The organism is Leuconostoc sp. LN180020, from assembly GCF_014844115.1.
GTDB lineage: Bacteria > Bacillota > Bacilli > Lactobacillales > Lactobacillaceae > Leuconostoc > Leuconostoc citreum.
On the sequence record NZ_CP039736.1, the window covers coordinates 612,501 to 670,171 of the forward strand.

General features: G+C 39.6%; 57 protein-coding genes and 6 tRNA genes (2 of these 63 cut by a window edge). 44 read left to right on the forward strand and 19 right to left on the reverse strand.

What is annotated here, in order from left to right; all coding sequences use genetic code 11:
• The 6 genes from FAZ25_RS03170 to FAZ25_RS03195 form a co-directional block, all read left to right on the forward strand.
• Window positions 1-19 (forward strand) — tRNA-Met (locus FAZ25_RS03170); it begins 55 nt to the left of the window's first position.
• A gap of 2 nt (window positions 20-21) precedes the next feature.
• Window positions 22-95: transfer RNA gene (locus tag FAZ25_RS03175), tRNA-Asp, on the forward strand.
• A gap of 24 nt (window positions 96-119) precedes the next feature.
• A tRNA-Phe gene (locus FAZ25_RS03180) sits at window positions 120-192 on the forward strand.
• Between the two features lie 29 nt (window positions 193-221).
• Window positions 222-292: transfer RNA gene (locus tag FAZ25_RS03185), tRNA-Gly, on the forward strand.
• Between the two features lie 22 nt (window positions 293-314).
• A tRNA-Ile gene (locus FAZ25_RS03190) sits at window positions 315-388 on the forward strand.
• Window positions 389-750: 362 nt separating this feature from the next.
• Window positions 751-1,953, forward strand: a complete 1,203-nt coding sequence (locus tag FAZ25_RS03195) for an MFS transporter (RefSeq protein ID WP_040190698.1) — start codon at window positions 751-753, stop codon at window positions 1,951-1,953.
• A 38-nt stretch (window positions 1,954-1,991) separates the two neighbouring features.
• Here FAZ25_RS03195 and FAZ25_RS03200 read toward each other — a convergent pair whose 3' ends face one another.
• Entirely contained in the window at window positions 1,992-2,765 is a 774-nt protein-coding gene (locus FAZ25_RS03200; RefSeq protein WP_004909326.1) for a TIGR01457 family HAD-type hydrolase, read from the reverse strand.
• A 276-nt stretch (window positions 2,766-3,041) separates the two neighbouring features.
• Here FAZ25_RS03200 and FAZ25_RS03205 point away from each other — a divergent pair, with 276 nt between their 5' ends.
• Window positions 3,042-3,470, forward strand: coding sequence for a hypothetical protein (locus FAZ25_RS03205; RefSeq protein ID WP_004902196.1), 429 nt, complete (start codon window positions 3,042-3,044; stop codon window positions 3,468-3,470).
• Window positions 3,471-4,274, forward strand: coding sequence for a DUF6681 family protein (locus tag FAZ25_RS03210; RefSeq protein ID WP_192269779.1), 804 nt, complete (start codon window positions 3,471-3,473; stop codon window positions 4,272-4,274).
• On the opposite strand, the gene FAZ25_RS03215 is transcribed toward FAZ25_RS03210, so the two are convergent.
• Window positions 4,271-4,714, reverse strand: a complete 444-nt coding sequence (locus FAZ25_RS03215) for a GNAT family N-acetyltransferase (RefSeq protein ID WP_040177530.1) — start codon at window positions 4,712-4,714, stop codon at window positions 4,271-4,273. The genes FAZ25_RS03210 and FAZ25_RS03215 overlap by 4 nt on opposite strands.
• A gap of 58 nt (window positions 4,715-4,772) precedes the next feature.
• Between FAZ25_RS03215 and FAZ25_RS03220 the strand changes: the two genes are divergently transcribed.
• The 4 genes from FAZ25_RS03220 (at window position 4,773) to FAZ25_RS03235 (ending at window position 9,576) form a co-directional block, all read left to right on the forward strand.
• The gene (locus tag FAZ25_RS03220) at window positions 4,773-6,974 is read left to right on the forward strand and encodes an LTA synthase family protein (RefSeq protein WP_004902191.1); all 2,202 of its coding nucleotides are present in this window, start codon (window positions 4,773-4,775) and stop codon (window positions 6,972-6,974) included.
• An 89-nt stretch (window positions 6,975-7,063) separates the two neighbouring features.
• Complete coding sequence (locus FAZ25_RS03225; protein ID WP_012305452.1) at window positions 7,064-8,131, forward strand: glycosyltransferase; 1,068 nt, start codon at window positions 7,064-7,066, stop codon at window positions 8,129-8,131.
• 17 nt (window positions 8,132-8,148) lie between these two features.
• A complete protein-coding gene (locus FAZ25_RS03230) occupies window positions 8,149-8,649 on the forward strand; it encodes a MerR family transcriptional regulator (protein ID WP_004902186.1) in 501 nt (166 codons plus the stop codon).
• Between the two features lie 6 nt (window positions 8,650-8,655).
• On the forward strand, window positions 8,656-9,576 hold the full coding sequence (locus FAZ25_RS03235) for an RluA family pseudouridine synthase (protein ID WP_004902182.1): 921 nt from the start codon (window positions 8,656-8,658) through the stop codon (window positions 9,574-9,576).
• Window positions 9,577-9,625: 49 nt separating this feature from the next.
• On the opposite strand, the gene FAZ25_RS03240 is transcribed toward FAZ25_RS03235, so the two are convergent.
• On the reverse strand, window positions 9,626-10,345 hold the full coding sequence (locus FAZ25_RS03240) for an MIP/aquaporin family protein (RefSeq protein ID WP_004902180.1): 720 nt from the start codon (window positions 10,343-10,345) through the stop codon (window positions 9,626-9,628).
• Between the two features lie 283 nt (window positions 10,346-10,628).
• Here FAZ25_RS03240 and FAZ25_RS03245 point away from each other — a divergent pair, with 283 nt between their 5' ends.
• Complete coding sequence (locus tag FAZ25_RS03245; RefSeq protein ID WP_004905063.1) at window positions 10,629-11,984, forward strand: gluconate:H+ symporter; 1,356 nt, start codon at window positions 10,629-10,631, stop codon at window positions 11,982-11,984.
• A 94-nt stretch (window positions 11,985-12,078) separates the two neighbouring features.
• Window positions 12,079-12,816 carry a DUF1003 domain-containing protein gene (locus FAZ25_RS03250; RefSeq protein ID WP_004902176.1) on the forward strand — a complete coding sequence of 246 codons (738 nt, stop codon included), beginning with the start codon at window positions 12,079-12,081 and terminating at the stop codon, window positions 12,814-12,816.
• 26 nt (window positions 12,817-12,842) lie between these two features.
• Here the strand turns inward: FAZ25_RS03250 and FAZ25_RS03255 are convergent, their stop codons facing one another.
• Both FAZ25_RS03255 and FAZ25_RS03260 read right to left on the reverse strand, forming a co-directional pair.
• Window positions 12,843-14,882 carry a copper-translocating P-type ATPase gene (locus FAZ25_RS03255; protein ID WP_080984268.1) on the reverse strand — a complete coding sequence of 680 codons (2,040 nt, stop codon included), beginning with the start codon at window positions 14,880-14,882 and terminating at the stop codon, window positions 12,843-12,845.
• Between the two features lie 2 nt (window positions 14,883-14,884).
• Window positions 14,885-15,319 carry a CopY/TcrY family copper transport repressor gene (locus FAZ25_RS03260; RefSeq protein ID WP_048801646.1) on the reverse strand — a complete coding sequence of 145 codons (435 nt, stop codon included), beginning with the start codon at window positions 15,317-15,319 and terminating at the stop codon, window positions 14,885-14,887.
• Between the two features lie 88 nt (window positions 15,320-15,407).
• Here FAZ25_RS03260 and FAZ25_RS03265 point away from each other — a divergent pair, with 88 nt between their 5' ends.
• Entirely contained in the window at window positions 15,408-16,847 is a 1,440-nt protein-coding gene (locus FAZ25_RS03265) for an o-succinylbenzoate--CoA ligase (protein WP_004905059.1), read from the forward strand.
• Between the two features lie 44 nt (window positions 16,848-16,891).
• Complete coding sequence (gene ubiE / locus FAZ25_RS03270) at window positions 16,892-17,602, forward strand: bifunctional demethylmenaquinone methyltransferase/2-methoxy-6-polyprenyl-1,4-benzoquinol methylase UbiE (RefSeq protein ID WP_012305448.1); 711 nt, start codon at window positions 16,892-16,894, stop codon at window positions 17,600-17,602.
• Window positions 17,603-17,718: 116 nt separating this feature from the next.
• Here the strand turns inward: ubiE and FAZ25_RS03275 are convergent.
• The 7 genes from FAZ25_RS03275 to FAZ25_RS03305 all read right to left on the reverse strand — a co-directional run bounded on the left by FAZ25_RS03275 (window position 17,719) and on the right by FAZ25_RS03305 (window position 23,039).
• Window positions 17,719-17,790: transfer RNA gene (locus FAZ25_RS03275), tRNA-Asn, on the reverse strand.
• A 56-nt stretch (window positions 17,791-17,846) separates the two neighbouring features.
• Window positions 17,847-18,968: an aspartate aminotransferase family protein gene (locus FAZ25_RS03280; protein ID WP_004902161.1), complete on the reverse strand. Its 1,122-nt coding sequence runs from the start codon at window positions 18,966-18,968 to the stop codon at window positions 17,847-17,849.
• Between the two features lie 10 nt (window positions 18,969-18,978).
• Complete coding sequence (gene argB / locus FAZ25_RS03285) at window positions 18,979-19,716, reverse strand: acetylglutamate kinase (protein ID WP_004902157.1); 738 nt, start codon at window positions 19,714-19,716, stop codon at window positions 18,979-18,981.
• Between the two features lie 22 nt (window positions 19,717-19,738).
• A complete protein-coding gene (argJ, locus tag FAZ25_RS03290) occupies window positions 19,739-20,953 on the reverse strand; it encodes a bifunctional glutamate N-acetyltransferase/amino-acid acetyltransferase ArgJ (RefSeq protein WP_048801647.1) in 1,215 nt (404 codons plus the stop codon).
• 16 nt (window positions 20,954-20,969) lie between these two features.
• On the reverse strand, window positions 20,970-22,013 hold the full coding sequence (argC, locus tag FAZ25_RS03295; protein WP_146972612.1) for an N-acetyl-gamma-glutamyl-phosphate reductase: 1,044 nt from the start codon (window positions 22,011-22,013) through the stop codon (window positions 20,970-20,972).
• A gap of 124 nt (window positions 22,014-22,137) precedes the next feature.
• The gene (locus FAZ25_RS03300) at window positions 22,138-22,644 is read right to left on the reverse strand and encodes a YbhB/YbcL family Raf kinase inhibitor-like protein (RefSeq protein WP_048801648.1); all 507 of its coding nucleotides are present in this window, start codon (window positions 22,642-22,644) and stop codon (window positions 22,138-22,140) included.
• Complete coding sequence (locus FAZ25_RS03305) at window positions 22,641-23,039, reverse strand: hypothetical protein (protein WP_004909285.1); 399 nt, start codon at window positions 23,037-23,039, stop codon at window positions 22,641-22,643. Before FAZ25_RS03305 ends, FAZ25_RS03300 begins: the two co-directional genes overlap by 4 nt.
• Window positions 23,040-23,137: 98 nt before the next feature.
• Between FAZ25_RS03305 and FAZ25_RS03310 the strand changes: the two genes are divergently transcribed.
• The 5 genes from FAZ25_RS03310 to FAZ25_RS03330 all read left to right on the forward strand — a co-directional run bounded on the left by FAZ25_RS03310 (window position 23,138) and on the right by FAZ25_RS03330 (window position 27,018).
• Window positions 23,138-23,443 carry a hypothetical protein gene (locus FAZ25_RS03310; RefSeq protein ID WP_004902140.1) on the forward strand — a complete coding sequence of 102 codons (306 nt, stop codon included), beginning with the start codon at window positions 23,138-23,140 and terminating at the stop codon, window positions 23,441-23,443.
• A 111-nt stretch (window positions 23,444-23,554) separates the two neighbouring features.
• The gene (locus FAZ25_RS03315) at window positions 23,555-25,096 is read left to right on the forward strand and encodes a DHA2 family efflux MFS transporter permease subunit (protein WP_048801649.1); all 1,542 of its coding nucleotides are present in this window, start codon (window positions 23,555-23,557) and stop codon (window positions 25,094-25,096) included.
• Between the two features lie 33 nt (window positions 25,097-25,129).
• A complete protein-coding gene (locus FAZ25_RS03320; protein WP_004909278.1) occupies window positions 25,130-25,654 on the forward strand; it encodes a PadR family transcriptional regulator in 525 nt (174 codons plus the stop codon).
• A gap of 26 nt (window positions 25,655-25,680) precedes the next feature.
• Window positions 25,681-26,106: an OsmC family protein gene (locus FAZ25_RS03325; protein ID WP_004902137.1), complete on the forward strand. Its 426-nt coding sequence runs from the start codon at window positions 25,681-25,683 to the stop codon at window positions 26,104-26,106.
• A gap of 90 nt (window positions 26,107-26,196) precedes the next feature.
• Window positions 26,197-27,018, forward strand: coding sequence for an alpha/beta fold hydrolase (locus FAZ25_RS03330; RefSeq protein WP_048801650.1), 822 nt, complete (start codon window positions 26,197-26,199; stop codon window positions 27,016-27,018).
• Window positions 27,019-27,074: 56 nt separating this feature from the next.
• Here the strand turns inward: FAZ25_RS03330 and FAZ25_RS03335 are convergent, their stop codons facing one another.
• Both FAZ25_RS03335 and FAZ25_RS03340 read right to left on the reverse strand, forming a co-directional pair.
• Window positions 27,075-27,740: a TrkA family potassium uptake protein gene (locus FAZ25_RS03335; RefSeq protein ID WP_004902135.1), complete on the reverse strand. Its 666-nt coding sequence runs from the start codon at window positions 27,738-27,740 to the stop codon at window positions 27,075-27,077.
• Between the two features lie 18 nt (window positions 27,741-27,758).
• Entirely contained in the window at window positions 27,759-29,162 is a 1,404-nt protein-coding gene (locus FAZ25_RS03340; RefSeq protein WP_004902134.1) for a TrkH family potassium uptake protein, read from the reverse strand.
• Between the two features lie 159 nt (window positions 29,163-29,321).
• On the opposite strand from FAZ25_RS03340, the gene FAZ25_RS03345 reads away from it, so the two are divergent.
• Complete coding sequence (locus FAZ25_RS03345; RefSeq protein WP_040190684.1) at window positions 29,322-29,615, forward strand: bacteriocin immunity protein; 294 nt, start codon at window positions 29,322-29,324, stop codon at window positions 29,613-29,615.
• 106 nt (window positions 29,616-29,721) lie between these two features.
• Here FAZ25_RS03345 and FAZ25_RS03350 read toward each other — a convergent pair whose 3' ends face one another.
• Window positions 29,722-30,882, reverse strand: a complete 1,161-nt coding sequence (locus FAZ25_RS03350; RefSeq protein WP_048801651.1) for a CdaR family transcriptional regulator — start codon at window positions 30,880-30,882, stop codon at window positions 29,722-29,724.
• 123 nt (window positions 30,883-31,005) lie between these two features.
• Here FAZ25_RS03350 and arcA point away from each other — a divergent pair, with 123 nt between their 5' ends.
• The 9 genes from arcA to FAZ25_RS03395 all read left to right on the forward strand — a co-directional run bounded on the left by arcA (window position 31,006) and on the right by FAZ25_RS03395 (window position 41,284).
• Window positions 31,006-32,244, forward strand: coding sequence for an arginine deiminase (gene arcA / locus FAZ25_RS03355; protein WP_004905048.1), 1,239 nt, complete (start codon window positions 31,006-31,008; stop codon window positions 32,242-32,244).
• A 33-nt stretch (window positions 32,245-32,277) separates the two neighbouring features.
• Window positions 32,278-33,324 carry an ornithine carbamoyltransferase gene (argF, locus tag FAZ25_RS03360; RefSeq protein ID WP_004905047.1) on the forward strand — a complete coding sequence of 349 codons (1,047 nt, stop codon included), beginning with the start codon at window positions 32,278-32,280 and terminating at the stop codon, window positions 33,322-33,324.
• 4 nt (window positions 33,325-33,328) lie between these two features.
• Window positions 33,329-34,765, forward strand: a complete 1,437-nt coding sequence (locus FAZ25_RS03365) for a basic amino acid/polyamine antiporter (RefSeq protein WP_040190680.1) — start codon at window positions 33,329-33,331, stop codon at window positions 34,763-34,765.
• A gap of 24 nt (window positions 34,766-34,789) precedes the next feature.
• On the forward strand, window positions 34,790-35,743 hold the full coding sequence (arcC, locus tag FAZ25_RS03370; RefSeq protein WP_100665091.1) for a carbamate kinase: 954 nt from the start codon (window positions 34,790-34,792) through the stop codon (window positions 35,741-35,743).
• The gene (locus FAZ25_RS09615; RefSeq protein ID WP_227005679.1) at window positions 35,740-36,024 is read left to right on the forward strand and encodes a hypothetical protein; all 285 of its coding nucleotides are present in this window, start codon (window positions 35,740-35,742) and stop codon (window positions 36,022-36,024) included. The genes arcC and FAZ25_RS09615 overlap by 4 nt, the downstream gene beginning before the upstream one ends.
• Window positions 36,025-36,225: 201 nt before the next feature.
• The gene (locus FAZ25_RS03380; RefSeq protein WP_004902128.1) at window positions 36,226-37,782 is read left to right on the forward strand and encodes an ABC transporter ATP-binding protein; all 1,557 of its coding nucleotides are present in this window, start codon (window positions 36,226-36,228) and stop codon (window positions 37,780-37,782) included.
• The gene (locus FAZ25_RS03385; RefSeq protein ID WP_004902126.1) at window positions 37,782-38,918 is read left to right on the forward strand and encodes an ABC transporter permease; all 1,137 of its coding nucleotides are present in this window, start codon (window positions 37,782-37,784) and stop codon (window positions 38,916-38,918) included. The genes FAZ25_RS03380 and FAZ25_RS03385 overlap by 1 nt, the downstream gene beginning before the upstream one ends.
• A 2-nt stretch (window positions 38,919-38,920) precedes the next feature.
• Window positions 38,921-39,877, forward strand: coding sequence for an ABC transporter permease (locus tag FAZ25_RS03390; protein ID WP_004902123.1), 957 nt, complete (start codon window positions 38,921-38,923; stop codon window positions 39,875-39,877).
• Window positions 39,878-40,060: 183 nt separating this feature from the next.
• Window positions 40,061-41,284: a NupC/NupG family nucleoside CNT transporter gene (locus tag FAZ25_RS03395; RefSeq protein ID WP_004905038.1), complete on the forward strand. Its 1,224-nt coding sequence runs from the start codon at window positions 40,061-40,063 to the stop codon at window positions 41,282-41,284.
• 93 nt (window positions 41,285-41,377) lie between these two features.
• On the opposite strand, the gene FAZ25_RS03400 is transcribed toward FAZ25_RS03395, so the two are convergent.
• Window positions 41,378-42,292, reverse strand: a complete 915-nt coding sequence (locus FAZ25_RS03400; RefSeq protein WP_100665089.1) for an L-lactate dehydrogenase — start codon at window positions 42,290-42,292, stop codon at window positions 41,378-41,380.
• 241 nt (window positions 42,293-42,533) lie between these two features.
• Between FAZ25_RS03400 and FAZ25_RS03405 the strand changes: the two genes are divergently transcribed.
• Window positions 42,534-43,871: an amino acid permease gene (locus FAZ25_RS03405; protein ID WP_040190676.1), complete on the forward strand. Its 1,338-nt coding sequence runs from the start codon at window positions 42,534-42,536 to the stop codon at window positions 43,869-43,871.
• A gap of 73 nt (window positions 43,872-43,944) precedes the next feature.
• Here FAZ25_RS03405 and FAZ25_RS03410 read toward each other — a convergent pair whose 3' ends face one another.
• Genes FAZ25_RS03410 through trpX form a run of 3 tightly spaced genes read right to left on the reverse strand, consistent with a single transcriptional unit; the run spans window position 43,945 to window position 46,593 of the window.
• Entirely contained in the window at window positions 43,945-44,700 is a 756-nt protein-coding gene (locus FAZ25_RS03410) for an ABC transporter ATP-binding protein (protein ID WP_004905034.1), read from the reverse strand.
• Window positions 44,693-45,592, reverse strand: coding sequence for an ABC transporter permease (locus FAZ25_RS03415; RefSeq protein ID WP_024047494.1), 900 nt, complete (start codon window positions 45,590-45,592; stop codon window positions 44,693-44,695). Before FAZ25_RS03415 ends, FAZ25_RS03410 begins: the two co-directional genes overlap by 8 nt.
• Entirely contained in the window at window positions 45,589-46,593 is a 1,005-nt protein-coding gene (gene trpX / locus FAZ25_RS03420) for a tryptophan ABC transporter substrate-binding protein (protein ID WP_048801653.1), read from the reverse strand. Before trpX ends, FAZ25_RS03415 begins: the two co-directional genes overlap by 4 nt.
• A 467-nt stretch (window positions 46,594-47,060) precedes the next feature.
• Between trpX and FAZ25_RS03425 the strand changes: the two genes are divergently transcribed.
• The 12 genes from FAZ25_RS03425 to FAZ25_RS03480 form a co-directional block, all read left to right on the forward strand.
• Window positions 47,061-47,261 carry a hypothetical protein gene (locus FAZ25_RS03425; RefSeq protein ID WP_004902107.1) on the forward strand — a complete coding sequence of 67 codons (201 nt, stop codon included), beginning with the start codon at window positions 47,061-47,063 and terminating at the stop codon, window positions 47,259-47,261.
• 235 nt (window positions 47,262-47,496) lie between these two features.
• Window positions 47,497-48,345, forward strand: coding sequence for an NADPH-dependent FMN reductase (locus FAZ25_RS03430; RefSeq protein WP_048801654.1), 849 nt, complete (start codon window positions 47,497-47,499; stop codon window positions 48,343-48,345).
• Window positions 48,342-49,319: an FAD:protein FMN transferase gene (locus FAZ25_RS03435; protein ID WP_040190675.1), complete on the forward strand. Its 978-nt coding sequence runs from the start codon at window positions 48,342-48,344 to the stop codon at window positions 49,317-49,319. Before FAZ25_RS03430 ends, FAZ25_RS03435 begins: the two co-directional genes overlap by 4 nt.
• Window positions 49,294-49,764, forward strand: a complete 471-nt coding sequence (locus tag FAZ25_RS03440; protein WP_004905022.1) for a PAS domain-containing protein — start codon at window positions 49,294-49,296, stop codon at window positions 49,762-49,764. Before FAZ25_RS03435 ends, FAZ25_RS03440 begins: the two co-directional genes overlap by 26 nt.
• 77 nt (window positions 49,765-49,841) lie before the next feature.
• Window positions 49,842-50,726: a LysR family transcriptional regulator gene (locus FAZ25_RS03445; protein WP_004902099.1), complete on the forward strand. Its 885-nt coding sequence runs from the start codon at window positions 49,842-49,844 to the stop codon at window positions 50,724-50,726.
• 25 nt (window positions 50,727-50,751) lie between these two features.
• Entirely contained in the window at window positions 50,752-52,143 is a 1,392-nt protein-coding gene (locus tag FAZ25_RS03450) for a class II fumarate hydratase (protein ID WP_004905019.1), read from the forward strand.
• Window positions 52,144-52,149: 6 nt separating this feature from the next.
• On the forward strand, window positions 52,150-53,544 hold the full coding sequence (locus FAZ25_RS03455) for a flavocytochrome c (RefSeq protein WP_048801655.1): 1,395 nt from the start codon (window positions 52,150-52,152) through the stop codon (window positions 53,542-53,544).
• 27 nt (window positions 53,545-53,571) lie between these two features.
• Window positions 53,572-54,993 (forward strand): anion permease, encoded by a 1,422-nt coding sequence (locus FAZ25_RS03460; RefSeq protein ID WP_048801656.1) that lies wholly within the window; start codon window positions 53,572-53,574, stop codon window positions 54,991-54,993.
• A 375-nt stretch (window positions 54,994-55,368) separates the two neighbouring features.
• A complete protein-coding gene (locus FAZ25_RS03465; protein ID WP_012305441.1) occupies window positions 55,369-55,767 on the forward strand; it encodes a CrcB family protein in 399 nt (132 codons plus the stop codon).
• Window positions 55,764-56,105 carry a CrcB family protein gene (locus FAZ25_RS03470; RefSeq protein ID WP_004902086.1) on the forward strand — a complete coding sequence of 114 codons (342 nt, stop codon included), beginning with the start codon at window positions 55,764-55,766 and terminating at the stop codon, window positions 56,103-56,105. Before FAZ25_RS03465 ends, FAZ25_RS03470 begins: the two co-directional genes overlap by 4 nt.
• A 48-nt stretch (window positions 56,106-56,153) precedes the next feature.
• Entirely contained in the window at window positions 56,154-57,035 is an 882-nt protein-coding gene (locus FAZ25_RS03475; protein ID WP_004902085.1) for a DegV family protein, read from the forward strand.
• Window positions 57,036-57,159: 124 nt separating this feature from the next.
• Window positions 57,160-57,671, forward strand: the 5' portion of a protein-coding gene (locus FAZ25_RS03480; protein WP_004902083.1) for a hemolysin III family protein. 127 nt of this gene lie beyond the right edge of the window; the window shows 512 of its 639 coding nt (coding positions 1-512); it begins with the start codon at window positions 57,160-57,162; its stop codon lies beyond the right edge, outside the window.

A 57,671-nucleotide genomic window follows, 5' to 3' on the forward strand; every position in this document is an offset into this window, starting at 1 on the left:
TCAAATCCTGCTCCCGCAATTGGTCGCATGGTCTAGCTGGTTAGGACGCCTGCCTGTCACGCAGGAGATCGCGGGTTCGAGCCCCGCTGTGACCGTTTAGTATGGGAACATACTAAGATGGCTCTGTAGCTCAGTTGGTAGAGCATACGATTGAAGCTCGTAGTGTCGGCGGTTCGATTCCGTCCAGCGCCATAGATGTCTCAGGGCATCCAGTAAGAGATGCGAATGTAGTTCAATGGTAGAATTCCAGCCTTCCAAGCTGGCTATGCGGGTTCGATTCCCGTCATTCGCTTTTATGTTGAGAAGCATAAGAAGGGCCTGTAGCTCAGTTGGTTAGAGCACTGTGTTGATAACGCAGGGGTCACAGGTTCGAGTCCTGTCAGGCCCATGATGAAGGATGTTTCAATGGAAACATCCTTTTTTGTTTGCAAGTAATGATTGTTTACAGAAAACAAATCACTAATAACAAATTTCACGAGATGACTTTAAAAAAGGTCGTAAACAGCACCTTGAATTGTTAACTTAATTGACAATTTTATGAGATAATTAAAAAAATTTTGCGTCCCTTGTGAAAAAGTGGTATTCTAAAATTAACTGTTTCGGTTTACAACGTTTTCATGCAAGCTTGCAGTGTAAAAACGAATGGGGTTTACAGAAAATGGATGGTACAAAGACTGTTCTTCGCCAATCACCATCACCAACGTAGCGTTGCGAATATTGCTATGTTGACTGATTACGAAGGACGGATTGATGGAAGAAAAATTATTCAATAAAGGTTTTATCACAATTACACTGATTAATTTCATTGTTTACTTAGTTTATTATTTGATGATGGTTATTATTGCTGTCATTGCGCATGACCAGCTGCATGCTTCATTTGGACAAGCTGGATTGGCATCGGGTATTTATATTATTGGTACTCTTGTTGCTCGCCTCATTATGGGAAAAGAATTGGAAATTATTGGTCGCAAGCGTGTCGCACGTTGGGGAGCGATTTTCTATCTTATTACGACTGCAGCTTATATGTTTGTTCCCACAATTGCTATTTTAGATATAGTACGTCTACTTAATGGTTTTGCGTATGGTATGACCTCTACTGCTTTGAATGCGATTGTGACTGAATTTATCCCAGAGCAACGTAAGGGGGAAGGAATAAATTATTATGGTTTGAGTACTAGTTTAGCAGCCGCAATTGGACCATTTATTGGGTTACTCCTGCTTAATGCAACAAGTTTCCACTTCATTGTAATTCTTTCTGTTGTGTTAATTGCTTTATCAATGCTTGCATTGTTTGCTATTCAAATCAACAATGTCGTATTAACTCCAGAACACTTAGCAGAACTAAAATCATGGAAAGTCTCAAGTTTCATTGAATATAAAGTATTGTTAATTGCATTCATTGGTTTCTTGATGGGACTTTCTTATTCAAGTGTATTATCATTCTTAGCGTCATATGCGGAAACATTGAATTTAGTTTCCATTAGTTCATTCTTCTTCGTTGTTTATGCAGGTATCGTGACTGCAACACGACCAATGTCAGGACGAATTTTTGACCGCTATGGTGAAAATATGGTTATGTATCCCAGTTATATTTGCTTAACGATTGGTTTAATCATTTTGGGACTAACGACTAATGGCATTATGCTTCTGGTTTCAGGTGCATTTATTGGTTTAGGATATGGCACCTTTATGTCAAATGGCCAGGCCGTTTCATTAAAGTTAGTGACAAGTCATCGCGTTGGGATTGCTTTATCGACATACTTTATTGGTCTAGACTTAGGTTTGGGTGTTGGACCTTATGTATTTGGTGCCCTGCATGCACAAATGCCATTTAGAGATTTGTACTTTGTCGCTGCAGTTATTCCAGTTATTTCAGCAATATTATACCTACTATTCTACAAGTCAGGTAAGACAAAGAAAACTGTTGTTACAAAAGCTAAAGAATTAGCATAAAATAAAAAAGCAATTGTTTCACATGAAACAGTTGCTTTTTATATTGACCAATCATCGAGAGAATCGACTTCATAAGTTGGTTTCTTGGCCAGTTTAGCAATTTGATCTTTTGTTGAAACACCTGAGTACACCAATAAGGTATCAATCCCATTATTGATACCTGCTAAAATATCGGTATGGTAGTTGTCCCCGACCATAATTGTTTCATCTTTGGTGGCTTTCATATAATTTAAAGCCCCTAACATAATGGGAGATGCTGGTTTAGCGATGATAGTTGGGGCGACATTTGTTGCAGTTTGAATAGCTGCGACTAGTGCGCCGGCTCCAGGCATCATACCGTTTTCTGTAGGAAGATTAGTATCAGTATTTGTCGCAATGAATTTAGCGCCATTTTGAATAGCGATAGTAGCCTGAGCCATCTTATCGTATGTTATTTGGCGGTCTAACCCAACAATAACGGCATCAGCACTAGTACTGTCGACAACGTCAAAATTAGCTGCTGATAGGGCTTCAATGAGGCCTAACTCGCCAATAATGTATAGCTTAGCTTGCTTTGGCAAAATATTTTTCAAATAGTCGGCAGTAGCCATGGCGCTAGTATAGATTTGAGAGGGCGTTGTAGGAATATTGTGGTTTTCACTGAGGTTTTTTGCCACGGCAAGAGGGCTTTTGGTGGAATTATTCGTCACGAATAAGTAGGGTATATCCTTTGCTCGTAGGCGGTCAATAAATCTTTTTCCCGAGGGGTACTTAATTTTACCTTGATAAATTGTACCATCAAGATCGATAAAGTAGTTTTTATAGTCAGACATGATTTAATCTCCATTTAATTTGTGTCAATTATATTATATACATCAACAAGTGTTGATATCAAACAACGAATCAACGGACCTCTCTCCAATCTCAATCTCCCTAAAAATAAAATCTCCTAAAATATTTTATAAAAATGTCCGCCCGCAAGCAGTTGCGGGTTTTCGTTGCTTAAGGGGGAGAATTTTGCAGTAAGTGAGTGATACTGATAGAATAAGTTGAGAGCCTTTGTTTACTAATAAACAAAGAGAATTAAAAAATAATGATTGGGATTTATTATGGTTAAAAAATACCGTACCCCGCCTTTTCTAACACCGTCAGCAATTGTTTCACTAATAGTGGCTATTAGTGCAGCTAATTTGGCGGTTAATGTGGCTACCGGTACAAGTGAAGGAAAGCGGGTTGTGCCACGAGAAAGTAGCATCAGCACATCAGCGCCAATTGATAGTAGTCGATCTGATAGTACAACTAGCGCTGTATCGGACAGTGAATCAGCGCCTAGTGTTTCTAGTAAAGACAGTATATTGTCGTCTTCAACGAACTCAGCGGCGTCGGTCACAGAAAAAAGTAGTGCCATGCCATCGTCAAACAGTACTTCATCAGTTGATACAGATAAGGCTGTACCTAATCAACCAAGTGCTAAGTCTAGTACACCGACGACACCACCAGCGCGTACAAATGGCAATAACACAGGGGGTGGGCAATAGATGTTTACAATTCTAGATTTAATTAACCATTACCTTGGATATTTTACAACTAATTCACGTACTAAGGGCCGTATATATGCTGTTGTTGGCGCCGTTGGTGTGTGGTACCTGCTCTACTTAGCCTACCGTTTTTTTGAAAATGGGCGTTGGCTGCGTGGCGGTCTGATTGCAGCTGTCTTTGTAGTTTTATTATATTTTGTTGTTTTGAACCTAGTCTACTATTTCACTGATAAAACTGTGAAGTGGGATGTTTCACCACGAATTGAGCAAGTTTTAGGTGGACCACATAATGAAGAAGGCCAACAACAGCCACAACAATCAGTTATTATGCCTGTAAATGGCCTTTACCAACGGCAAAATACAATGACAGGTGTTATTGAAATCGATAGTACACAGCAAGATAATATTGATCAGCTGGTTAGGTTATTAAATGATTTGGGCTTAATTCAACGCGATTATGGTCATCTTGGAGAGCAGGCACAACGACAAATCATAGCCCAACGTGGCGTTGTTTTCGCTAATCATCCGGGTACGCTGTTACCATATTTTGACATGTTAACTACAGGCGATACCGTTAAAATTATGGGTGGCGTCAATCAACTTCAAGCATACGATTTAGGCAGCTTAGTTATGGTAGGCATGACACCGACAAAGCAAGCATTGCAGCATTATCGTTTGGCGTTGTCGTCTGCTGTTATTCTTGGTGGCGCAGGGCATATTGCGACACGACGTGCCCTAGCTAACGTTGAGCGACCTTATAAGATTCAGGTTGAGGTAGCGTATGAAAAAAGAATTGAAAACTAGTTCAATTCTTTTTTCATACTAATATGTTTAATTCCTGCTTCGATGAATTCAGGCCCATAGGCGACAAATCCGATCTGTGTATAAAAGGGACTGGCATGTAGCTGCGCCCCTAAATAAAGACAATGAATATGATATGACGGTGCAAGCGCCTCGATATAGTGGAATATCTCTTTTCCAATGCCGCGCTGGCGCATATTTTTTAAAGTAGCAACGCGTTGCACATGCCAAGTACCTGGCGTTTCTTCAAGTAATCGTGCTGTAGCAGCGGGTTGATTGGCAACATAGGCAACGATATGGATGGCTTTTTCTTCATTTTCAGGATGGTCCAATTCATCATCTAATGGCACACCTTGTTCCGTTACAAAAACGGTTTTTCTGATATATAGGGCATCGTCATGGATATGGCTGAGACCGGATTGATGTTTAATTTGTGTTGTCATAGAAGTATTATAACAAGATTTAAGGCAGAGCGTATAGCTTATTGGTATAATGATACTTATGAAAAAACGAGTAAAAAAGTGGTTAACAAATTTTTGGCAGAATGTGATTTTACCGCATAACTGGTTGCGTCAACTTAATACACGACAAGGTTTTTTTAATTGGATTGTTGTATTATTGACATTTAAAACAATATTGGCTTATGGTGCCGACTTTGAGTGGTTACATGTCCAAGAACCAATCCAGGTACTGTTAATGCTTATCAACCCAATTGGGTTTGCATTGGTTTTATTTAGTCTGACACTATTTATTAAACCACGACAGTTGTATTATGGGGCAGTATTGATTTTAGATACCGTGATGTCGCTTTTGCTCTATCTCAATGTCATTTATTTTCGAGAATTTTCGGATTTCTTATCCGTTAATACAGTGCTAGGATACAATACGATTAATCAAGGTGGTAAAGCAGCCGGAGCCATTTCTTTTGGTTTTCATGATGTCTTTTTTTGGATAGATATTGTTGTGATTATTGCTCTCATGCTGGCACGCAAAATTAAGCTTGATGCGCAAACCTTGCCACGGTTTAAGCCATTCAAAATATTTACAGTTGGTCTATTTGTGCTGACAGCTAATATTTTGGTAGCAGACATTGATAGACCCCAGTTACTGACACGTCAATTTGACCGAGAGTATATGGTTAAGTATTTAGGCTTGGGTCCGTTTATGATGTATGATGCTTTTAACACTTATCAAACTAGTCAAGTACGTAAAAGTGCCACACCAGAAGAATTTACACAGGTAAAAAATTATGTGACAAAACATTACGCCGCAATTAATCCAGAGTTCTATGGTAAAGCAAAAGGAAAAAATGTTATTGTTATTCATCTGGAAAGTTTTCAACAGATGTCAATTGATCGTAAAATTAATGGTCAAGAAGTAACACCTTTTTTAAATAGTATCTATCATAACCAAAGCACGATTGCATTTGATAACTTCTTTAACCAGGTTGGCCAGGGAAAAACGTCTGATGCGGAAAATATGTTAGAGACATCTACTTTTGGTTTGCCGCAGGGATCATTATTTTCAAAATTAGGCAATGATCAAACGTTCCAAGCTATGCCGGCTATTTTAAAACAGCGTGCCGGATACTCTAGTGCAGTTTTTCATGGCAATACTGGTACTTTTTGGAACCGTAACAATGTTTATAAACATATGGGCTATCAGAATTGGGTGTCTGGCGACTACTTTGATGTTACTGGTCAAAAAGCGACAACTTGGGGCTTGAAAGATAAACTACTTTTCAAAGGCTCTATTCCTTACCTAGAAAATCTACAGCAGCCATTTTATAGTAAATATATTACCGTCACAAACCATACACCGTACACACTTGATCGTGAAGATAAGGATCCAAATTTTGTGACGTCCAACAGTGGTTCTAAAATTGTAGATAATTACTTTGTTACGAATCATTATTTAGATCAATCTGTAAAAGAATTCTTTACCTATTTAGAAAAATCAGGATTAGCTAAAAATACAATGGTTGTACTCTATGGGGATCATTACGGGATATCGAATACAGATGCTAAATATTTAGCGCCAATGTTGGGTAAAGATGCGAACCAATGGAACGATTTAGATAATGCTAATTTACAGCGTGTGCCGTTTATGGTTTACATACCAGGGATGAAGCAGGGCTATATCGACCATCGTTATGGCGCAGAAATTGATGTTGCCCCAACTATAGAGCATCTATTAGGCATTAGTTCTAAGCGGTATATTCAATTTGGTCAAGATATGTTAAGCAAACAACATTCTGAAGTTGTAGCCTTTCGTAACAAGGACTGGATAACACCTGATTATGCTAGCTTATCAGGTCGTTATTGGAATGTTAAAACTAATATTATGATTGATACGCCGACGCCAGACCAACAAAAACTTTTTGATACCATCCAAAAAGGCGTTAATGAAAAGTTGGACATGTCCGATAATCTCAATCAGAAAAACTTATTGCGTTTTTATAAACCAAAAGGTTTCAAAACAGTTGATCCGAAAGACTATGATTATGGTAAAAAAGCGACAATTGCGCGTCTAAAAGAGGATAACAAGTCCCTAGGGAAAGCCTCTAAAAGCCTTTTTTCTAAACGACATAATCGTTCAACCTTGAGTCAGTATGTTACTGATGCACCGGAAGCCAATGATCAGCAAACTGATTCTACACGTGTTTTGCCACGTAACGCAGATGATTGGAGTCAAAGTGAGTAACTAAAAAACACCAGGAACTGTTAACATTTAGTCAGTCAACGTGGTGTTTTTTTGTTACAATTAATGCAACACAGTGGGAGGTGCGCTAGATGAAGATACTAATGGCACTAGAGAATATTGGTTTAGGTGGTATGAAACGGGCGACAACCGTTGTCGGTAATGCGTTAGCAAAAAAACATAACTTAGTTTATTATAGTTTTTCAGATATTGTCCCTTTTTATACATTAGAAGCACCATTGCTGGTTGCCAAAACACCCTGTGTATTAGACAATGAAGCGCGACCATTTGAACGTTTTAATGATGAAATTAAGGCTTTTGAAACGGTTGCACGTGAGTTTGACGTAGTTATCTTAGCCGGAGGGCTGTTAGCTAGCTTTGCAGCACATATGACGTTACCAGATACGAGAGTAATTGGTTGGATGCACAATAATGTGACAACGTATCAGACGCAGTATTATGCTAAAATGCGAACAGAATTTGATGCTGGCTTACGTGCTCTTGATGGAATCGTTGCTTTAACTGAAACAGATTTAGCTGGTTTTTCACAGTATAATCATACAACAAAAATATGGAATCCACTCACAATTGTGCCTGATGGTCGTGCCGATTTATCACAGCATACGATTGCTTTGACATCGCGGATTGCGATTGAACATAAAGGTCTGGATTTGGCTTTAGCATTTGCCGCTAAACTACCTCATGATTGGCAGTTAGCCATAGCAGGTGGTGGGACAGATAGCGATGTTAGTCGGTTTCATAGTTTAGTCGAACAAAATCATGTGGCTGATAAGCTTATTTATCGTGGTGCACTGAAGGACGAGGCACTAAAGAAGCATTACAGGGCAGCCAGTATTTTTTTGCAAACTTCTCGCTGGGAAGGGCTACCGCTTGTTTTAGCTGAGGCAATGAGTTTTGGCTTGCCAGTAGTTGCCATGTATAACACTGGATCTGCAGAAGTATTAGAATCAGGGAAGTATGGGTTGATTACACCGGCAACCGATGTCAATGCCTTATATGATGCGATACGACCGTTATTAAACAATATACAGTTACGAGAAGAATATGCACAACGCAGCTTACAACGTGTTGAGGACTTTAAAATTGCCCCCATTTTAGCACAATGGGAAGCGATTTTAAGCCCTACCTTTGACAACTAAGCTGACAAGCATATAATATGTTAGAGGCTATGGATATGAATTCTAAATCACAAACATTTCATTTGAAACAATTTAAAAAACCGTCGTTTGATAATATGCAATTTCGTATTGGTGAGTTAGCACGTATGACGGGGGTATCGACACGGCAGTTGCGTTATTGGGAAAAGCAAGGTTATGTGTCCACTATTAAGCGAGAAGACGAACAAGAATCGCGTTTATATGGGTTCAAAGCTTATGTTAAAGTGTCTGTCATTAAACAATTCCTTGATGATGGTGAATCGCTGCACGATGCGGTAGTTGCTGCCAATGAGCAATTAGAAAGTGTCTCAGTAGTACAGCATATTATGAAAACCGCTTTTCAAGGTTTAAAAATGCATGATGGTAGATTTGTAGTGAATTTAGGTTATTTTGATGAGGCTGAGACGCAGCTACTTTATGTGAGTATCGACTCTGGTAAGGTTAAATATACTGTTGTGAATGCATCAGAAAATAGTGATGCAGGTCACTTGGAAAAGTAAAATTTTATGACAACATGGCATTATCAAATGACAATTACCCCTAATTCTGAGCATATTGGTCAGTCAATTAAAGCAGTACTAATACATTGGTTAATACCACAGCGGATACGTGGCGCTTTACGTCTTAAACAACATGTCCGAATTAACGGCTTATATCGACCAACTAATTATCAGTTACAGGCTAACGACCAATTGTCGCTTGTATTTGATCAAGCGGATTTTCGTACAGGGGAATCACAGTATCCAGCAAACAATTCGCACGCGCTGGACATTATTTTTGAAAATGATGATTTAGTTGTTGTTAACAAACCGGCAGGTATGAAAATGCACCCACACTCACCGTCAGAAACAGATACCTTGTTAAATTTCTTAGCAGCAAATTTTTCAAAACGTCATCTATATAGCGCTGGCGCTATTGCTAAGCCCTACATGGTGCATCGAATTGATCGTGAGACTTCTGGTGCCGTGATTGTTGCCAAAAATCCGGTTGTTGTGCCGATACTTAATCGGATGTTAAAAGAAAAAGTAATCCAACGGACGTATCTTGCTTGGGTACAAGGCATATTACTGAAAAACTCAGGCACAATAGATCGGCCCATTGGGCGCGATATATCAAAACCATTTCAAAGGCAAGTAAATGGTGTACAGGCACAACATGCTAAAACACATTGGTTTAAAATGCACACAGTTTTTCAAAATACATTACTACGGTTACAGTTAGATACAGGGAGAATGCACCAAATTCGCGTTCATCTAGCGAGTATCAATCATCCAATTGTTGGCGATTCATTGTATGGTCAAAGATTAAATCAGCAGCGTATGATGCTACATGCAATGTCACTGACCTTACCACTGCCATTTGATGGGCCGAAAAGAATTATTACCACATCTTTGCCAAGTGATTTTCCTAAGCAGTTACATGTTTAATATCAAAGTAAAAGAGCTTCGTCATTGACGAAGCTCTTTTACTTTGATATTAAACTGTTTCTTTAACGTCTTTATTGAAGAAATTTGCAGCGAAGGCAGCAAGAGCACCACCTAACAAATCAGCAACAAGGTATACCCAAACATGACCTAATGCGCTACCCTTAACAAACAGTACTGGTGCAAGTGCTCGTGCAGGGTTGAAAGCGCCACCTGTGATAGGTAAAGCCACAATCATAAGTACTGTCAGTAACAAACCAATCACGATAGGTGCTGGCACATTTGCTAACTTAGTGACAATTGAAATAACCAAAACAAACAAGAATGTCAAAACAAGTTCAAAAATGAAAGCAGAAATTGTTTCACCATCAGCAAAGTTTGTTTGTCCTAGGCCAGCCAAATTAATAAATTGAGTAACTGTTATCTTTTGACCAGACAAAGCTTGCGCAACAGTTGGGGATTTCAAGTAAGCAGAAACACCACCAAACACAGCAAGAGATGCAACAATGGCACCAAGTAGTTGGGCGATAACATAGCCAACAAATTCAACCCATGATAAGCGCTTTTGAATCGCCATTGCTAATGACACAGCCGGATTGAAGTGGCCACCTGAAATGTGGCCGAAGGCATAAATACCAACAGTCAAAGCTAAGCCAAAGGCTAAAGCAATTGTGAGTGGTGATGGTGTTGTGGCAGCTGAATAAACAACGCTACCAGTTCCAAAGAACACTAACATAAATGTTCCGAGGAATTCTGCGATATACTTACGCATGAGTATTTCTCCTTAATTTGTATGTATAAAATTACCAATACATTCCATTATACACGCTTAGATTAAGTAACGGTTAAAAAAGCGGAAAATCAGTCTTAAAAACGCGAACTTATAAGCATTGTCCTAATAAAAGGACAAATTATTGGTATTTTTAAAGATGTATGTTAAAATATTGAATATGAAAGCGCTTACAACAATAGAAAAAGTTTTCATCTTAAAACTGTTTTCCTTCTGAAAATAGCGCAGAACTGGTTTCATAATATAAGTTAGGAGAGCGTACATTATGATGTCTTTTGTCGTTTTAGCAGTTGGGATATTATTTCTACTGTTACTCATTATTAAGTTCAAAATTAACACATTTATTGCGTTAATTTTCACCTCTGCTTTAGTTGGTATTGGTTTGGGGATGAAATTAGACCAAATTCCCAATGCGATACAAAATGGTATTGGCTCCTCGTTAGGGGAGCTCGCCATTGTCTTTGGTTTTGGTGCAGTCCTTGGTCGACTGGTTGCTGATGCAGGTGGGGCTTACCGAATTGCGCATACATTAATTGCTAAGTTTGGTAAAAAACGTGTACAACTAGCGATTATGGTGGCAGCGTTCATTATTGGGATTGCCTTATTCTTCGAAGTTGGTATGGTGCTATTGATTCCAATCGTCTTTGCCATTGCACTTGAAGCATCCGTACCACTATTATATTTGGGCATCCCAATGGCTGCAGCGCTATCGGTAACGCATGGCTTCTTACCACCACATCCTGCGCCAACAGCTATTTCGGGTGCTTTAGGCGCTAATCCCGGGACGGTTTTGGTATATGGCTTGATTGTGGCGATTCCAGCAGCAATCATTGCTGGGCCAGTTTTCACAAAACTCGCTCAGAAATTTGCACCCGATGCCTTCGTGATAAAGCATGAGTTGACGGCATTTGGTGAACAGAAAAAATTCGTCTTGAATGAAACGCCTAGTTTTGGTATCTCGGTGTTGACATCATTGTTTCCAGTACTAATGATGGGTATTACGACCGTCTACACAATTATTTTTAATGATGGTCAGCCATTCAAAAAACCAACCGGATTCGATGCCTTTATTACTATGATTGGAAATCCTGTAGCAGCTATGATTATTTCATTAGTCTTTGCTTTGTGGGCGATGGGTTGGCACCAGGGTCGTAAGACAACAGATATGATGACAACTGTTGAAGAGGCTGTGAAGTCTATAGCCATGTTACTGCTCATTATTGGTGGCGGTGCAGCATTCAAGCAAATTTTGATTGATGGTGGTATTTCAGGGCAAATTTCCGCTTTATTTATTCACTCAGCAATCTCACCACTACTGCTTGCTTGGATTATTACAGTTGTACTACGTGTTGCATTAGGATCAGCTACTGTTGCCGCATTAACAGCTGCCGGATTAGTACAACCACTGATGGTCGCTTCTAACGTCAATCCTGCTTTAATGGTGCTTGTGATTGGTGCCGGCTCATTAGCAGCATCTCACGTAAACGATGCGGGGTTCTGGATGTTTAAAGAATATTTCGATTTAAATGTGAAACAGACCTTATTGATTTGGACAGTTTTGGAGACAATCATTGCCGTGGTTGGTTTAGTCATGGTACTCCTGATGAGCTTGTTTGTCTGAGTAGGTCAAAAAAGACGTCATAAGACGTCTTTTTTTGTTGATGTTGGCCACAATGCTATAATGAAGGCATTCTAGACTAAAAGGAGTGGGATTGATGAAAGATAGGAACGACATATTTCAGTGTTTAGTCGACCATGCTGATAAAGATATTGTTGCTGGCGTTTTGGTAGGAGAATTAGATGGCACGTTACAGCACACGATTAGACGTGATTTCCCAGAGGTACGTCCCAATGATTTTATTTGTTTTGATCATTTGTTAGCCTATCGGTTAGCTAAAATTGACAAAATGATTGCAGACAATGGCCAATCAAGTCAACGCATCAATCATAAGTTGGCTCATATTTTGACGGATAAAAGTTTTAAAGTTATTAATGTTAAGAAGTATCAAAGAGAGTCTTACACATTTGGCCAAAGAATAGCTGATGATGTCGCACGATTTGGTGGCAGTTGGGGTTTTATCATATTATCTGTGCTAACTATGATTATTTGGATTATGATTAATGGGCTGCATATTTTCCACGTTAACTTTGATCCGTACCCTTTTATTTTATTGAATTTGTTTTTAAGTATGATCGCAGCATTGCAGGCACCGCTTATTATGATGAGTCAAAATAGATCCTCGGACTATGATCGCTTACATGCAGATAATGATTTTCATGTTAATTTGAAAACAGAGGAAGAAATGCGATTGTTACATGCCAAAATTGACCGCTTATTGAAAAAAGACAACCCAGATTTGCTGGCACTACAAAAGTTACAAACGACAATGCTTGGAGAAGTGCAACAACAATTAATTGCGATAAATCAGCAACAAAAGGCGGATAGGCAATAAGTCATACTACAAAAAAGCCGTTTAAATCAACGGCTTTTTGCAGGTGTGTTTAGTGTCATGGCATTAAGTGCGACGATAAGCGTTGATATTGACATGATAATAGCCCCAATCATTGGATTGAGCAGGATGCCAAACCCAGATAGAATACCGGCTGCTAAGGGCATAGCAATGATATTATAGCCAGCCCCCCACCACAAATTTTCGATTTGTTTAACGTTGGCACGTTTGGCCAAAGCCAAGAAATCAATAATTTTGGGTAAATGATTCGCAATCAATACAGTGTCGGCAGAAGCTTGAGCCACTTGCGTACCAGCACCAATGGCTACTGATAAGTTTGCTTGAGCGAGGGCAGGAGCATCGTTGATGCCATCACCAATCATCATGACGCGGCCGCGCTTTTGATAATCTGCGACTAAGGCAATTTTTTCCTGTGGCGATACTTCAGCATGAACGGCATCGATAGTCAGTTGATTGGCAACAGCTTGGGCTGTTTTTATATTGTCTCCAGTGACTAACACGGGCGTGATACCTTGTTTAAGTAGTTGTTTGACAAAATCTTTTGCGGTGTCTCTTAAGCTATCACTTTGCACTACAGCAGCAATGACCTGCTTGTCTGCTAGCAGATAGGACACAGTGCCGTCTTGAACCACTGGTGTAAATGCAATATCGTGATCTGCTAAATAACGACTAGAGACGAGTAAATAGTATGTGTCATTGACTTTACCGGCGACACCATAGCCAGGTAAATTTTCAACTTCGGTTGCCGTCTGATTCGGTGCAGCATGCTGATCTGCGTAAGCAACAATTGCCTGAGCTAATGGGTGCGTGGATTGTTTATCTAGTGCAGCCATGAGGCTTAGTGCTTGGTTTTTATCACCTTTGTAGATCTCAAGATGTGTCACACTAAACTTGCCAGTAGTCAATGTGCCAGTTTTGTCCATTAAAGCAAATTTGACTTGGGTCGCTGAGGACAAAGCTTTACGGTTTTTTATCAGAATGCCTTGGGCGGCGGCAAGTGATTTAGTACGCTGAATCACTAATGGCACAGCCAGACCTAGCGCATGTGGACAGGCAATTACAAGAACCGTCACAGCAATATTTGTGGCAAAACTTACGCCACGTAAAGGCAACCAGACAATTAAAGCTATCAGCGCGATCACTAAAGCAATCCAGAAAAGCCATGAAGCAACACGATCAGCAATAGTTTCGACACGAGATTTCGCACTCTGCGACATCACAAGTGTTTGCTGTAATTGACCAAGGAATGAGGCCGCTCCAACTTGAGTGAGTTGGATTAATAATGAGCCATTACCATTAATTGTGCCACCTACTACGTTACTATGTTTGTGCTTATCAATTAAACGGCTCTCACCAGTCATTAACGATTCATCTACCTGACTATGACCACTAACCACAACGCCGTCTGCTGGGAAAGCTTCTCCAGCTAGTACTTGAACAATCATGTCAGACTTTAGACTGCTGATAGGCATGTCCATCATCTGATTATCGTGCTTAACATGGGCAGTTTGGGGTAGAAGGGCCTGTAATTTTGCAGTGGCATCTCCGGCTTGCATTGTAGCAGTCATTTCAATACGATGACCTAGCAACATAATAACTGTTAGTGTCGCAAACTCCCAGAGAAAATCCATAATATGCGATGTGTGGAAGAATTGATTCATTAAAACGGCATAAATAGAATACCAAAATGTAACCAATAGCCCCATACTGACCAGACACATCATGGCTGGTTTTTTAGCTTTGATTTCTGCTTTGGCACCATCAAAAAAAGGTTTTGAACCAATAAAATATAGCAGAATAGCAAATAGGGTGGCGAACCAAATGCTACCAGGAAATGTGAGTGTAAATGGTAGTGTCATACCCATAAATGGGCTTAAAACAATAATTGGTATCATCAAAATAACAGACCACCAGAAACGGCGTTTCATGTCAGTCATATCCATATTTGCCATACCAGGATCATCCGACATGTGTTGATGATGCGCTGTCATGTCATGATGCGACATAGCTTGCGATGCGTGTTTGTGTTCATGTGGTTGCATGTTCATCGTCATTTGAAATCCTCCCCGTGTGTTGGCATACAGTCACAGGCGATTGACTGCGGTGCGTGTGACTGTTTGTCACGTAATAGCTGCTGTAAGTTGGTAATATCTTGCTGTGATAAGGGTGTATCATCAATGACTGCGATAAGAGAACGTCCCACACACATAGCGCACATTGACTGTACCGTATGCGTTAGTGTTGCTGTCATGGCTTCGATCTCGGGTATAGTTGGTGTAAATAAACGATCACGTGTCGCGCCGTTGTCAGCCAAATAACCCTTTGTTTGTAATCGTGTGATGAGTGTTTTAACAGTCGATGGCGACCATTTATTTTTTTGCCCGAGAATACGTATGAGTTGTCGACCTGTGGCCTCGCCCAATGTCCAAATAATACGCATGACTTCCCACTCACTAGCTGTCATTGTTTTTTCATTTGTTTTCATACAATAAGTTTACAACTGTAAACTAAAAAGTGCAAGCAATTACATGACAAAATGGTATGATAATATAGTGATTAAAGAGGTTGAAAAAATGGAAAATTGGTTGGTTAAGCGTGCACAAATTACGCCAAACCGTGTTGCTGTGACAATGGCTCATCAAGATATGACGTTTGCTGAGGTCGCCCAAAAAGCGAATCACATCGCCGGTAAAATTAGTAGTTTAAAAGATTGCAATGCGCGTGTCGCTTTGATAATGACGAATAATGTAGCAGGTTATTTAATTATTATGGCGTTACAACAGCTAGGAAAAACCATTGTGTTCATTAATCGGCGTTTATCGGTTGATGAAATCAATTATCAATTATCAGATGCGGGTGTCACGTTATTATTGACTGACGATGATTACACGCAAGCATTACAAATTAAACAACAAATTCGCTTTTCTGATTTACCTGATGGGGAACCAATTATACCTGTTACAGCCTTTCCGGATGATTTTGTAACTAGTGTGATGTACACCTCTGGCACGACGAGTCAGCCTAAAGGTGTGATGCAAACTTATAAGAATCATTTTTATTCAGCGATGGGCAGTGCTATCAATCTCGGATTATCTGCTCAAGATGCTTGGTTAGCTGTTGTGCCGATATTTCATATTAGTGGCTTTTCAATTTTAATGCGTAGCTTGATATATGGCATGCGTGTGGTCTTAGTGGAAAAATTTGACAGTCAGGCGATTAACGAGTTATTGATTCACGATGGTATCACAACGATGTCAGTTGTGCCGGTTATGTTAAAACAACTATTAGCAGCGCTACCAGATGATGTCAACTATAATTCACATTTTCGGGCAATGTTATTGGGTGGTGGACCGACTGATTTAGCAACGTTACAAAAAGCACAGCTTCACAAACTGCCAGTTATTCAATCTTATGGTATGACAGAAACGGCATCACAGGTAGTGGCCTTAGATTCTGCAGATATAGTCAAAAAAATGCAATCAGTAGGCAAACCATTATTTCCAGTATCAATAACCATTAGAGATCAAGATGGTCAACCAGCAGATCAGGGCAACATTTGGATTAAATCACCAACGCTGACAGTTGGGTACTTAAATAAGCCACAAAAATTACTACAAAATATGCATGATGGTTGGTTCGATACGGAAGACTTCGGTTATTTGGATGAAGATGGTTTTCTTTATGTTCAAGGTCGTCAAGGCGATATGATTAATTCCGGTGGAGAAAATATTTTCCCAGATGAAGTTGAGTCGGCTTACGCTAAGATGCCAGGCTTGGATGATATTGTGGTTATTGGTGTACCAGATGATGTTTGGGGTGCGGTACCGGTTGCTATCGTCTCAGGGACAGGCTTAACCAGTGATAGCTTGCGTCAATTTGGTCGAGAAAAGTTAGCACATTATAAAGTGCCACAATCTTTTTACCAAGCTAAGTATTGGCACCGTACGGCAAGTGGCAAGGTGCAGCGGCAACAATTCAAAGCGGATTTAGATGCGCTTGAAATTTTAAAATAATTGAGGAGAGAGGCGAAGTGCATTGGCTTCGCCGGTTAAAAATCATGACACAATCACCAAAAAATACAGATGTCCAAGCGCTTTTTAATAAGATTGCACCTGAATATGACAAAATGAATAATATTATTTCGTTAGGAACCCACAAATTGTGGCGTCAAAAAGTGATGGCAAAAATGTCGTTCCCAGTGGGGGCCCAGATTATTGATTTAGCAACAGGTACCGCTGATTGGGCGCTCGCGTTAGCTGAAAAGAGCAACGAGACGTCTCATGTTACTGGACTTGATTTTAGCGAGGAAATGCTCGCGGTTGGGCAAAAAAAGGTTGACGTTAGTGATTACTCTGACAAAATCACTTTAATTCAGGGGGATGCCATGGCGCTACCTTTTGATGATGCGTCATTTGATATTGTGACTATTGGTTTTGGTTTACGTAATTTACCTGACCCAGTTATGGGGTTAAAAGAGATGTATCGCGTGTTGAAACCAGGTGGGCAATTAGTTATTCTAGAGACATCTCAACCGGATAATCCAATAGTAAAGCCTTTCTGGCAGTTTTATTTTGGTACAGTGATGCCTGTATTTGGTAAAGTATTTGCTAAAGGGAAGTATCAAGAATACAAATATTTAGATGAAACAACTGAGCAATTCATGGATTATATGACCCTTGGCAAGCAGTTGTTAAAGATTGGTTTTGCCACTGTTAAAATTTCGCGTTTTAATTTGGGTGCAGCAGCAGTGCATTATGCGGTGAAATAATAAAGGCATCTTAGGCGAACACGGTAGGGTTCTTTTGTCAATCAAAACCCATAACCATCTAAAAATAAAAAAAGGTAGTCAAATTAATTTGACTACCTTTTTTTATTTTTATTAAACTGCTCCACCTGGATTCGAACCAGGGACCTGCGCATTAACAGTGCGTTATTCTACCACTGAACTATGGAGCAATAAGTTGATTAATCAACTATTTAAGTATATCAACATTAAAAATAAATGTCAACACTTATTTTTTAGAAAGATAATTTTTAATTTTATCTAGGGAGTTTATTAATTTATCTGATGGTATTGTTAGTGGTGGTAGCAATCTTAGGGTGTTTTGTCCGGCAGATAAGACGATAATATGCTCATCTAGTAAGTCTGAAACGACGTCTTTCACAGGTGTTTCTAATGCAATACCGGCCATCATACCTAGACCGCGCACCTCAGAAACAACAGATAATGCTGCAATTGCTGCTAACTTTTCCCAAAAAATGTCAATCTTAGGCTGTAATGTTGGCAGTACATCATCTAAGACAGATAGGGTTGCTTGTGCAGCTGACATCACTAGGGGGTTGCCACCAAAAGTTGAACCGTGAGTACCATATGATAATGCATTGGCCAAGTGGTTCTTGGCTAGCATAGCGCCAACAGGTAACCCGTTTGCTAACGCTTTAGCGCTCGTCACAATATCAGGCTCAAATTGATAGTTCATATAGGCAAATTTAGTGCCCGTACGTCCCATACCAGTTTGTACTTCATCAACAATAATTAAAATATTATGCCGCTGTGCTAGTTTTACTAATGCTGAAATAAATTCCTGATTTGCTGGAAATACGCCACCTTCACCTTGAACTAACTCGAGCATAATGGCTGCAGTGTCGTCATCAATCAGCGCAGCGACACTATCTATGACATTGAAATTTGCATATTTAAAACCTGTTAACATCGGTAAGCCACTGTGAATACTGTCTTGGCCAGTAGCAGACATAGCACCATAAGTACGACCATGGAATGACTGTTTAAAGGAAATAATAGTTGACTTACCAGTAGCTAAGCGCGCTAGTTTAATAGCTGCTTCGTTAGCTTCTGCACCAGAATTAGCGAAATAAACAGTATAATTATCGCCACCTAACTTTTGCGCAACTGCTTCTTGGAGAGGATTTTGATACAGATTTGGCAAGTGCCAAAATTTTTCAGCTTGCTGTTGTAGGGCATGAACTACCGTGGGATGATTGGCACCAACGTTATAGACGCCAATACCGCTTGATAAATCTGTATAGGCTTGCCCTTTGTCACTATACCAAGTGGCATTACTCATTTTTGAAAAAGTAATTGGGGCACGATGATAATTTGGAAATAGAGTCATACTTTTCTCCTTAAAGCGTCACAATGGTTCCAGGATGTGTGACTGTGTCGGTAATATGCACGTTGTGTACACCGCGTTTAACCGCGTGTAGTGCACTATTAATCTTAGGAATCATACCACCAGTAATAATATGATCGTCTTGTAATTGTTTTGCTTTACCTGGTGTTAATTCTTGTAAAATATTACCACTAACTGCCACACCGGAAACATCAGTGAGTAAGTAGAGTTCATCGGCTTTTAGATATTTGGCGATAGCGGTTGCGGCGTGATCAGCATTTACATTTAACCATTGACCATCATTTGTAATAGCTAATGGGGCAATGATAGGAATCAGTTTTTGCTGCCAAAGTTGGTGGATGAGTTGTGTATTTACTTGGTGGATGGCACCAACATATCCATAAGTATCGGAATCTAATAGGTGACCAGTCAGTAATTGGTTACTCCCTGCATTTAAGCCAATTGTGGCAATCCCTTGTTGACGGCAGGCTTCTATCAGTGCCGGTTGTACTTGTCCTAGAAGTGCCATTTTAGTGATATTAATACCGGTTTGAGTCGTCAATCGAATGCCATTAATTTTCTCAATTGGTTCATGTAATTGCGACATGAGTTGAGAAATACGATCGCCACCGCCATGAACAATGGCAATTTGTGTGTCTTGTGTTTGCCAATACTTAATTGTGTCAAAAAAAGCTGGTGTAAGTTGTTCAGCAGCACTGCCGCCGATTTTAATGATAATTTTTTTGGTCATTTTGTTCTCCAAAATAATGCCGTTATGTTGTATACAGTGCGTTGATTTTGACATAGTCATAGGTTAAATCAGAACCCCAGGCTTGCCCAGATGCTGCACCTTGATGCAGATTGATTTCAATATCAATGTTTTTTTGAGACAGTGAATTGGCCATCGCTGCCGTATCAAAAGTCACAGGAGCACCGTTTTTCATCACAAAAAAATGGTTGATGGTAATATCAATAATATCTGGGTCAATTTGTACATCGGCTGCACCAATAGCCGCAATAATACGTCCCCAGTTAGGGTCTTTACCAAACATTGCTGTTTTGACTAACGATGAGCCAACGACTTTCTTTGCAATGAGTCTGGCGTCCAAAGCATTGTTTGCATGGCTAACGGTAACAGTAATTAATTTTGTTGCGCCTTCGCCATCATTAGCAATGGCGATAGCCAGTGCAGTTGTTACGGTGTGTAGCATTGTTTTAAATTGATTGTATGCTGCTGAAGCTGCTTTGATTTGTGTGTTACTAGCTAGACCGTTGGCTAAGACTAAAACCATATCATTTGTACTGGTATCCCCATCAATCGTAATTTGATTGAAGCTCGTGTCAATATCTTCGGACAAGGCTTGTTGTAACATGGTTGAAGATATGTTGGCATCAGTAGTAATAAAACCTAACATTGTTGCCATGTTCGGATGAATCATTCCAGACCCTTTGGCCACACCGCTCATTGTGATTAGATCACCATCAATTTCAGATTGAATGGTGATGGCTTTTTCAGATGTATCAGTTGTCATAATAGCATGAGCAAAGCCGTGCGCATCTCCGTCAACGTGCAGTTGTTGTATCCCGTTCACGACTTTGTTGATTGGTAAGATTTGACCAATAATGCCAGTTGATGCAACCCCAACTAAATGAGGCGGTATATTTAACTGTTCGGCTGCTGTTGCTTGCATGATTTTTGCGTGCGTCAGACCAATTTTTCCGGTAACGGCATTAGCATTACCAGAATTAACAATAATTGCTTGTAACTGGCCGTTTTTAATGGTTTGCTTATTGAGTTGTACTGGGGCAGCTTGAACTTGATTGGTTGTAAAGACGCCAGCGACAGCAGCAGGCACTTCACTGAAAATCCAGCCCAAATCTTTTGATTTGTGTTTTAGACCAACGTGTTGCCCGTCAGCATGAAAGCCGATTGGGGCCGTAATGTCGGCATCTGATATGTAATGAATTTTTTCAAGTGTATTTATCATATTATTATCCTGTTTCTTAAGCATACTGTGCAATTAATTCGAGGCCCATTGTTTCATCAAAGCCAAAAAGATGATTCATGTTTTGGATAGCCTGTCCAGCAGCGCCTTTAATCATATTATCAATAACACTGACAATTGTGAGGTATTTCGTATCCTGATTATATGCTAATCCGATGTCGGCAAAATTCGTGCCGACAACCTGTTTGATATTGGGCAATGTGCCTTCAGGCATCACGCGGATGAAAGGTTTTTGGTAGTAGGTCGACGTATAAAGCTGATGCAGTACATCAAGTGATGTGTCTTCATTGAGCTTGACATAGGCACTGATAAAAATACCACGATTAATCGGAATAAGTGAAGTATTGAACTGTATATGTTCAATGTTCGGTTGCCATTTTTGTAATTGGCGTGTGATTTCAGGTATATGTTGGTGTTGATTCACTTTATACATGGTGACATTTTCATTTGCATTGATAAAATGACTAGCAGTTGTTAGCGATTTACCAGCACCAGATAAGCCACTTTTAGCATCAATGATGATGTTGTGTTTGTCTAGTAGATGGTGTTGTGCTAGGGGGGCCAATGCTAACAGTGTTGCTGTGGCATAACAACCAGGATTGGCAATATAATTTGTTGTTGATGCTGAATAAAAATCAGCTAAACTATAAGTTGTCTGGTCAATGAGTGTTTGTGGTGCCGGTGTTTTATGATACCAACTGGCATAATCTTCGGCAGGCAAACGAAAGTCGCCAGACAAATCGATGACCGGAAAGTGAGCAGCAATAAAAGGTGCAACGAGATCTTTAGACACACCACTAGATGTGGCAAAGAAAACGATATCCGCCTCTTGCATAATATGCAATGGGTCAAACGGGGTTGTTGTGATTTTATACATATCTTTTAAATGTGGATAGGCCTCGGCAATCATTCGTGAGTGATTGGCAGTATTGTGAATCGAGACGATTTCAACATAGCGATGGTTTTTTAGTAAGCGTAGTAATTCTAAACCACTATAACCTGTAACGCCAACAATGGCGACCTTAATTACTTTCAATGCCATACAATAATCCTCCGCAGTTGATGTTTTAAATATTAGACGATAATGTATTTAAATGCAATAAATATTCATAATAGTGTTGAATATTTATTAATTAATTGCATAAAAAAACACCTATTGCTAGGTGTTAAGCACGTGCTGGTAATGCTAATGTGACTGCTTTTAGTATATGGCCTTGGCTGTGTCGTTTAAAATCATTTAGAAAAAAACCATTCTCTAAATCTAGTAGTGTGTCTAGTGCGAAAACTGTTAATGTGTAATCGTGTCTTTTATCGGGGGGCATCGGTCCGATATAAGCCTGGTTAATGTCGGGATTAGCCGGTTGATTGGCTTTTTGTACAAAATGCCAAGTGGAGTTTGTCCCTGAAATAGCCAGACCTGATTCCCGTAAATTTTCTGGGATATTGCCAACTGGGATATTGGCTGCCAACCAGTGAATCCAAGGAAAACCACCGACTGGTATCGCATCATAATCAATAAGACTAACAGCCAACGATTGCGTACCAGTTGGTAGATCTGTCACGTGAATAGGAAAATTTGTGGTCGGCATATCAGCGGTTCGCTGATCTTTCGGTGCAAATTTGGCATACTTATCAGGAATTAAGCCGTGGTCTAGGGGGACATCAATTTTCATATTTCTTCTCCAATCAAATGCTTTTTAGTTTGTGCTAAGTGTGCTCGAACAGTAACATTCATTTGTTTATTATATACGCGGACAGCGTTAACGGATGCAATTATGTGGTCCGTTTTCATTTCTGAATCAGCTATGTGTTGTAGATCATTTTGCAGCTGTTTTTCAAAGCGTGTCAGAAAAGCTAATTGTAGTTTTGATTGATTAGCACGTAGTGTTTCTGCAGCCGCAACCTTACCGTTGTTTTCCAAATCAGTGATTGCTGCGTCATAGCCCTGGAAAAAAAGGTCGGGATCAAAAGTATTTTCCCAAGTGATTGTTTGCTCTTCCGGTAGCTCAACTGACGTCGTTGTGTTGGTAGCAGTTGGTTTCTTTTTAAAAAAATCAAAAAATGACATGATAAGCAGCCTCTCATATAAAATAATTACATCTCTATTGTACCGAACATCTGTTTTATTTGGTACAATAAGTTTAGCATTTAAACTTGGGGAAAATCATGGCAGCACATAAAACAGTTTTTAATGATAAACAACGCATTTTGCGATTATATTCTGCACTCATCAGTCATCGCGCACTTTCCATTGAAGAAATTGAGGATATGTTTTTTATTGGCCGAAAAACTGTACAGCGTGATATCTCGGAAATTCGTGATTTTCTGCATGACCTACAGGTGGGGGAACCTGTCCAGTCAGAGATTGTTTATGATCGTAATTTAAAAAAATATAAACTAACTGAAATGGACAATTTATTTCGTGTATTTGATAAAATTAATCAAATTGATGAAAGTGATCCGATTGAGTAAAGCAACAGTGTAAAACCATTATCTTTAGATAATGGTTTTTTTTATGGCTTGACAATGTTATCATTTCCGTTTATATTAACAATGTTAATATAAACGGAAATGAGGAAGCTGATGAAAAAGCGCATGATAACGGGTGTTTTTGTATTAGGGATATTTATATGTATGTTAGATACGACAATTATGAATGTTAGTTTACCCAATATAGGTTTGCATTTAGATGTTGGATTAGACAAATTGTCATGGGCATTGAATATCTATATCATTCTTTTTGCGGCACTAACCATCCCATTAACACGACTTGCTGAGTTTTTCGGTATGTCAAAAGGTTTTTTATTGGGGGCCATCGTCTTTGGTATAGGTTCAATCATATCAGCGTTTGCTGGGACATTGATGCCATTATTATTAGGACGGGCTATTCAGAGTATCGGGGCCGGCTTAGTCTTTCCTTTGGCCATGACTTTAGCGATTCGCATTGTGGCGGATCGTGACCGCACGCATATGATTGCTATTTTAGGTGTCACACAGGGATTGGCTGCAGCGTTAGGACCAACTATAGGTGGCGTGGTGACACAATACATGGGTTGGCGCTGGATTTTCCTGATAAATGTGCCCATTATTGTGCTGATGATTAGTATGGGCCTATTATATTTACCATTACGACAAGATATACAAAATCGACAAAGTATTGATTTATCAGGTGCGATTTTTAGTACGATCTTTCTGAGCACGCTATCATTGGTATTAATGCAGGGCAGAGTTTGGGGGTGGCATAATTGGTTGACTTACTTATGTGCAATTGTGAGTTTGTTAAGCTTTATTTTCTTTATCATGATTGAGCGAGTAAGCATTAATCCAATGGTACCCTTACAACTATTTAAAAATCGTGCATTTGCCTTAAGTGCAATCATTATTGTTTTTAGTAATCTATTTTTGGTTGCAACAACGGTTATTTTACCGAATTATTTTACTAATGTTGCTGGAATGGATACTTTACAAGCATCATTCCTGATTGCCCCAATTTCTTTTTCAGTGTTTATCTTTGCGCCGATTGCCGGTTTTGCTAAATCACACATATCAGTCCGCTGGTTAATCAGTAGTGGTTTCTTGATGATGGCAGTCGGGTACCTTTGGTTAGGCACCAACGCATTACAAAGTGTTTGGCAGGTTATTATTGCAGGGATTTTGATTGGTTCAGGCTACGGTATGATTACTGGGCCCATCTTAGTCATTGCCGCAGGGACGCTACAAGGAAAGTTATTAACTGCCTCTCAAAGTGTGACAGGGGTACTACGTCAGGTTGGCACCATGTTAGCGGTGGCCCTGTTTGTCACAGGGTTATACAGTGGTTTAACCCAAGCCCAACGACACGCTAACAGTTATGCGCAAGAGCAGATTAATGATTTGCACTTGCCAAAAAAAGACGCGGCAGAGATGATACAAAAAGTACAAACTAAAATGAAAGCAAGTGTTTTCACGCCGACAGCAATGCAAGGGTTACCAACTAAAGTCGCAACAGCTATTTCAAGGATTGAAAAGGAAACAACAGCGCAGTACCGTCACGCCTTTGAAAAGCTGTATTTGATAGCTATCCCGTTTATGCTGTTGCTGGTGATTATGAGCCTATTTTTAACAGACAAATCTGAGGGTGTATAATATGAACTAAACAGATTAATGGAGGGCAATTCAGTGGCAATGAAGGGTCGAGAAATCATTTTAGGTATATTAAAAAACGGACCGCACACGGGATACGAGATTAATGATATTCTGCAAACGCGTTTGAATCATTTTTTTGATGCAACGTTTGGCATGATTTACCCGACACTTAAAAAATTAGAAGCCGAAGGCTTGGTAACCAAACAGCAAGTGACACAGACTGACAAACCGAACAAAAATATTTATCAGATTACAGACACTGGAATGACGGTGTTTCAGAAGGCATTGCGCGAACCTACGTCAGATGATATTTTGAAATCTGACGTATTAATGCGTTTGTATTTTAGTGAGGATTTAGCAGATAACGACATTTGTACGTTTTTAGATGAAGAAATTAGGCGAAAATCAGATAAACTCGCTGCCCTCCAAGCACAGTTACAGACTTGGCTTGACCAAGGGATGACGGAGACACAACGTATCACATTTGATTACGGGGTAGCGTCTTATAATGCGACACTAGCTGTTTTGAAAGCAGCCCGCAGTAAGTATAATATTTAAGGATATACAATAAGGGGGAAATGGTAATGACAACGCAAGTGTTATATCATACTGAAGTTGAAAATGCTGAAGGAATTGCTGGTCGCGTTCATACAATTAATAGTAATGATTTAAATATAACGGTCAGCAGTCCGCTATCATCTGAAGCAGGGACCAACCCAGAGCAATTATTAGGTGCGGCGTTTGCAACTTGTTTGAATGCTACGCTAGAAGCCGAAGAAAAAAGACAAGGACTTGCGCATCGCAGCGTTGTTCGTGTGTTAGTTGATATGTCACGTGATGTTATTGGCTTTCAGTTCCATGTTGAAGCGCGTGTTTATATACCAGATGTTGAACGGCAATTAGCACAAAACATTTTAGACACTGCGGCACAACGTTGTCCAGTGGATAAGTTACTATCCGGCAGCAAAAATGTGGTTGTACGTTTAGTTGACAGTCTCGACGAGTCATAAAAATTTGTGTTAGATTTCTTGCAAAGCACACAATTGTCAGATATACTTATTTAAAGTAAGCTAAAAACGGTAAGTGTTAAGAGGTGATGTATGGGTCGAAAAAAAATAGTGATAGTTGGACTGATTTTCCTTGTGATTGTAGCAGCAATTGCTGGCTTTTTACGCTTTAACATGACAGGTCAGCGTGGCACGCAAACGGTTATTTTATTACATGGGTATGGCAGTAGTTCAAATGCCACAACAAAATTAGCTAAAGCGATACAAAAACAAACAGCCGTACAAAAACGTTTGCAGGTTAATGTCACGAAAGATGATAATTTTAATGTTGCGGTATCCTCTAAAGCCGCTATTTATCAAATGAACTTTAGCAATACAGAGATTACGGAAGAACGAGAAGTGGCTGTTTTAGAGAAACTACTAAAGCAGATCAAACAAAAAGGTATTAACCACGTATCTCTCGTTGGACATTCGATGGGAGCTAATGTTGCATTATATACGTCCTTGAATCATGATTACCGCACAACATCTATATATCCGAAAATTGATAAGTTAGTAGCTATTGCAGCGCCTTTTAATTCAGGCATTACCGCAGCAGGCTTTGATCGTCAATTTGATAATAATACGATTGATTCTAAAACAAAACAGCCTAAGCTTCAGGACGAAAACTATCGTTTCTTTTATCAACACCGTCAAAATATGAATCCAGATATGCAAATTCTTAATGTGATGGGCGATGTGGGTGACAATAGTGATGGGGTTGTGACTAACTTTAGTTCACAAGCGCTTGGCTTCTTTGTAAAAAAAGATCAGAATTATAATATGTGGGTAGTTAAAGGTAAGAAAGTGCAACATAGCCAAGTCAGAACAAATGATACAGTTGTTCGGCAAATTGCAAAATTTATACAAAATTAAGCATTATTAAAAGCCCTAAGTTGATTTGTCAACTTAGGGCTTTTAATAATCTGTGGTTATGCGCGGTTTGTCATCTGATCAAAATCGTCAACCATGTCTTTGGGACCGACGACAGATAAAATATCGCGGTCGTGGAGCTGATATTGTGCGCTAGGCGCAACGACCACCTCACCATCATGTCGCACAGCAATAATATTAAGGCCAAATTTTTTACGAATATTGAGCTCAGCTAACGTTTTGCCAGTGAAACTTGGGTTCACAATCTGTACTTCGGCCATCGAATAATCATCTGACAATTCGATAAAGTTAAGCATGTTAGGCGCTAATAATTTACGAGCAATTCTTTCACCCATTTCTCGTTCTGGTTGTACGACAACATCAGCACCTATTTTAGTCAAGACACGTAAATGTGTCTTGTTTTCAGCTTTAGCAATCACATTTTTGGCCCCAAGATCCTTGGCATTAATCGTAGCTAAAATACTGGCTTGCATATTATGACCGATAGCAATTATGACATGATCAAAGCTGGCAATATCTAATTTGCGTAAGACATCATCTTCTTGTGCATCTGCAATAACAACTTGTGTTGCAATATCGCGATAGTCATTGACGTGTTCTTCGCTGACATCAATTCCTAATACATCTTGTCCGTTAGCAACTAGTGTTTCGAGTAAAGCACCGCCAAAACGACCTAACCCGATAATAGCATAAGTTTGTCGCATAATAAGTCCTTTCTATGATTAACCAATAATGACAGATTCTTCTGGGTAGCGGTAAGGGGCATGCTCACCATGAACGTTCAAAACAGAGAACATGACTGTGTAGACACCAACACGCCCAATAAACATGGTCAACATAATGACACATTGACCAAAGTCAGTGAGGTGTGGTGTCAAACCAAGGGTAAGACCAGCAGTTGCAAAAGCGCTAATAACTTCAAAAATAACATATTCCAATCCAAATCTCGAATCAGTACCTTGTGTTAGCATAAGTAAAAAGGACAAAATAGCCAAGAATACAAGTGATACAAAAACTAACAGTAGTGAACGTGTAATATTTTCATCAGTGAGTCGACGATGTGCAAAAGTCACGTCTTTTTTACCACGTAAGGCAGCGTGTGTTTTAAGTAATAAAACGCCAAGCGTTGTGGTTTTAATGCCGCCAGCTGTTGAGCCAGGGGTGCCACCAACATACATTAACATCATTGTCAATAAAATGGTTGCTGGGGTCATCTGACTAAAACTAAATTGTGAAAAACCAGCTGTACGATAAGATATTGACATGAATAGCGTATTAACGATTCGGTTAATGGGTGATAATGTCTGTGCCAGAGCTAAGTTGCTTTCAGTCAACTCAAAGAGCAACCAACCACCAATAATTAATAAGCCAGTCATCATTAGTGCTAGTTTTGAATGAAGACTGAGTTTGTGTTTGTGATGATAGAGTAACAAATCACGCCAAACTAGAAAGCCAAGCGAACCGGCAATAATTAGTAAGGCAATAATAAGCAGGACAAAGGGCCTATTCGCATAGGCGATGCTACCGGCAGGTAATATCGTAAAACCAGCATTGCCGAAAGCTGAAATGGCATGAAAAATAGCGTAAAACAAGCCGCGCTTTAAGCCGAAATCCTGAATGAAGAACGGCGCTAATAAGATAGCACCAACAATTTGAATGATAACTGACAGTTTGATAACATAACCAAAAACAACACGTGTATCGTAAAGACTTTCCAAACTATACACTTCTTGCACCATCATTTTATTACGTAAATCCATTTGTCGCCGCGTGGCAGTAAATAATAATACCGAAAAAGACATGAATCCAAGGGCACCGACTTCAATTAAGAACATGATGACAGTTTGCCCAAATACAGTCCAATGGGTGGCTGTGTCAACGACCGTTAGACCAGTTACAGAAGCTGCGGAAGTTGCCGTAAAGAGCGCATCCATAAAGGAATGGTGCATATTGCCATAGTGGCTAATTGGCATCATCAACAATAACGCACCAATAGTAATAACAGATAGGAAGCCAAGCGTCAAACGTTGCGGCATTGAAATGTGTGTCCAAAAGGTGTGCTTACGTGATTGATTATGAAATTTTTTCATCTCCGCAGCAGATGGTAATTCGATTTTTCGTGACATGACTCTATTATAATATACTGTTGAACCTTTTTTGTTATTATCATCAAAATTGTTTTGCTCAGAGGGTTAGCAAATAGCTATCAGCAAAATAATTGACAGACGTTTGTTACTTGTGCTGTAATAAGTCGTGAGAGCAAAACATACCATACTGGAGGAGTTATGCAAAAAGATGAATTATGGCAATTACTAAGTCATGCTTATGCAGATGATGAGGTAAAGCAAGACGAGTCATTACAGCAGATTATTTTTCAATCAGCAAAGGAATTAGATAAAATAACAGATTACCAATTAATTTGTATGAAATTAAATCAAGCGCTATCAACTTATTTGCTGACAAATCATTTAAAAGCGCCTAAGTGTATTGAGCAACTGTTAGTCAAGACTGCAAAATATGCGGAGAAATATCGCGGTGCAGCGAATCAAAGTATTTTACTGGGCAATTTATTTCAATAGAGATAGCAGCTGCACACATAAAAATAAATTAACAATAGAAAAAGTACGCAATAACAAATCGTTGTTATTGCGTACTTTTTGATTAATTAAGATGTTCAGGTTGGTGTTACGCCTCAGTATAGTTATTAGAAATTAATAAGTTATCAGCAATATTGATTGCTGGTGCAAGACCAGTACATTTGTATTGCAAAAAGCCAATATAAAAGAGCGTGCGGTCATCGTAGTTTTGCAAATCTAAGCCAAAGGTTGCGCTGATTGTATTGAGTCTGAAAACCAATGTATTTCTGTGAATATGGAGTAAATCAGCAGTTTGTTTGATACGACCATTATTTTGAAAGAAACGCCAAAATGTCTCAAGTAAGGTGTGATTTTCGGGTGTCTGATCAAACTGGAATAATTCGTTTACCAAATTGTCTACCTTGATATTTGAATTAATAATTGGTAAAAATTTTTCAACAACACTGAATTCATTTTTATTGATGGCATAAAGTTTCTCCTTCAAAAAAATGACGGTTAAAGCCTGATGAAAATTTGTTAAATAGTTTGTGGAAAGCGTTGAAATACCAAGATACATGGATGAACTGATATGACGAAGCATATATTGATATGTTTTGTCGGTTTGAAATAAGACAATCAAAATAAATGGGGTTAATCGCAGTGTACGTGCCACAGTAAACTGCGATAAATTAATCAAATCACGGCTAAATCCTGTCGATGAGAAAATTGCGGCAACATATCCAGGTTGATCTAAATGAAAACCAAAGTAGGCGGCCTCAGTTAGTAAAAATGGATTTGTCGAACCATTAGCGACGATGAGTTCTCGAACAAAAGTGTTGGCTCGCTGACTGGTCGAATTATCATTTGTCAATGGAAAACGGTAGTTGCTATTAAGATACATAATAGTCAGTGTATAAATGAGTTTGGCTTGTTTAGACAATATATCATTTGGTCCCTGAATAATGAGATAACCAAATGTATTTAAATATTCGTGTAGGCGAAAAATATAAATATTTTTGGTTGTTAAAGAAATATTAGCATTTACCCTATCTATTAAATTACGAATTATTTTTGAACGTAACATACTTGTCTGGTCGGCATTAGTGGCAAGTATGTCACCAGATTTATCGGCAATAGTCAACACTAAGTTGTCATCATAAAAGTGCTGATTAATCAGCTCTTGAGCAGATCTCTTTGATATATTCATTGTTAATTTCACCACGAATTGGTCCTTGTGCATTTGCACAATCAACTTTGTTTCATTACCCATATTATACACTTTACATTAACGTTACACTGTACTTGTGATTAAGTTAGTTAGATGACGTCGTAACACTTAACCGCTTTCATCCACATATATATTGATTGCGTAATAACAAAGGAGAAATTCATTATGACTGGAAAAGCAATTCAGGTCAATTCTGAAATTGGTCGTCTTAAAACGGTCTTAGTAAAGCGACCTGGACCCGAAGTCGAAAATATTACACCCGATAGTATGGAAAGATTGTTATTTGATGACATTCCTTTCCTAAAAATTGCTCAGCAAGAACATGATTATTTTACTGATGTACTGAGAAAGCATGGCGCAAAAGTACTCTACATTGATCAACTAGCATCAGAAACTTTAGCTTTATCAGGTGATATCCGTAACAAATTTATTGAAACTTTTTTAGACGAAGCTGGCTATGACTTAGGGACGACTCACGATACGTTAAAAGAATATCTCATGAGTTTTGATGTCCCAGAAATGGTTGAGAAGCTCTATGCTGGTGTCCGACGCAATGAGTTCGCATTTAGTAATGATTCGTTGCATGATTTGGCTGGGCGTGATGCGGCTAACCCATTTTTGTTAGATCCACTACCTAATGCCTACTTTACACGCGATCCACAGGCTTCAATTGGTAACGGCATTACCATTAATCACATGACCTACAAAGCACGTCAACCAGAATCACTATTTACAGAATATGTGATGAAATATCATCCCAGTTTTGCTGGTAAAGTTGACATTTGGCGTGATAGAGATTACCTAACTAGAATTGAGGGCGGTGATGAACTCGTACTCAACGACCATGTTTTAGCTATTGGTGTATCACAACGAACAAGTTCAAAGTCGATTGAAGGATTGGCTAAGGAATTATTCGCTAATCCAAATGCTAAATTCGATACTGTTGTTGCAATTGAAATCCCACATAATCATGCCATGATGCATTTAGATACGGTTTTTACAATGGTAAACAAAGCGCAATTTACAGTTTTCCCAGGCATTATGGATGATGAAGGCAAAATGAATATTTTCGTATTGCATCCGGGTCAAAATGGGCGAATTATTCTGGAACATCATACAAATCTCGAAGAGACAATCAAAGAGGTATTAAATTTAAAGGAATTAGACTTAATTCTAACAGGAAACGATGATCCAATTATTTCACCGCGCGAGCAGTGGAATGATGGGTCAAACACGCTCACGATTGCGCCAGGAGAAGTTGTTACATACAACAGAAATTATGTTTCAAATCAGTTATTGCGGGAACATGGCATCTTAGTACATGAAGTTATTTCGAGTGAGTTATCGCGAGGTCGTGGTGGTCCACGTTGTATGAGTCAGCCACTGTGGCGAGATGATTTGTAGGATAGAGTATGACAAATTGAAAGGGAAAAAATAATGGTAGCAAATAATATTAACTCAGTGTTCCAAGGACGATCACTACTTGCAGAAAAAGATTTTAAACCTGAAGAAATTCAATATTTTATTGATTTTGGCTTACATTTGAAGACCCTGAAAAAAAAGGGCATCCCGCATCGCTATTTAGAAGGGAAAAATATTGCTTTGTTGTTTGAAAAAACGTCAACTAGGACAAGGTCGGCATTTACAACAGCGACAATTGATTTAGGTGCGCATCCAGAATACCTAGGTGTTAATGATATCCAACTTGGTAAAAAAGAGTCAGTTGAGGACACCGCCATCGTATTAGGTAGCATGTTTGATGGTATTGAATTCCGTGGCTTTAAGCAGAGTACAGTTGCGGGACTGGCTAAGCATTCAGGTGTGCCCGTGTGGAATGGTTTGACAGATGAATGGCATCCAACACAAATGATTGCTGATTTTATGACCATCAAAGAAAATTTTGGTCATCTTAAAGGCCTAACGCTGACATTTGTAGGTGATGGCCGTAATAACATGGCTAATTCATTATTAGTTACAGGTTCGATGCTCGGTGTAAATATTCATATTGTTGCGCCAAAGTCACTTCATCCAGCGCAAGAAATTATTGATATTGCGCAAGAATTTGCTTCTCACAGCGGCGCAAAATTTATGATTACCGATGACATTAAGCAAGGCGTGCAGGGATCAAATGTTATTTATACTGATGTTTGGGTGTCCATGGGAGAGAGTAACTGGGAAGAACGTGTTAAATTACTGACACCATATCAAGTTAATATGAACATGCTGAAATTAGCTGGGATGCCAGAAAATCAGTTAATCTTCATGCATTGCTTACCAGCATTTCATGATACGAATACAGATTATGGTGAGGAAATCAAAGCAAAGTATGGTATTTCCGAAATGGAAGTTACTGATGAAGTATTTCGTAGTCAGTATGCTCGCCAATGGGATGAAGCAGAAAATCGTATGCATGCCATCAAAGCAATTATGGCAGCAACCTTAGGTAATTTGTTTATACCAGACTTGCCTGATATGGAAGGATAATATTATGGAAAATGCAAATAAAAATCATGGGATATCACTATTTGCATTAATTGCGATGGTTGTTAGTAGTGCAATTGGTGCTGGGGTGTTTAATTTACCAACAACGCTTGCTGCTGCTGCAACACCAGGTGTGACCCTAATAGCATGGGGAATAACAGCAATTGGGATTCTGGCGTTAGCACTTAGCCTGAAAAATTTGGTTCTTAATAAGCCTGAATTAAATGGTATTTCTGACTACGCCAGGGCAGGCTTCGGTGAATTTGCAGGCTTTCTATCCGGATGGGGTTATTGGTTATCAGCCTGGTTGGGCAATATTGCTTTTGCCACAATGATGATGAGTGCAGTAGGCTATTTCTTTCCTACCTTTAAATCTGGGAACTCTTTGTCAGCAGTTATCGTATCTTCAATCATATCGTGGCTATTAACTATATTTGTTGTGCGCGGAGTTGAGTCGGCCGCGGCAATTAATGCGATAGTGACGGTTTGTAAGTTAGTTCCCCTAGCAGCATTTGGCTTAATGGCAATTATTAGCTTCAAATTTGGTGTATTTACGCAGCACTTTTGGTCTAATTTTATGACGAATGCACAAGGAATGATTTCATATAGTGATATGACTGCCGGTGGGATTTTGGCACAAATTAAAGGCTGTTTGATGGCGATGATGTGGGTGTTTGTCGGCATAGAGGGGGCTGCGATGCTAGCTAAAAGAGCAAAAAAACAGTCGGATGCCGGAAAAGCAACAGTCATTGGTCTTGTTACATTATTAATTGTCTACGTTGTGCTAACGATGTTACCGTATGGTTATCTTTCACAGGAACAACTACTAAAAGTTAAAAGTCCAGGTATCTTGTATTTGTTTGAGTCAATGACAGGTACTTTAGGTGGTGCCTTTATCAGTATTGGCATGATTATTACGATATTTGGTGCATGGTTAAGTTGGACAATTTTGCCAGCTGAAGCAACGAGTCAATTAGCCGAGCAACGATTGTTGCCACAATGGTTTGGTACTTTAAATCAACATGGTGCGCCATCACATTCACTTTGGATGACACAGATATTTATTCAGATTTTCTTGATTTCAACAATATTTGCAAAAGAGGCCTATACGTTTTCCTATTCGCTTTGCACGTCAGCCATTGTTGTTTGTTACACATTAGTTGGGGCATACCAACTTAAGTTAGGATGGCAGACGGGCAATAAAAAATGGGCTATTTCTGGTTTTGTTGCATTGCTATTTCAAGTGACTGCCTTAGTATTAGCTGGATTATCTTATCTTTGGCTCTGTTCAATCGTCTATGCCATTGGCCTAATATTTTATTACTATGGCCGCCGAGAAAACGGTTTTAGATTTTCAAAACTGGAATGGACACTAACTGGTGTCATCATAATCATCGCGTTAACTGCTTTAGGTGCGCTTTTGACAGGACATGTATCGGTATAACGACATAAGAAAGGAAATTACTTTATGATGAAGAAAATTGTTGTTGCATTAGGTGGAAATGCTATTTTAACAGACGATCCATCAGCACAGGGGCAAGGTAAAGCATTAGAAAAGACAGCAAAACAGCTCATCGAATTCGTTAAAAAAGGTTATCAAGTAGTCATTACTCATGGTAATGGTCCGCAAGTAGGCAATTTATTATTACAGCAAGAGGGGGGTGCTAGTGATCATAATCCAGCTATGCCTTTAGACACGGTAGGTTCTATGACACAAGGTGAAATTGGCCTTTGGTTGGCCAATGCTCTGAATATGGAATTAATACGCGCTGGTTTTGACAAAAAAAGAGTAGCAACGATTATGACAAGAACGCTTGTTGATAAAGACGATCCGGCATTTAAAAGTCCTTCAAAACCAATTGGTCCATTTTATACGGCGCAAGAAGCAGAAAAAATCAAGCCTAAAAACCCAACATGGACTTTAGTCGAAGATTCAGGGAGAGGCTACCGCCGAGTAGTTGCTTCACCGAGACCAATTGATATTCTAGAAAGCAAGGAAATTGAACACCTTGTCAGTCAAGACACTATTTTAGTGGCAGGTGGTGGTGGTGGTGTACCGGTGATTAAAGTCGACGGCTTCTATATTGGTAGTGAGGCTGTTATAGATAAGGACTTTACATCTGAGAAAATTGCAGAATTAATTAACGCAGATGAGTTGATCATTTTGACTGCAGTTAATAATGTTGCGATTAATTTTGGTCAAGAAAATCAACAGCCACTACATCGTGTAACTGTTTCTGAAGTCAAAAAATATATTGCAGATAATCAATTTGCTAAAGGATCAATGTTACCAAAGGTATTAGCCAGTGTTGATTTTGTTGAGCACACAGGGCATGAAGCAATCATTACTGGATTGGACAACATTCATGAACTTCTTAAAAATGGTGCAGGGACACATATTGTTGCGGACGTTGACAAATGATAGTAAATCAAAATGACAATCAAAATGACAATCAAAATGATGACTACTTCATATTGCTGGAGTCAATTAAAGACTATGTATTGGCGGTGCAACGCGTAAAATTCATGGTATTAGTGCGGACGAGTAACTATGCGGGTAGTATCGTTGCTGCACATATCGATGAACTGAATATTCCAGAAATTGTCAGTACGTTAGCTGGCATCAATAATATTATGATTATTTGTCAATCTGACAGCGATGCTGATATTGTTTTGCAAGCATTTAAGGCTATATCTGAATAACCAGAACGACAAATGATTTACAAATAACCACTTTGCCATAATTAAAGCATCAGGTAAATTAATTGAAATAATTGAGACCCAACAATCATGATATAATACTCTTTGAAGAAAAATCCCACGAACAGATTCTGTCCGGGGTTTTTTTAAAAATATAATCAGAAAGTGGAAACGTATGCCTCGGCATACGCTCTGAGAAGATAAATGACCGAATCAACACCAGTCATTGAGATGCGTCATATCGTCAAAAAGTTTGGCGATTTCGCAGCCAATGATGACATTAATTTACAAGTCCAACAAGGTGAAATTCACGCGTTACTTGGTGAGAACGGTGCCGGAAAATCAACCTTGATGAACATTTTAACAGGGTTATTGCAACCAACATCTGGCGAAATCATAATCAATGGGCAACCAGTGACGGTTGACTCACCCTCAAAGTCCGACGCACTGGGCATTGGTATGGTACATCAGCATTTTATGCTAATTGATGCTTTTACTGTGACGGAGAATATTATACTAGGTTCCGAAGTGACCAAAGGGTTATCTTTAGACACAAAATCGGCAGCCAAAAAGATTAAAGCGCTGTCGGAAAAGTATGGCTTGCAAGTAGACCCTTATGCTAAAATAGCCGATATTTCCGTAGGGCAGCAACAACGTGTTGAAATTTTGAAAACATTGTACCGTGGCGCTGATATTTTGATTTTTGATGAACCAACAGCCGTTTTGACACCGCAAGAAATTGATGAATTGATTACCATTCTGCATAATCTTGCTAAAGAAGGGAAGTCAATCGTCTTGATTACCCATAAGCTCGATGAAATTCGTGCAGCAGCAGACACGGTGACAGTTATTCGTGCAGGCCAATCGATAAAAACTTTTCCAGTTGCTGGGGTGTCTTCTCAAGAATTAGCCGATTTGATGGTTGGTCGTGAAGTTAGCTTTAAAACGGAAAAAGCAGCAGCTAAAACCGGTGCTACTGTCTTAAAAATGGCTGATCTTGAGGTGCATGACGCTCGCGGTGTTACGGCTGTAAAAGATTTTTCACTTGAGGTTAAGTCAGGCGAAATTGTTGGTATTGCTGGTATTGACGGCAATGGCCAGACAGAGTTGATTCAAGCTATCACTGGTCTGACAAAAGTACAAGCGGGTCATGTTTTGCTTCAAGGTAAAGAAGTTACTAACAAACGACCAAGGCAGATAACAGAAGCCGGTGTCGGTCATATACCAGAAGATCGGTTACGATTTGGTATGGAGGTTGATATGACATTGTCAGAAAACCTTGCTTTACAGACATACTATAAGGCGCCATTGTCGAAAAATGGTGTCTTACAAACTGATGAAATGGATAAACTTGCCAATAAATTAGTTGAGGAGTTTGACGTCCGTGCAGCCGGCATTCAAGTGACGGCAGGATCAATGTCTGGTGGGAATCAACAAAAGGCAGTTATTGCCCGTGAGTTAAACCGCGATAATGAGCTTATCATTGCTGCACAACCAACGCGTGGATTGGATGTTGGTGCGATTGAATACATTCACCAACGGTTAATAGCTCAGCGTAATGCAGGTAAAGCGGTGCTGGTCGTCAGTTTTGAATTAGATGAAATTTTGAATTTGTCAGACCGCATTGCTGTCATTAATGCAGGTAAAATTGTTGGTATAGTTGACGCTAAAGATACAAATAAACAAGAATTAGGTTTGCTGATGACTGGGATGAGTTTATCTGACGCCCGAGCAGCCCTGAAAGAAGAGGTGGACGCCTAATGGCAGCACAAAAAAATTCATTTTCTGTTGCACTATTTTCAGTGCTCTTTGGTTTGATTATTGGCGCCGTAATTATGCTGATATTCGGTTATAATCCAATTTCAGGTTATACAGCACTATTGGGTTCAGCGTTTGGATCAACACAAGATATTGGTAGTGTGTTGACTCAAATGACCCCCTTGATTTTAACAGCATTGGGTTTTACTGTTGCACAGACAGCAGGGTTCTTTAACATCGGTTTATCTGGTCAGGCATTAGCTGGATGGGTTGGGGCTGTATGGTATGCACTGAGTTTCCCTAATATGCCAGTTTACTTGATGTTACCTAGCGCATTAATTATTGGTGCTGGTTTAGGCGCATTGGCTGGTGCGATACCTGGTTGGTTACGGGCACAATTTGGTGCGAGTGAAGTAATTGTCACAATTATGATGAATTACATCTTGTTGTTCCTTGGCAATAATATCTTACAAAATACAATGTCAAAAGGGATTAAAGTGTCTGCAGAAACAACAAAGCAAGTGGGGGCTAATGCCTCTTTGCAAATGAAATGGTTGACCGATTTGACTCAAGGTTCAAGTATATCGGCAGGGATTTTCATCTCCGTATTTATGATTTTTGTTGTTTGGTTTGTCATGAAAAAAACAACGCTTGGTTTTGAGATTCGTGCGGTTGGATTGAATAGTGATGCTGCCAAGTATGCGGGGATGTCTGCCAAGCGTAATGCTGTGATTGCTATGGCCATTTCAGGTGGTTTAGCTGGTTTAGCTGGCACAATTGAAGGATTAGGTAATTATCTTAACTTCTTTACGCAAAATGGTTCACCATCTATTGGTTTTGATGGTATGGCTGTTGCCCTACTTGGTGGTGGTTCATATCTTGGCGTATTAGCTGCTGCAGCCATTTTTTCTGTCTTAAAAATCGGTGGCTTGGGGATGCCGATGTCTTCCGGTGTACCATTTGAGCTGGTTGACATTGTAACCGCCTCAATTATTTTCTTTGTTGGGGCAAGCTATTTAATCAAACTCATTCAGAAGCGAGTGAAAGCCATGGATGATAAGGCAGCGCGCGCATCTCAGGATAAAAAAGCGGTGAAGGCCGCTGCTGACAGTAATAAAAATTCGAAAGGCGGTGAATAAAAATGTCATTAATGGCGATGTTATCACTCGTAATTTCTAGTACATTGGTTTATTCAGCACCGCTGATTTTTACGTCCATTGGTGGGACATTTTCGGAACGCGGTGGTGTGGTCAATGTTGGGTTAGAAGGTATCATGGGCATGGGTGCTTTTGCATCAATCGTCTTTAACCTAACATTTGCGAATACATTTGGTGCGGCCACGCCATGGTTAGGGTTAGTTGCTGGGGCTTTTGTTGGGGTTATCTTTTCACTCTTACACGCCGTTGCAACAGTGACATTACGTGCGGATCATATTATTTCTGGTACGGTAATTAATCTGATGGCACCAGCCCTAGGGGTTTTCTTGATCAAGGTGCTTTACGGAAAAGGACAAACAGCACCAATTTCACAAGATTTTGGTTATGCATCAGTCCCAGGACTGTCTCACATTCCAATCCTCGGTCAGTTGTTCTTTGCTAAAACATCAGGACCAGCATGGCTCGCGATTTTTGTTGCCATTTTATCGTGGTATATTATTTTTAAAACAAAATTTGGCTTGCGTCTCCGGTCTGTCGGAGAAAATCCACAAGCGGCTGATACGCTAGGTTTAAATGTTGCCAAGCTAAGATATTCAGGCGTGATGATTTCGGGCTTGTTGGGTGGTATTGGTGGTGCCGTTGTAGCACAATCAATTTCACTTAATTACTCAGCCAGCACGATTGTTGGCCAAGGGTTTATGGCGATGGCGGCTATGATTTTTGGCCGCTGGAACCCGCTTGGCGCGCTTGGTGCATCATTATTCTTTGGTTTATCACAATCACTAGCCGTCGTAGGCGCGCAATTACCTGGATTAAAGTCTGTTCCATCAATTTGGTTACAAATCGCACCTTATGTCTTTACAATTATCGTGCTGGCATTCTTCTTTGGCAAAACTAGAGCACCAAAAGCCGATGGTGTGAATTATATAAAGGCCGCATAGTGCCAAAAAAATCACCTTAAACTGTTTAAGGTGATTTTTATAACTATTAAATTTTAATATAGGTGAAAGAAAGCGCTCACAAAGGGTGTTAAGCTTGATATAATAGAAAGAGATTGAACGATTCGTGGTACATCTTGTTTTGCATTTATACTGGATGATTGATCCAACCTTGAGGTGAATAAAATGTTAATAGTCATTAATGCAATAAGTATTCCAGTCTTTATCGGTATTGCTTACTTATTTTCAAACAATAAAAAACAAATTCAATGGCGCTCAGTAGCAATTGTGCTAGTTTTAGAGCTCTTGTTAGCTTGGTTCTTTACACAATTCAAAGCAGGACAAGCTGCAGTCCAAGGGGCTGCAGATGGCTTTAATTGGCTCGTATCTGTTGCATCAAAAGGGATTGCTTTTGCGTTACCTGATTGGCTAACAGCTAATCATGGTGGCCCTAATTTCGTTACCTCAGCGCTGTTACCCATCTTGCTTGTGGTACCGTTGTTTGATATTTTAACTTATATTGGTGTATTACCTTGGCTGATTAAATGGATTGGTAAGGGATTGGCTTTTATCACTGGACAGCCCAAGTTTGAAGCATTTTTCTCGATTGAAATGATGTTTTTAGGCAATACAGAAGTTTTAGCTGTCTCAAAAGCGCAATTAGATAGTATGCCAGCGCGTCGTAACTTCACGCTAGCGATGATGTCGATGAGTTGTGTGACATCTGCTATCATTGGCTCTTATACGCAAATGGTACCAGGGAAATATGTACTAACAGCTATTCCGTTAAACATACTTGGGGCAATCATTATTTCAGCTATTCTCAATCCGACAAAAATTGCACCTGAAGATGACGTGATTGTTAGTGTTGGCGCAAAAGATGGCAAGAAAGAGCCTTTCTTTTCATTTTTGGGGGATTCTATCCTTGGCGCAGGAAAGTTGATTCTAATTATTACTGCTACGGTGATTGCTTTCGTATCACTTGCTGCTTTAATTAACCAACTATTTAGTCTAACAGGTCAGCATTGGTTAACACTAGAAAATATTTTCGGTGTTGTCATGTTTCCATTTGCTTGGTTACTCGGTTTTAATCCACATGAAGCGTTCCAGATTGCGCAATACATGGGCACTAAGTTAGTTACAAATGAGTTTGTTGTCATGGGAGAAGTATCTAAATCAATTATGGCTGGAAAAGGTCTATTTAGTAACGAACATGCTCGAATCGTATTGACAGTATTCCTCACTAGTTTCGCTAATTTTGGCACGTTAGGCATGATTATTGGTGCTTTCAAGGGTCTCGTCGACAAGGACAAAAACGATTATATTAGCGCGAGAGTACCTTATATGTTACTTTCTGGTATTCTGGTATCACTTGTTTCTGCAGCAGCAGCAGGCTTGTTTGTCTGGTAAACACAATCATCGATATTTGAAACATAAAAACACCAAGTTGTATCATAACAACGTGGTGTTTTTTTTGTTTCTTAATATCTTATTCGTATCAACTTATAGATAAGCTGCTGTTTTTTCGGCAATAGCGTTAGCAGATTGCTGTAATGCGCGTTGTTCATCAGCAGTTAAAGTGAGTTCAAAATTAGCAACAACGCCTGAACGACCGATAATGGCAGGGGTAGAAATATAGCCCGCAAAACGTGCATCGTAATGTGACACAATAGCCTCGTTATGAGTATCTGATAAGACAAGTTGCGCCAATGAAACGGCAGCATGGGCAATAGCAAAATTAGTATATTTTTTACCAGAAAAGACGGTAAAACCGCCAACACGCGCATCGTTAGCAACAGCATCTAAGTCAAGATGATAATTGGTTACTAACTCATCAGCTTTTTGACCAAGCACGCGTACAGTTGACCAAGCAGCGAACTGCGAGTCACCATGTTCGCCCAACATGTAACCTTGTATACTACGTGGATCAACATTTAAAGCATCACCGAGTGAGCGTTTTAAGCGCGCAGTATCTAAGTAAGTGCCGGTGCCAAAGACCTGATTGGCAGGTAACCCAGTAACTTGTTGATAGATACCGGTAATGACATCGACAGGATTTGAAATGACAATCAGCACGCCATTGAATCCAGCACGATGTAATGCTTGTCCGACTTGTTGCACTTCGGGCGTATTAGCACGCAACTCGGTAAACCGGTCACCGCCTGGTTCAATGAGGTCAATATGACCTAATGCTGAAATCACTACATCGGCATCAGCTAGGTCAGCTGGGGTGCCTGAAGCAATATGGACGTGGTGAGGTAAGAGACTAGCTGCATCACGAAAATCTAATACTTCAGAGTCGCGCTTAGCAGTGTTTTTATCCACGAGAATTAATTCGTCAGCTAGGCCTTGACTAATAATAAGATGAGCCACAGTAGAACCGACATGACCAATACCGACAATGCCTATTTTTCGCATAAAACTTCTCCATTAATTTTATATGTGTTATTGATTAAATTATACACATATTAATAACGAATGAAAATACAAAAAGCAGAAATATAGGTTTCACGTGAAACACCAGTATTCTTATTATAAAACCAAAGCCGATAATATCATGAATAATATTCATCTATACGTGAAAAAGATTAGTTTTCTTTATGAGTCATAATGAACTAAGATATAAAGTATATGTTATTTAAGGGGAAAGCAATTCATTATGCAACAAGAACATAAGTTAGCGCGTACCTTATCTGGTCGCCATATCAATATGATTGCACTTGGCGGTACAATTGGCACAGGATTATTTTTAGGTGCTGGTGACTCGATTCAAAAAGCAGGACCAGCCATTGTCTTGGTATACATTATTACTGGTCTATTTGTCTTCGCGATGATGCGCGCATTGGGTGAGTTGTTATTATCAGACCATGATCAAACAACATTTATTGGTTTTATTAAGTCATACTTAGGTCCACGCGCAGGATTTGTTATGGGGTGGACATACTGGATTGGTTGGATAATTATTGCCATGGCCGAACTCACAGCAATCGGTAAATACATGCAATTCTGGTTGCCAACAACACCTGCTTGGCTTTGGGAACTCATTTTTCTTGGGTTACTGTATACAATGAATATTATTGCTGTCAAAGCATTCGGCGAAACCGAATTTTGGTTTGCATTAATTAAAATTGTTGCTATTATTGCTATGATTGTAATAGGCATTGTGATGGTAGTATTTCATGTACGTACTAGCGCCGGCGTCACGCAATTATCTACCTTGTGGTCTCATGGTTTGATTGCTAATCATGGTCATAATCTGTTAGCCGCCTTTCAAATGGCGTTCTTCGCTTTCCTAGGTGTTGAGTTTGTTGGTATTGCAGCTTCTGAAACCCAGAATCCGATTCAGACAATTCCAAGATCGATTAATGCTATTATTATGCGCATTTTAATTTTTTATGTTGGTGCATTGTTAGCTATTATGTTAATTCAACCATGGACAAATTATAGTGCCAATCAGTCACCATTTGTGCAGGTTTTTTCCAAGATAGGTATTCCAGCAGCTGCCGGTATCATTAATTTTGTGATTTTGACAGCAGCAGCTTCATCTCTAAATAGTGCTTTGTTCACGACGGGGCGTATGATTTTCTCCTTATCACCAAAGACAAGTCGTTTTGCTAAGCTTAATAAACACTATATCCCGATGAATGGGATAACATTATCGGCTGGTTTAGTGGCAACTGCAATTGTTTTAAATTACATTTTTCCAAAAGATGCTTTCAGTCTGGTCACATCAACAGCCTCAGCGACATTTATCGTTATTTATATCGCATTAATGGTGACACATGTTAAATACCGTCAATCTAAAAATTATCAACAGAGCGATAAGCATTTCAAAATGCCATTTGCACCGTATTTAAATTATTTGACTATTCTTTTCATGCTGATGATTTTTGGGATTCTGCTTTTCTCATCCGCAACGATGATTACCACACTTCTGGCAATTAGCTGGTTTATCGTGTTGGCGGTCATTAGTGTTGTTAAATATAAAAAAGTTTAAATCTATTTTTTATTAGTGGCATCAAAAAAACGCCTTTTACGGCGTTTTTTTGATTTTGTTAAGACGTTGTACATTAAGCCATAAAATATTTTAAGATTTGTGTGTCATCTAATGCTGCTTTGTCACTGTCTCTGACATCTAACACAATTTTACCAGCATTAAGTATGATTAGCCGATTGCCATATTTTAAGGCATCAGCTAAGTTATGAGTAATCATCAAGGCAGTTAATTTATTTTTGGTCACTTGTTCATTGGTTGCTAACATCAGTTGTTCTGAAGTTTTTGGGTCTAATGCAGCGGTATGTTCATCTAAAAGTAACAATTCTGGTTTCACACGTGTAGCCATCAAAAAGCTTAAGGCTTGGCGTTGACCACCAGAAAGGTTACCTGTAGCAGTCTGCAGTCTTGTGTCAAGATTGTTCCCCATGACTTTGGTGATGTTAGCATATTCGGTTAACTTTTCCTTGGTTAAGCCACGACTGTGTAATGTCCGTTTTTTGCCACGTTTTTCAGCCAATAATAGGTTTTCAGCAACTGTCATGCGTGGTGCTGTTCCCATTTTTGGGTCTTGAAAAACCCGCGCAATATAATCAGTACGTGATACTGCGCTGTCATTGGCAATGTTTTTATCGTGATGCTTTAACACGCCAGAGGCAATTTTAAGATTGCCCGCAATCGTGTTGAACAACGTAGACTTACCTGCACCGTTTGTACCCAGCACTGTTATAAAATCGCCGTCAAAGATATCGAAGTTTAAGTTGTCAAGTATTCGCACATTATCACCGACAGTGACAGTAATGTTTTGAAGTGAAAAAACTGGTTTACTCATGTGGGGCAACTCCTTTTTTAATCAATGAATCGAGCTTTAGTGCATGGCGTAGTCGCGGTAACATCATAGCAATTGCTAAGACAATGGCTGAAATTAAGTTCAAATCATTGGTTGAAAAGCCGAGCTGTAAGACCGCCAATAATACCAGACGATATAAAATAGAACCAACAATTACTGCTACCAAGCGCTCATTTAGGGATAATTCACCGAAAACGACTTCACCGATTATAATCGATGCCAGTGCGATGACAATAATACCAATACCCATATTAATGTCGGCATAGCCATTATTTTGGGCAATGACAGCACCACCAAAAGCAATTAAGCCATTGGATAGCATCAACCCCATAATAGTCATACGATCCGTTTTAATCCCAATTGATTGTGCCATCGTTGCGTTGTCTCCAGTAGCAATAAATGCTTGACCAAGATCTGTTTGTAAGAAAAAAATTAAAGCTAACGTAATAATGGTAATGATGATGAAGCCAACAAAAACCGCATCAAAATATTTTGGTAAATGTTGTAAGAAATTGGCGGAGAAGATTGATTTTTGATTCAGGAGTGAGATATTAGCTGAACCCATGATTCTCAAATTAATTGATAATGCCGCTGTCATGACTAAAATACCTGCTAGCAGGATGGGAATACGTCCCTTTGTGTAAAGTAGTCCCGTAATTAAGCCAGCGCCAGCGCCGACCAGAAAAGCTGCTATTGTTGCGAGGTAAGGATTAATGCCATGTGCAATCATTGCTACAGTTGTGGCAGCTCCCAACGGAAATGAACCCTCAACGGTCATATCTGGGAAATCTAAAATTCTAAAAGTCAGGAACAAGGCTACGCCTAAAACAGCCCATAGTAACCCTTGTCCAATGCTTGATACAATCATACTCATTTGATTACTTCTCCTTTGGATTCTGCTGCTTTGACCATACTTTCAGGTAATTGAATGCCTAAGCGTTGTGCTTGCTTTAAGTTGACGACCATATCACCCTGTGTGATTGTCTTAACTGGATAAGTGGCCGTTTCTTTGCCTTTTAGGACTTTAGCTGCCATGATACCAGCTTGGTAACCGATATTATATTGACTAACCGACATTGTTGCAACACCGCCATCTTTGACCATAGTATCTACAGCGGGAATGACTGGAATTTTATTTTTATTCGTAATGTTAATTAATGTTTTCATAGCACTTGCAACACCATTATCTTGTGGTGCGTAGATAACATCAACTTGACTTGCCATTGTTTCTGCAACTTGTTGCATGTCATTAGTTGTTGAAATGGTATAGAGTTTGGCATCGTAGCCAGCCGCCTCAGCTAGCTTAGCCATATTCTTAGCGTTATACTCGCCGCCATGGTCAGAAGTTGTGTAAATGATACCAAGCTTTTTTGCATGAGGAACAACTTGCTTAATTACGGCAAGGTGCTGTTCAAGTGGCGAATCGCCTGAAGTACCGGTAATGTTGCCACCAGGTTTTTGTGCTGATTTGACTAATCCAGAACCAGCAGGGTCAGTTATTCCAGCTAAGATAACAGGATTATTGCCATTAGCTGTTTTTGCTAAGGAGAGTGCGGCCGGGGTAGCGATACCAATGGTTAAGTCGGCATTTTCATTCGTAAATTGTTGTGACATTGTTTTGAGGTTTGCTTGATTCGCTTGCGCATTTTGATAATCAATTTTGATCTTGTTTTTGGTATAACCTTGTGATTTTAAGCCTGCAATAATACCACGATGGATTTCATCTAATGCTGGATGTGTAACAAGTTGTAAAATACCAACTGTGGGGACATAGTTTTTCTTTTTTGTCACAGCGGTGGGGTTATTAGTCATCACAAAGGCGACGGCCAGAAAAGCGACAATGATGGCAATAACAGACATCAAACGTTTATTCATAATAAATCTCCAAATTCTTTGTCAAATAAAATAGACCTTAGGCGGCCATACAAGGCTTTCCCAAGGTCAAAAGAAAAGTCTGTACGGCATATTTCCATACAGACTCAGTGCGTTACAAAATACGTCGGTATGGATAAAACAAATGTTTTAAACATCAGCTTTATCCGTTACCGTAAAGCTGACTTACCGACGCCACCAGGCGTTGTTCAATTGTGCAAACGCATTTTTCATTATTGTTCTCCGAGTTGTTATGCAATAAGAATACTAAGAATTTGATGAGTTGTCAATAGGACAATTCAAATTACTTACTACATATAGGGGTCTCTTTAACAACAATGATTGTTGCCATAAGATTTTTTGTGCAACAAAACGTTACTAGACATCTTAAAAATGCACTGGTCATTGGTAGATTAAGCGCAGCATTTTTGCTATGATAATCTAGACGGTTTAGTTGTAAGGGGGATGACATGAACCATATTTTCGATGTTGTTAGGCGTGGTGAGCGATTGCACTGGTTGCTCATTGTTGTTTTTTCTACGTTATTTATCTTATTGGTATTAGGTGATGCGGGCGTCATTGTCAAAGTATCTGTGGTTGATTATTACTTCAATACAATAATGGTTTTATTTTTTGTGATAATAGGTTGGTTATCATCACGAAAGAAATAAGGTACTTAAAAAGTAACTACGTTAATGTAGTTACTTTTTTTGACGGTTAATTTATTAGTTTAACTTATAATTTAAAAATTATCAGGTATAGGGTCTCTTAGATTCAGTGACACCAATGTGTCAACCACTTGTGAATAAATTAATAAACTTTGACTTAATTCAATGACCAGGGTTTAATAAAGTTACAGATAACAATGTGAAAAGATAAACTAATTAAAATTTTGAGGATAGATAAATGAACTTTGTTGCTATTGTAGGAACCAACGCACGCAAATCATATAATCGTAAGTTATTGTGGTTCATGAAAAAGCATTTTAGCACACAGGCTAATATTGAGATTGTCGAAATTGCTGACTTACCTCTGTTTAGCGAAGATGATGACGTGCCGCTACGTATTGTCGAAATTGCGCATCTTATTGCATCGTCTGACGGGGTCATTATATCGACGCCTGAATATGATCATTCAATTACAGCTGCATTAAAGTCATTTATTGAATGGATGAGCTACGGTGAAACACATCCGTTTACAAATAAGCCGGTTATGCTGGTTGGTGCGTCACTAGGCCGGCAAGGGACGAATAACGCACAAGAACACTTACGTCAGATTATGGATGCACCAGGGATTGACGCTTTAGTGTTACCAGGAAATCAGTTTTTAGTTGGGCCTGCTGCTGAAAATATTGATACAGCACGTGACGAACTAACCGATGCGACAACAGTGCGTTTTTTGGATAGCATCTTCCAAAATTTCGTGACGTTTGCGAAACTGTTGCGGCCAATGTGTGGTGATGGCAGTGATAGTGAGAATTGCCAAACGCTTCCAAAATCGGATAGTGTCTGTTCAGTGAATTTGGGTTACCAATCATTTGAACATGTGTTAAACGATTCGCCATATGATAATGATACTGTCCCAAGCAAAATTATTTCACCAGATCAGAATACTCAAGTTATTGAGCAAGGTGATGGTTGGTGGATTGAACAGAGTGATTTGTTACATGAAAATATTGTTGATAATGTCGTGACCAATGAAGTAGTGGCACCAGCTGTGACAGCCGACGCAACGACAGGAGCATCAATGTTTTGATTAAAATTGAAAAATCTTGGCGTGCCATGGGAACAACAAATCGATTGACGCTATTTGGCACAGCCGACGAACGGGCTATTGATGACGCAATTCATTTTGTCAATGATTATGAAAAAATATTAACGGTAAATCGTCCACAATCAACGATTATGGCAATTAATCAAGCGGCTGGGCAGAAACCTGTAACGGTATCGGCAACAGTGTATCAATTGATTAAACGTGCTGTCTATGAAAGTAATCAGCATTTTGGCTTCAATGTTGCGATTGGCCCGCTGGTTAAATTATGGCATATCGGCTTTTCAGATGCACAGGTACCGTCGCACACCGCTATTGAGCATGCACGCCGGCAAATCAGGAGTGACGATATTATGTTAGATGATGATAAGCTCAGTGTATATTTACCACAAAAAGGTATGTCTTTAGACTTAGGTGCAATTGCTAAAGGTTATATTGCTGATAGACTACAAGATTATTGGCGCGCTCAAGGGCATATTGCTGGAATCATTAATTTTGGTGGTAATGTCGTCCTAATGAACGACGCACCAAACCATGTTTCTGGTCGTTGGAGGATTGGCATACGCAACCCATTAGTACAACATGGCGACACAATTGCACTCATTGAAACCAAAGCAATGTCAGTTGTAACCAGTGGCGTTGCTGAGCGTCATCTAGTGTCTAATGGGCATGTATACCATCATATTATTGACCCTGAAACGGGCTATCCTCACGATAATGACTTAGCTAGTGTGACAGTATTATCACCGAAATCAATTGATGGCGAAATTGAGACAACACGATTGTTTTTTAATGATGGGCCACCCGATAATAGTGATTATCCTTTTGGTGCCATCTTTATATATCGCGATCAGTCAATTAAGTTAATTAATATACAATCATCTGATTTTCACATCATTAATCAATCATTTTACATTAGGGAGACAATGACTTATGGTAGGTCAAATAGCACCAAATAAGCACAACAAGACAGTTGATACACAGGCAATAATTAATTTACCGACGGGGAGTCTGTCATTAAATGCACTCTATCAAGTATTGAATATATTACCTTTTGAAGTGACTTTTGCCGATGAAAATGATTTTATTGCCTACTATTCTGATAATCCTCAGCGCGTTAATAGCAGGACAGTCGATTTATTAGGGCAGCCATTTTTATCATTATTTAACCAAGATGAACAGGAAGCAATCTCACAAATACTACGTGATTTGCACCAAGGTGCTGCTGACCACTATGAACAATGGTTTCCACAAAATAAGCAAACGATTTATAATAATTTCTATGCTGTGCGCGATGAGGATGGGACATTTTTAGGGACACTGCAATTCACCGGGGACATCACGCGCATACAAGGATTACGCGGTATTAGAACTGTTTTTAATGCTGGTAAATCTGATCGATAGCAGTTAGGGGGGCATGTAAGCGGTGATGAAAATGTGTTATACTTTGTGAACAAGATAATTTGTGGAGGTACAACACTTTGTTGCTCAATGATTTAGATTACTTTGTAACGTTAGCCGAAGAGGGCACGTTTACAGGGGCATCTCATAAAAAATTTGTATCACAGCCATCAATCACCAATGCATTACACCGTTTGGAAAAAGAGCTAGGGGAAACGCTTATTATTCGACAACGTGGCACGCGTTCAGTCAGTTTAACACCAGCTGGAGAAATATTAATTAAGCATAGCAAACAGATTTTGCGAGAAACAGAAATCATTAAAAGTGATATTACCAACCAACGCAAAATTTGGCTTGGTGTACCGCCGATTATTGGTGCAACTATCTTTCCACAAATCATGCGAGACTTAAGTGATAGAGAAATTGATAGTTTTCATATGGTAGAGAGTGGGTCAAGCAATATGTATGATTTGCTTGATAATGACAAGGTAGATATGGGTTTTGTGGGGAGCCTAACCCCTGAACATAGTCAGCGTTATTATAGTCATTACATCACCAAGAGCCCGTATGTTGTGGTATTACCAAAAGGACACCCATTAGCTAATCAACCGTTTTTAACATTTGAGGATTTACGAGGGGAACGGTTCATTTCTGTTGGGGAAGAATTTACGCAACACCAGGTACTAGTCGATCAACTCATGGCCAGTAATATGACAACAGAATTGCGTAATACGTATATAACCAATGAGCTTATGACTGAACAAGGTCTCATTGCCGCAGGCAATGGTGTTGGTATTATGGTGCAATTAGCTGTTATCGGACGGAACGATGTTGCAATAGTGCCATTGAAAGATCCAATTAATTTTTATATTTATTTAATTCAAAAACGTGATCATCAATTGTCAGATTTTGAAGATCAAATTAAGCAGAAAATGGTTGAAGTTATCCAAAAAATAGACTTCTAAGATAATCAAGGAGAATAGATTAATTATGTCACAAGAATATCGTATTGAAACAGATGCTATTGGTGAAGTGAAGGTGCCACTGGATGCTGCATGGATGGCACAAACACAACGCTCTTTACAAAATTTTCCAACTGGTGCACGCATGCCGTTGGCTATTATTCGTGCGCTATTGAACATTAAGCGTGCAGCGGCACTAGCTAACCAAGCTAACGGTTCATTGGATTCAGAACGCGCTAATGCCATTGTCACAACAATTGATAGTTTGTTGACACTAGGGGATGTGGACTTACGTAAAGACTTTCCTTTGTCAGTTTACCAAACAGGCTCTGGGACACAGACAAATATGAACACCAACGAAGTTGTGGCGCATTTGGCTAGCCAACAAGGGGTTGCTGTGCTACCAAATGATCATGTCAATATGGGACAATCATCAAATGATATTTTTCCAACCGCAATGCATATTGTTGCTGTCGCTGCTGTCAACCAGGTTGAAATAGCTATTACGCATTTAATTGATGAATTACGTGTCAAGCAAGTAGCATTTTGGGATGTGATTAAGGTAGGTCGGACACACTTACAAGATGCAACGCCTTTAACTTTTGGACAAGAGTTATCAGGATACATTGCCGCACTGAAGCATAATTTAGACAATATAGCTGCTATAAGACCACAATTGTATGAATTAGCCATGGGTGGCACAGCTGTTGGTACAGGTCTTAATGCCAATACAGCCTTGGGCGCTAAAATTGCTGAAATCATTTCGGATGTTTATGGTTTCCCATTTACAGGGGACAGTAACAAATTTTATGGTTTAGCCAACCATACGGCACTGAATACAATGCATGGGGCCTTGAAGTCTTTAGCAGCGGACTTGATGAAAATAGGTAATGACATACGTTTCTTGGCTTCTGGGCCACGTGGTGGGTACGGTGAATTAAAGATTCCAGCAAATGAACCAGGGTCTTCAATTATGCCAGGTAAAGTGAATCCAACGCAAGTTGAAGCACTGACCATGGCTGCAGTACGTGTCTTTGGAAATGATACGACAATTACAATGGCGTCAAGTCAAGGTAATTTTGAGTTGAATGTCTTTAAGCCGGTTATGATTGACGCTTTCTTAGAGTCAACTGACTTGCTGGCGGGGACAATGACTGGTTTTGCTGACCGTTTGGTGCGAGGCTTAGAAGTTAATCCAGATCGTATGCGTGAATTGCTTGATAATTCTTTGATGACAGTAACAGCCTTGTCACCTCATATTGGCTATCATGCAGCTGCCGAAATTGCGCAATCTGCTGACAAAAATGGCACAACGTTAAAAGTGGCGGCGTTAGCATCGGGTGAAATAACTGAAGCGCAATATGATGAGTGGATGGACTTTATGGCGATGACGAACCTTGAACGTTCGCATAAGGAGTGAGATGTAATGGCTAAGTTTATTTTTCCAAAGACAAATATTTCTGATTTAAAAGATACATATGATTTTGTTGTGATTGGTTCTGGCGCTGCTGGTATGACAGCGGCTCTGCAAGCACAAGAATTGGGATTAGATGTTGCAATTGTTGAAAAACTATCAGTTTTGGGCGGCAATTCAAATCGTGCCTCATCAGGCATGAATGCAGTGGAAACATTTGTTCAATTAAATCATGGCATTGTTGATTCTCAAGCGTCTTTTTATGATGATACGTTAAAAGGTGGTGGCGGTACAAATGATAAGAGCTTATTATCTTATTTTGCGACGCACACGGAGTCTGCAATCGATTGGTTATACAACCACAATATTAACTTAACAGACATTACGGCCACAGGGGGGATGTCACAAAAGCGTGCACATCGGCCAAATGATAAATCGGCTGTCGGCAGTTATCTTGTTAAGGGATTACAAAAGCAATTGGCTTATAAACAGATTCCGTTGTTTGATGAAACAGAAGTGATTGCACTTCAGAAATCAGCCGATCGAATTACTGGGTTGACAGTGCGAAATGCTGAAATAGGTGAAAAAACAATTCAAGCCAAGGCGGTGCTTATCGCGGCAGGGGGCTTTGCTCAGAATCGTGACATGCTAGCTGAGTATGCACCTGAATTGTTAGATTTAAAAACAACAAATCATCCTGGTGCCACAGGTGATGGTATGAAACTGGCGACGGCTGTCGGTGGTGCCTTAGTTGATATGAAGAAAATTCAGATCCATCCAACAGCGCAACAAGATACTGATCATGTATATTTAATTGGTGAAGGTGTACGAGGCGAAGGCGCTGTTCTAGTTAACCGTGCGGGTCAACGTTTTGTCAATGAAATGACAACACGAGATAAAGTAACAGCTGCTATCAATGATTTACAGGAAGATGGGGCAACATTAATTCTAGACCAAGGTATTCGAGAAGCCTTTACAGCGATTGATTTTTATCTAGCCGTTGGTTTGGTTATGTCTGGCGACACATTGGCAGAATTGGCTGATAAAGCAGACTTAGACGCTGATAATTTAGCAAAAACCATTGCACAGTGGAATGCTGCCCAAGAAGAGGGAAAAGATACAGAATTTGGCCGTCAAACAGCCATGGAACGTGGTATCGTCAAAGCACCTTATTATGCTATTCATATTAAGCCAGCAATTCATTACACAATGGGTGGCGTTAAGATTAATCATTTAGCCGAGGTGCTACGTGAAGATGGGGCAGCCATTAAGGGGTTATATGCTGCAGGCGAAGTAACTGGTGGGTTGCATGGTGACAATCGCATTGGTGGGAACTCAATTGCTGAAACAGTTGTCTTTGGTCGTCAAGCTGGGAAACAAGCTGCCAAATTAGTTTTAGGCTTGTAGATTAGAGACGAAATAGGAAATATTGAAATGAATGCTTTAGAAAAAGTTGATTATCGCAAATTTATTGCGCCGATTGTTGTTGGTTTGATTATTTGGTTTGCTGGTCCCTTGCGCCCAGATGCACTTAGTCTATCAGCATGGCACATGTTTGCAATTTTTGTGGCTACGATTATTGGCTTGGTTACCAAACCCTTGCCTCTGGGAGCCATAGCATTAATTGGTTTTGTTGTAACTGTTTTGACTGGCATTATGCCAATGGAAAAAGCGGTAGCTGGTTTTGGAAACAGTGCCATTTGGCTGATTGTGATGGCATTTTTTATTTCTCGTGGCTTTATTAAAACAGGTTTGGGTCGACGTATTGCTTTAATTTTTGTGCGAGCGTTTGGTAAACAAACGCTGGGCTTAGCCTATGCTTTGTCTGCAGTTGACTTAATTGTTGCTCCCGGCACACCATCTAATACGGCTCGTGCTGGTGGCGTAATGTTTCCTATTATTAAATCATTGGCGCAGACTTTCAATTCAGACCCGGTAGATGGGAGTGAACGGCGCATTGGCGCTTTCTTAATTTTTACAGAATTTCACGCTAATATGATTACTGCAGCTATGTTTTTGACCGCAATGGCTGGAAACCCTATTGCACAAGCTTTTGCTGGAAAGCAAGGTATCCATATTACCTGGATGGGTTGGTTTTTAGCTGCGCTTGTACCTGGATTAATATCACTCATTGTTGTCCCATTTGTTATTTACAAAGTGTACCCACCTGAACAAAAGGCAACACCTGATGCCAAAAATTGGGCAACTGGTGAGTTAGCTACGATGGGTAAAGTATCCAAAGCAGAAACAATGATGATTATTGGTTTTGTATCGGCACTGGTACTCTGGATTACAGGTGCAATAACAGGTATTGATGCGACCACAACTGGATTTCTCGTTATAGGTTTTCTTTTAGTTACTGGTGTCTTATCATGGCAGGATATTCTAAAGGAGTCAGGTGCTTGGAATACGTTATTCTGGTTCTCGGTGCTAGTGATGATGGCGAGTGCTTTGAATACACTTGGATTTATCCCATGGTTATCACAAACGATTGGCAATAGTTTGCATGGTATGAATTGGTTTGTTGTTCTAGTCATTTTAGTGTTAGCTTATTTTTACAGTCATTATTTCTTTGCTTCATCAACTGCGCATGTGTCAGCTATGTATGCAGCATTTTTGGCGGTTGCATTGGCGGCACATGTACCACCGATGCTAGCAGCATTAATGCTAGGATTCTTTGGTAACTTAATGGCGGCCACGACGCACTATTCTTCAGGTCCCGCGCCCATATTATTTGGTTCAGGGTATGTAAAACAAAGCGACTGGTGGCGACTGAATTTTATTTTAGGTCTAATCTACATTGTGATTTGGGTTGGTGTAGGCAGTCTTTGGATGAAATTATTGGGAATGTGGTGATTTTAAAAAGCAGCTTAATTTTTCATAAGCTGCTTTTTATATTATGGTAATCCCTGTGTTTTGATAAACACCCTACTAATAGAAAAAATGAGGGTTACATTGAACCAAATACCATAAAATTGGGTCAAAATACTGTGTTGTGAAAATAGTCCAAAAATTGCCAGTACAACTGATTTAATCATTAGACCTTGAAATTCATACATTGTGACAACAAAACGTATAGGTTTTAACAGAGAAAAGGCAAATAATACAATTAGATACCCTGTTGGTAAGATATAATACGAAAACATAGGCGCTCCTTGACTGAGTTAGTTTGATTATAACAAAGGAGCGTCTTTTTTGCTCATTAAAGGCAAAATTGTTAGAATAGTAAGTATGCAAAAACAACGACTTGATTTAATCGAAATGTTTGTTGTAAGTTTGGGTGGTGGCATTGGCGGTAGTTTGCGTTATTTATTGAGCTTTTTACCAATTGTGGGACAATGGCCATTGATGACAATTTTAATTAATTGGTTAGGCACATTACTGTTAGCAATCCTTGGGTCGTATCTTTCACATCGAAGTAGTCGATTAAAGAGATGGCAAGCATTCCTTGGGACTGGCATATTAGGTGGTTTTACAACGTTTAGTACGATGTTACTCCAGACAGCACAATTGACGCAGAGTAATATAGTCATGGCTGGTTTATACCTTGTTATGACAGTAGTTGGTGGGGTGCTCATGATTATTCTGGGACAGTATATTGGACATGTACTGTGTGGTGAGCGATTATGATAATTTTAATTGCCATATTTGTTGGCTCTAGCATAGGCACATTGTTACGTTACCTTGTGATCACTTTTTGGCCATGGCGAGCAACCTACATCACAGCAGTATTTACCGTCAATATGTTAGGGACATTCTTCATGGGCATATTATACAGCACAAACCAGATACACTTATGGCATAATGTATTATCAGTTGGCGTACTTGGCGGTTTAACCACTTTTAGTACGATGATGACGCAAAGTGCACAACATTCTCGCTCACAACAAATGGTTTATTTATCACTACAAATTGTTGCTGGTCTATTGAGCTTTTGTGTTGGTGTTGTGATTGGTTTAATTTTATAGTTAGCCGGGCCATCTTTAATGATAGCCCGTATACATTGGGAGAAAATAATGTCTAAAATAGCAATTATTAGTGATTCTGCATCTACAATACCTGCGACGTTACGCAATCGCTATCATATTTTTCAAGTTAACGATCCCATTATCTTTGGCGATGAAGTCTATAAAGAGACGATTGATATTCAGGGACTGGGTCAATTGGTTAAAATGATGAAAGAAAAGAATATGGTGGCTTCAACTTCGCAACCGGCGCCAGGTGATTGGGAGGAAGCCTTGAATGCTGCGAAAGCTTCAGGATATGACGCAGCATTGATTATTCCGATTTCTTCTGGGCTTTCGGGTGCTTATCAGACAGCACAAGCAGTAGCCTCAAGTTATGATGGGATGACTGAAGTGTGTGCTTGGGATTCTAAATTTGCAGTTATGGGTTCTGGTATGCAAGCTGTGATGGCAGCTGTGATGGCAGAAAATGGGCGATCGATGGCTGATATTTTAACATCATTGGAGACACTACGTGAAACGTTTGATGTACGGTTTGTTGTGAATGATATTTCTCATCTTCAACGTACGGGGAGACTATCTCGTGGCGCAGCACTTGTCGGCGGTCTGCTGAACATTAAGCCAATTTTATCGATGGACATCCAAGGGGAAGGTAAGATTGGTGCGGTTGGGAAAGCTCGGAAGATGAGTGGGGCCTTGAAAGAAATTAAAATAGCACTCAATCAATATCTGACACAAGTCGATTTCCCTGTACGTGCTATAGTTGTTGATGGTAACGATCCAAAGCTTGGCGATAAATGGCTAAAGGATTTGCAAGCTGAGTATCCAACCGTTAAGTTTGAGCGTGGTGAGTTGGGCGCTTATATTGGCGTACACACTGGTGATGGTGCGATGGGTGTATTATGGGCACGTGATTGGGAAACACTAGTATAAGTAGCGTTAAAAACAGTGAGCCAAAAGAATGGGCCACTGTTTTTATATGCGCTGATTTACTAACCGATAGATAGTAAATCAATGGTATAATGAAGATACTAAATTGATTTATGGGGACAACTAAATGCAACGATCTAAACGTTATCATATTGTCTATGAAGTATTGAACGCGGTCACACATGGTTTGGGCTTCTTATTAGCTGTTTTAGCAGGAATTTTATTAATTTTTCATATTTTGCGTCGCCCTGTCACGGCTTTTGAAATCACGGCCATTGCTATTTACGTTGGAACCGTTGGTTTCTTCTTATTGGCTTCAACGTTATTTCATTCGCTCGTTTTTACACGTGCTGCAAAAGTATTTCAATTCTTTGATCATGCAGGTATTTATCTCGTTATCTTAGGAAGCTATACACCATATACATGGCTGTTGATTAAGGGCTGGGTTGGCTGGTCAATATGGGGTGCCATCCTTGCTATGACAATTGCCGGTTTTGTTTATGACTTATTTTTTGTTGGTCGTTGGCCGTGGGTGTCAGTGACTATTTATCTGGTTATGGGTTGGCTGATTGTTCTGGCAATGCCTGTTTTGTGGGGCGTGTTATCACATACAGCATTTTGGTTGTTATTAGCTGGTGG

What these genes read in the sequence shown, in the direction of transcription:
- FAZ25_RS03195 (WP_040190698.1), top strand. Translation starts at nt 751, where the DNA reads ATGGAAGAAAAATTATTCAATAAAGGTTTTATCACAATTACACTGATT.
- FAZ25_RS03200 (WP_004909326.1), bottom strand. Translation starts at nt 2,765, where the DNA reads ATGTCTGACTATAAAAACTACTTTATCGATCTTGATGGTACAATTTAT.
- FAZ25_RS03205 (WP_004902196.1), top strand. Translation starts at nt 3,042, where the DNA reads ATGGTTAAAAAATACCGTACCCCGCCTTTTCTAACACCGTCAGCAATT.
- FAZ25_RS03210 (WP_192269779.1), top strand. Translation starts at nt 3,471, where the DNA reads ATGTTTACAATTCTAGATTTAATTAACCATTACCTTGGATATTTTACA.
- FAZ25_RS03215 (WP_040177530.1), bottom strand. Translation starts at nt 4,714, where the DNA reads ATGACAACACAAATTAAACATCAATCCGGTCTCAGCCATATCCATGAC.
- FAZ25_RS03220 (WP_004902191.1), top strand. Translation starts at nt 4,773, where the DNA reads ATGAAAAAACGAGTAAAAAAGTGGTTAACAAATTTTTGGCAGAATGTG.
- FAZ25_RS03225 (WP_012305452.1), top strand. Translation starts at nt 7,064, where the DNA reads ATGAAGATACTAATGGCACTAGAGAATATTGGTTTAGGTGGTATGAAA.
- FAZ25_RS03230 (WP_004902186.1), top strand. Translation starts at nt 8,149, where the DNA reads ATGTTAGAGGCTATGGATATGAATTCTAAATCACAAACATTTCATTTG.
- FAZ25_RS03235 (WP_004902182.1), top strand. Translation starts at nt 8,656, where the DNA reads ATGACAACATGGCATTATCAAATGACAATTACCCCTAATTCTGAGCAT.
- FAZ25_RS03240 (WP_004902180.1), bottom strand. Translation starts at nt 10,345, where the DNA reads ATGCGTAAGTATATCGCAGAATTCCTCGGAACATTTATGTTAGTGTTC.
- FAZ25_RS03245 (WP_004905063.1), top strand. Translation starts at nt 10,629, where the DNA reads ATGATGTCTTTTGTCGTTTTAGCAGTTGGGATATTATTTCTACTGTTA.
- FAZ25_RS03250 (WP_004902176.1), top strand. Translation starts at nt 12,079, where the DNA reads ATGAAAGATAGGAACGACATATTTCAGTGTTTAGTCGACCATGCTGAT.
- FAZ25_RS03255 (WP_080984268.1), bottom strand. Translation starts at nt 14,882, where the DNA reads ATGAACATGCAACCACATGAACACAAACACGCATCGCAAGCTATGTCG.
- FAZ25_RS03260 (WP_048801646.1), bottom strand. Translation starts at nt 15,319, where the DNA reads ATGAAAACAAATGAAAAAACAATGACAGCTAGTGAGTGGGAAGTCATG.
- FAZ25_RS03265 (WP_004905059.1), top strand. Translation starts at nt 15,408, where the DNA reads ATGGAAAATTGGTTGGTTAAGCGTGCACAAATTACGCCAAACCGTGTT.
- ubiE (WP_012305448.1), top strand. Translation starts at nt 16,892, where the DNA reads ATGACACAATCACCAAAAAATACAGATGTCCAAGCGCTTTTTAATAAG.
- FAZ25_RS03280 (WP_004902161.1), bottom strand. Translation starts at nt 18,968, where the DNA reads ATGACTCTATTTCCAAATTATCATCGTGCCCCAATTACTTTTTCAAAA.
- argB (WP_004902157.1), bottom strand. Translation starts at nt 19,716, where the DNA reads ATGACCAAAAAAATTATCATTAAAATCGGCGGCAGTGCTGCTGAACAA.
- argJ (WP_048801647.1), bottom strand. Translation starts at nt 20,953, where the DNA reads ATGATAAATACACTTGAAAAAATTCATTACATATCAGATGCCGACATT.
- argC (WP_146972612.1), bottom strand. Translation starts at nt 22,013, where the DNA reads ATGGCATTGAAAGTAATTAAGGTCGCCATTGTTGGCGTTACAGGTTAT.
- FAZ25_RS03300 (WP_048801648.1), bottom strand. Translation starts at nt 22,644, where the DNA reads ATGAAAATTGATGTCCCCCTAGACCACGGCTTAATTCCTGATAAGTAT.
- FAZ25_RS03305 (WP_004909285.1), bottom strand. Translation starts at nt 23,039, where the DNA reads ATGTCATTTTTTGATTTTTTTAAAAAGAAACCAACTGCTACCAACACA.
- FAZ25_RS03310 (WP_004902140.1), top strand. Translation starts at nt 23,138, where the DNA reads ATGGCAGCACATAAAACAGTTTTTAATGATAAACAACGCATTTTGCGA.
- FAZ25_RS03315 (WP_048801649.1), top strand. Translation starts at nt 23,555, where the DNA reads ATGAAAAAGCGCATGATAACGGGTGTTTTTGTATTAGGGATATTTATA.
- FAZ25_RS03325 (WP_004902137.1), top strand. Translation starts at nt 25,681, where the DNA reads ATGACAACGCAAGTGTTATATCATACTGAAGTTGAAAATGCTGAAGGA.
- FAZ25_RS03330 (WP_048801650.1), top strand. Translation starts at nt 26,197, where the DNA reads ATGGGTCGAAAAAAAATAGTGATAGTTGGACTGATTTTCCTTGTGATT.
- FAZ25_RS03335 (WP_004902135.1), bottom strand. Translation starts at nt 27,740, where the DNA reads ATGCGACAAACTTATGCTATTATCGGGTTAGGTCGTTTTGGCGGTGCT.
- FAZ25_RS03340 (WP_004902134.1), bottom strand. Translation starts at nt 29,162, where the DNA reads ATGTCACGAAAAATCGAATTACCATCTGCTGCGGAGATGAAAAAATTT.
- FAZ25_RS03345 (WP_040190684.1), top strand. Translation starts at nt 29,322, where the DNA reads ATGCAAAAAGATGAATTATGGCAATTACTAAGTCATGCTTATGCAGAT.
- FAZ25_RS03350 (WP_048801651.1), bottom strand. Translation starts at nt 30,882, where the DNA reads ATGGGTAATGAAACAAAGTTGATTGTGCAAATGCACAAGGACCAATTC.
- arcA (WP_004905048.1), top strand. Translation starts at nt 31,006, where the DNA reads ATGACTGGAAAAGCAATTCAGGTCAATTCTGAAATTGGTCGTCTTAAA.
- argF (WP_004905047.1), top strand. Translation starts at nt 32,278, where the DNA reads ATGGTAGCAAATAATATTAACTCAGTGTTCCAAGGACGATCACTACTT.
- FAZ25_RS03365 (WP_040190680.1), top strand. Translation starts at nt 33,329, where the DNA reads ATGGAAAATGCAAATAAAAATCATGGGATATCACTATTTGCATTAATT.
- arcC (WP_100665091.1), top strand. Translation starts at nt 34,790, where the DNA reads ATGATGAAGAAAATTGTTGTTGCATTAGGTGGAAATGCTATTTTAACA.
- FAZ25_RS09615 (WP_227005679.1), top strand. Translation starts at nt 35,740, where the DNA reads ATGATAGTAAATCAAAATGACAATCAAAATGACAATCAAAATGATGAC.
- FAZ25_RS03380 (WP_004902128.1), top strand. Translation starts at nt 36,226, where the DNA reads ATGACCGAATCAACACCAGTCATTGAGATGCGTCATATCGTCAAAAAG.
- FAZ25_RS03385 (WP_004902126.1), top strand. Translation starts at nt 37,782, where the DNA reads ATGGCAGCACAAAAAAATTCATTTTCTGTTGCACTATTTTCAGTGCTC.
- FAZ25_RS03390 (WP_004902123.1), top strand. Translation starts at nt 38,921, where the DNA reads ATGTCATTAATGGCGATGTTATCACTCGTAATTTCTAGTACATTGGTT.
- FAZ25_RS03395 (WP_004905038.1), top strand. Translation starts at nt 40,061, where the DNA reads ATGTTAATAGTCATTAATGCAATAAGTATTCCAGTCTTTATCGGTATT.
- FAZ25_RS03400 (WP_100665089.1), bottom strand. Translation starts at nt 42,292, where the DNA reads ATGCGAAAAATAGGCATTGTCGGTATTGGTCATGTCGGTTCTACTGTG.
- FAZ25_RS03405 (WP_040190676.1), top strand. Translation starts at nt 42,534, where the DNA reads ATGCAACAAGAACATAAGTTAGCGCGTACCTTATCTGGTCGCCATATC.
- FAZ25_RS03410 (WP_004905034.1), bottom strand. Translation starts at nt 44,700, where the DNA reads ATGAGTAAACCAGTTTTTTCACTTCAAAACATTACTGTCACTGTCGGT.
- FAZ25_RS03415 (WP_024047494.1), bottom strand. Translation starts at nt 45,592, where the DNA reads ATGAGTATGATTGTATCAAGCATTGGACAAGGGTTACTATGGGCTGTT.
- trpX (WP_048801653.1), bottom strand. Translation starts at nt 46,593, where the DNA reads ATGAATAAACGTTTGATGTCTGTTATTGCCATCATTGTCGCTTTTCTG.
- FAZ25_RS03425 (WP_004902107.1), top strand. Translation starts at nt 47,061, where the DNA reads ATGAACCATATTTTCGATGTTGTTAGGCGTGGTGAGCGATTGCACTGG.
- FAZ25_RS03430 (WP_048801654.1), top strand. Translation starts at nt 47,497, where the DNA reads ATGAACTTTGTTGCTATTGTAGGAACCAACGCACGCAAATCATATAAT.
- FAZ25_RS03440 (WP_004905022.1), top strand. Translation starts at nt 49,294, where the DNA reads ATGGTAGGTCAAATAGCACCAAATAAGCACAACAAGACAGTTGATACA.
- FAZ25_RS03450 (WP_004905019.1), top strand. Translation starts at nt 50,752, where the DNA reads ATGTCACAAGAATATCGTATTGAAACAGATGCTATTGGTGAAGTGAAG.
- FAZ25_RS03455 (WP_048801655.1), top strand. Translation starts at nt 52,150, where the DNA reads ATGGCTAAGTTTATTTTTCCAAAGACAAATATTTCTGATTTAAAAGAT.
- FAZ25_RS03460 (WP_048801656.1), top strand. Translation starts at nt 53,572, where the DNA reads ATGAATGCTTTAGAAAAAGTTGATTATCGCAAATTTATTGCGCCGATT.
- FAZ25_RS03465 (WP_012305441.1), top strand. Translation starts at nt 55,369, where the DNA reads ATGCAAAAACAACGACTTGATTTAATCGAAATGTTTGTTGTAAGTTTG.
- FAZ25_RS03470 (WP_004902086.1), top strand. Translation starts at nt 55,764, where the DNA reads ATGATAATTTTAATTGCCATATTTGTTGGCTCTAGCATAGGCACATTG.
- FAZ25_RS03475 (WP_004902085.1), top strand. Translation starts at nt 56,154, where the DNA reads ATGTCTAAAATAGCAATTATTAGTGATTCTGCATCTACAATACCTGCG.